This is a genomic window from Rosenbergiella sp. YN46 (assembly GCF_036620675.1).
Taxonomy (GTDB): Bacteria; Pseudomonadota; Gammaproteobacteria; order Enterobacterales; family Enterobacteriaceae; genus Jejubacter.
On the sequence record NZ_JAZHEE010000007.1, the window covers coordinates 56,343 to 112,974 of the forward strand.

The window sequence follows — 56,632 nt, forward strand, 5'->3', positions numbered from 1 at the left end:
GGTGATTGATTTTGATACCTTCAGCCAACGCTACCGCGCCGAACTGGCACAGGCACCGGAGGAAACCCGGCGGCTGGCGGAAATCGCCCGCAGACGGCCGCTTACCCTGCTCTATGCCGCAAAGAACACCGCACAGAATCACGCTCTGGTGCTGGCCGACTATCTGCGCGGTCTGGCCGATTAATTAAGAGCGTCGGCAAGCGTGAGCGACGGCGCCGGTTCGCCATCCAGCGGCATCAGAAATTCGGGGCGCACAAAGGCAAAACCGGACTGGCCGTCGAAAGAAACCACATCGCCGGTGACCAGCCACAGCGGGCGGGCGCCGGGCGGAAGCTCAGTCACCACGCCGTTAACCGGGTTAATAAAGCGTTCTCCGCTGCGACACAAACCGAACAGCTCCACCGACTTTCCAATATTCCTGCGACCGACCGCCGTCTTCGCGCCGACAATCAGCGCCAGCGCACCGGGTTTTAACTGGTACATCTTCTCTACCCATTGAATTTTGACGGCAGCGATCTGACCATTTTTGCGGCGAAAAGTAAATATTTAAGATTTATCTCAACCAAAATTCCTCAAACACAAGTTGCAAACCGGCAGCTATAGTTAAATTACCGTTAACAGACGGAGAGCCTCTATGTCTCTTTCTCTGACAGGTGTTGATCACATTCATGTCTACGTGCCGGATATGGCACTCGCGCTGGGGTGGTATCAGAACGCCCTGGGATTCACCCCGGTTGAAAAACTACGTCACTGGTACGACGAAGGGGGGCCAATGACGATAAGCAACGGCGGGGTGGCACTGGCGCTGTTTGAACGACCGGATAAGGGCCAGGGACACACCGTTGCCTTTCAGGTGACCGGAGCCGGCTTTATTCAGGCCATGGCCCATCTGCAGCAGCAGAAAGTCCCGTTTACCGAAACGGACCACCGACTGACCTGGTCGCTGTACCTGAGCGATCCCTGGGGTAATCCCTGGGAGATTACCACCTGGGACTATCGGGAGGTGGCGGCGGCGATAGCCGCGCAGCCGGTTTACGATTAGGGAAAATTACCGGGGATGATCGCGGCGCCACAGCGCCCATTCATCCAGCACTTCACCGTTGGGCAGTTTACAGTCGGTGCGTACCCCCTGCGGGCTCTGGATGGGTACCTGAATGCCGCCTTTCTCTTTACACCACACAGAGGCGGGATTCGCCATCCCGGCCCGCGACTCGCCACCGCGCGTCGGAGAATCCGGCGCGGTAGTGCACCCTGCCAGCAACACCGCTGCCAACGCGGCAATACAATACTTCATGCTATTTTTCTCCATAATAATCTTTCCTTGCACTATTTCATTCTGATACATGATCGCCAATCGGACCAGCCTTAAAAAAGTTCATCGCGGATTAGCGTGAAGCGGGAGTTACCGGCGGCTGCCCCGGCTTCCGGGAGAGTATGTCGCGCTGGTGAAGGTTCCGTTCACCTTACGGTTATTTTTATCTGTCGGTTGCGGAACCGGTGAATCAGCAGAGAAGCAGAAACCTGAAGTGAACGGAACACCCGCCGCATCGTCATATTCTGCCGCTTTTGTTCTGAAACCGGGCGCCGGAGCCGTCTGTCACCCTCACCCCGGCAATGAACGGCACAGCCCACCGCATCAACATATTCTGCCGGTTTTTTGTTTCCGCTTTCGAACACTGCACGCTAATCCGCGCTGAACCTTAAAAAACGGCGATAAAAAAGGAGGGCTCACGCCCTCCCCCACATTTTACGCCATTCCCGACATCAGAAGGCGTTAAACGGGTAGTCGACAAAGACGCGGATCTCATTACCGCTGGAGTTATAGTCGCTGGCGCTGTTCGATACCCGCAGTACCGAGTAACGAACTTTAAGCGACAGATCCTTCGCCGGCCCGCTCTGCACCTTATATTGCAGCTGGTTGAACAGCTCACGCTCTTTACCATTGCTGCTGGCGGCGGTGTGGATGTTATCCCCGCGCACGTAAGCGATATCCCAGGTCAGACCCGGCACGCCCAGACCGGCGAAATCCAGAGAATACGCCGCCTGCCAGGAGCGTTCGTCTTCGGCGTTAAAATCAGACCAGTAGGAGTTGGCCAACCAGATGCTGTTGCCACCGTCGCCCACGCCGCCCTGATCGCGATAGCCGCCGTAGTTATAACCGGTGCTGCCGCTGCTCTGCTGGTACGCCAGCTTAAAGGTATGGACGTACCAGGTGTAGCTGGCCGCCAGGCTCCAGATGGTGTTGCTGCGCCCGGTATCCAGGCTTTCGGCGTAACCCCGATCCAAACGGGAGTTATAGCCATTAAAGTCCAGCACCAACTTCTGATCGCTGGCGAACGGCTGGTTAAAGTTAAGATTCAAATACTGGCGGTTCAGCACATCTTCCACGTCCGAGGCGTAGAAGGCCGCGCTGAAGCGGTCGTTAAACTGATAGCTGGCGCCGCCAAAACTGATGCTGCTCAATCCGCTGTCGTGGCGATCGTCGCTCTTACGCTGCTCATCGGTAAAGTAACCGGCGTTCACTTCCAGACCGTCGATCTCACGCGAGGTCAGCATGAAACCGGTATAGGTTTCATACAGCAGCCGGGAGGTATCGGCGCTCAGAACCGGCAGCTGCGGCAGTTGGGTACCATAGCTCAGTTCGGTACTGGAAAAACGCATCTTCACCCGGGCACCAAATTTAGCAAGCTGAGAACGCGCCTTACCGTCGTTATCCTGAGCAAAGAAATCGATGCCGCCTGCGCCGCTGCGCCCGCGACCGCCGTCAAGACGCACCGCGTACTGGGCGATACCGTCCACCCCAAAGCCCACTGGCCCCTGAGTATAGCCGGACTGGAAATTGGCAATAATCCCCTGCCCCCACTCTGCGCGGTCACGCATCCCCGGCTCTTTATAGTCGCGTTTGATGTATGCGTTGCGTAACAGCACATCCATATGGCTGTCGTCGATAAAACCTTTGCTCTGTGCCTGATCGTTTGCCACTGCCTGGGTCGCACTCAATAACCCCAGCGCGATCGCTGATAATTTTTTTTTCACTGTACAAAATCCCACTCTATTATTATTTCGAACCGCAGACCGGTTCTTATCCAGGTCAAAACCTGAAGGGCGATAGTAGCCTGAATGCAAATATCAGCGCCTTAACAATTTGTGACATATAGACATTTCAGGTGCAACCACTCATTTAGTGATTTTGTTTAATAATTCGACGATCCAGAGGCTATTATTCTATTGGTTCGCATACACAGCCTGGCGGTTCAGGTCAGGGAGCACAGGGGCCGGCTCTTTTCTGAGTGGTGGTTAATCACATTAAAAACTTATTTATCAGAGCGTAGTTCCAGGACAATAATAAACAGCAAAATATTACACCAGATAATCCCCAGAGTCAGAAACAAAATAAAGCCTCATAGCGCTTTTGTTTCTCAGCCCTTTTGCACAAATAAAATATCGTTCAGAAAAAACCATAAAAAAACGGCGCCAGGTAGCATGGCGCCGTAAACCCACGTGCATGTATCGTGTCGTTCGGGCGGTTCAGTCACCTCCCTGTTATCCTTCGAGCGTATCGATTGTGGCTGCATTTAACCATACTCATTAAGTGGGCAATGTGGGGAGGGAAAGGGTTAGGTGCCCTCGGTTGTAATCTGTATAATCACTTTCACATCCCCCAACCCGTCGTTTTTATCCCAAGTATCTATGCCGCAAGTACAAATATTAGTCTCATCCGGAGATATATCTATCAGTGCCATGCCTGATATCACCGAAAATCGGCAGAAAAATGTCGCGGGGGATAGAAAGTGGCAAGAATAACTACACCATCAGCCCCCTGGCGGACGCTCTGATTATAACGCCGATAACAACTGACCTAAATTAAACGTTTTATATTGAACCGGAGATATTTCCCTGTTATCAATTTTATCCGATAAACTCCTAATAAAATAATCAATATCATCGCAATGTGAGTTATCAGGTAAATCGGTAAATTTATACTCCCACCATTTCAGACGCAGCATTTCTTTAATCACGCCATCCGAAAATCGATATTTAATGATTTTCGCCGGGACACCAGCAACAATGGCATAAGGGGGGACATCTTTTGTAACGACAGCGTTAGCGGCCACAACAGCACCATCTCCAATAGTTATCCCTCCTTTTATGACCACATCATCTGCGATCCAAACATCATTACCGATAACGGGTGGGCCAATATCAGTCAGATGAGGTTTGATCTTCCAGCTACCGCCTTGTGTACAGGAAAGCGCTTCATATTCTCTGCTGTAGGTCAATGTGCTGGTCGTGAAACGATGCAGGGGATGCTGTCCTCCCATAACAATCGCCCTACTGGCAATACTACAATATCTCCCGATTCGAACACCATTCGGAAAAGTACAAGTCGGACGAGAAAAAGCGCCAACGGAACAAAATCCTTTATGTGGCATCATGGAGTATTCCTCTGCGATAACGGTTCCTTTTATTTTAATTTTATCGCCTCTTTTGAAGAGCAAAGGAATACTTCGGCTATGAACGCCTTTTACCCTGTTACCATGCTTAAGGAAAATATTATTATCTATCAGAAATTGCTCATGCACTTTCTTCCATCGGAAAACATACACCGGTAATTCTTCCATTTTCCAGACCTTATCTATTCCATGACAATAGCGTTCATACAGCAAGTACCGCGTAGAGAAAAAAGCGGGGCCTCCACAGGCTCCCGCTTTTACAACTCGCAATGCTGATTACATATTTGCGATAATCGCGTCACCAAACTCTGAACATTTCAGCAGTTTAGCGCCTTCCATCAGGCGTTCGAAATCGTAGGTCACGGTCTTGTTGGCGATAGCGCCTTCCATACCCTTAACGATCAGGTCTGCGGCTTCGAACCACTGCATGTGGCGCAACATCATCTCGGCGGAAAGGATAACCGAACCCGGGTTTACTTTATCCTGGCCCGCATACTTCGGCGCGGTGCCGTGCGTTGCTTCGAACAGCGCGCACTCGTCACCGATATTGGCGCCTGGGGCAATACCAATACCACCGACCTGGGCTGCCAGGGCGTCGGAGATGTAATCGCCGTTCAGGTTCATACAGGCGATAACGTCATATTCGGCCGGACGCAGCAGGATCTGCTGCAGGAAGGCGTCGGCAATCACGTCTTTGACCACGATCTCTTTGCCGTTGTTCGGGTTCTTGATCTTCATCCAGGGGCCACCATCGATCAGCTCGCCGCCGAACTCCTCTTTCGCTAACTGGTAGCCCCAGTCTTTGAAAGCGCCTTCGGTGAACTTCATGATGTTGCCTTTATGTACCAGGGTCACAGACTCGCGATCGTTGGTGATGGCGTATTCAATGGCCGCGCGCACCAGACGTTTGGTCCCCTCTTCCGAGCAGGGCTTAACGCCGATACCGCAGTGTTCCGGGAAGCGAATGTTCTGCACCCCCATCTCTTCACGCAGGAATTTGATCACTTTATCCGCGTCGGCGCTGTCGGCTTTCCACTCGATACCGGCATAGATGTCTTCTGAGTTTTCACGGAAGATAACCATATCGGTCAGTTCCGGGTGCTTAACCGGGCTTGGGGTACCCTGGTAGTAACGAACCGGGCGCAGGCAGATGTAGAGATCCAGCTTCTGGCGCAGGGCCACATTCAGGGAACGGATACCGCCGCCAACCGGCGTGGTCAGAGGGCCTTTGATCGCCACGCGATAGTCGCGGATCAGATCCAGGGTTTCATCCGGCAGCCAGGTATCTTTACCGTAGACGTGAGTCGATTTTTCACCGGTGTAGATTTCCATCCAGGAAATTTTCCGCTCGCCCTTGTAGGCTTTTTCCACGGCGGCGTTCACCACTTTCAGCATGGCAGGCGTGACGTCAACGCCGATGCCGTCCCCTTCAATGTAAGGGATAATCGGGTTGTTCGGCACGTTCAGTTTGCCGTTATCAAGGGTGATTTTTTGGCCTTCCGCCGGAACAACTACTTTGCTTTCCATTCACCTCTCCTTCGAGCGCTTCTGGTTGTTACTGATTTTTGTTAATGATTTGTAATCGATGTGTCAATACTACCTGAATGTCGGGCGCCATGAAAGGCGATCGTTATTTCGCTATAATGCGGCAATCGCCAACGCCTGAAAATACTATGCATAAAACTTCTGTTAGAAATCACGGAACTAAACGATTCAGCCAGAAAAATAGCGCACGAGATCGTAAAAGAGCACGCGGGCAACGAAGGGTTGTTTTGTTTAACAAACCCTTCGATGTGCTGCCGCAGTTTACCGACGAAGCGGGGCGCGCAACCCTGAAGGACTATATTCCGGTGGCCGATATTTACGCTGCCGGACGTCTGGACAGAGATAGCGAAGGCCTGCTGGTATTAACCAACGATGGCGCCCTGCAGGCTCGTCTGACTCAGCCCGGTAAGCGTACCGGCAAGGTCTATTACGTTCAGGTGGAAGGCGAACCGGACGAGGCGGCCCTGGCGGCGCTGCGCCATGGCGTGACGCTGAAAGACGGCCCCACCCTCCCCGCTGACGTGGAGCGGGTGGATGAGCCCGCCTGGCTGTGGCCACGTACCCCGCCGATACGCGAGCGCAAAAGCATCCCTACCGCCTGGCTGCGCCTCACTCTGTATGAGGGACGCAATCGCCAGGTCAGAAGAATGACCGCCCATGTGGGCCACCCTACCCTGCGTCTGATCCGCTACGCCATGGGCGACTGGAGCCTGGATAATCTGGCCTGCGGGGAATGGCGCGAACTGCCATGCAAGGAGCCAAAATGAAATTCGCGTTAACGCTACTGTTGATAAGCTGCGCCCTCGGCGCTCAGGCCGCCAGTTTTGACTGTGCTAAAGCCCACTCCGCCGATGAAAAAGCCATCTGCGCCAGTCGCGACCTGAATGATAAAGATGTGGAGATGGCCACCCAATACCGCCTGCTGAAGGGGCTGTTCGCCATGGGCGGTCAGGGCGCCATGCAGGATCAACAGCAGGCCTGGCTGAAATCGCGCCGTGCCTGCGGCGGCGACGTCGCCTGCCTCTCTCAACGCTATGACGAACGACTGCGCCAGCTGGATGCCATCTATCAGCGCATCGACAGACCGCTATAAACAAAGGAGCCTGGATGTTTAAACCCCATGTTACCGTCGCCTGCGTAGTGCAGGCTCAGGGGCAGTTTCTGGTGGTGGAAGAGACCATTAACGGCAAAGCGCTGTGGAACCAGCCTGCCGGCCATCTGGAGGCGGATGAAACGCTACTCCAGGCAGCCAGACGCGAACTGTGGGAAGAGACCGGCATCCGCGCAGAACCTCAAAGCCTGCTGCGTATGCATCAATGGATTGCGCCAGACAATACGCCGTTTCTGCGCTTTCTGTTCGCCATCGATCTCCCCGAGCCGCTTGCCACCGAGCCTCACGACAGTGATATCGACCGCTGCCACTGGCTCAGGCCCGAGGAGATCCTCAACGCCGGGAATCTGCGCTCCCCGCTGGTGGCGGAAAGCGTGCGCTGCTACCAGCAGGCCGAGCGTTACCCGCTCTCCATACTGACCGCCTTTCACTGGCCTTTCACGGGGGGTGCCTGAGGCCGCGACGCGTGCTAGAATACGCCGCCTTTGAAGTTCAATGCGTGAGTGTTTCCATGTCTGCCAGTAATAAAAAAGTGATCGTCGGCATGTCCGGCGGCGTCGACTCTTCCGTTTCTGCCTGGCTGCTTTTACAGCAGGGTTATCAGGTGGAAGGGTTATTTATGAAGAACTGGGAAGAGGACGACGGTGAAGACTACTGCACCGCCGCTTCCGATCTGGCGGACGCCCAGGCCGTGTGCGACAAACTTGGCATTGAACTGCACACGATTAATTTCGCCGCCGAATACTGGGATAACGTGTTCGAACATTTCCTGGCCGAATATAAAGCCGGACGCACGCCGAATCCCGATATTCTGTGCAATAAAGAGATCAAATTTAAGGCCTTCCTGGAATTCGCCGCCGAAGATCTGGGCGCTGACTATATCGCCACCGGCCACTATGTACGCCGCCAGGATGTCGACGGCAAAAGCCGCCTGCTGCGCGGCCTGGACGGCAACAAAGACCAGAGCTACTTCCTGTATACCCTGAGCCACCAGCAGGTCGCTAAAAGTTTGTTCCCGGTCGGAGAGCTGGAAAAACCGGAAGTCAGACGCATCGCTGAGCAGCTGGAACTGGTGACCGCGAAGAAGAAAGATTCCACCGGCATCTGTTTTATTGGCGAGCGCAAGTTCCGCGACTTCCTGGGGCGTTATCTGCCGGCGCAGCCGGGGAAAATCGTCTCGGTGGAGGGCGAAACCCTGGGCGAGCACCAGGGGCTGATGTATCACACCCTGGGCCAGCGTAAAGGGCTGGGCATCGGCGGTATTAAAGAAGGCAGTGAAGATCCCTGGTACGTGGTGGATAAAGTGGTCGCTGACAATATTCTGGTGGTGGCCCAGGGCCACGATCATCCGCGTCTGATGTCGGTGGGGTTGGTCGCCCGTCAGTTGCACTGGGTGGACAGGGAACCGCTGCGTGCTGCGCTGCGCTGCACGGTGAAAACCCGCTACCGCCAGGAAGATATCCCCTGCACTATCACGCCGGTCGATGAAGACGGTATTGAAGTGCGCTTCGATGCGCCGGTAGCGGCAGTCACCCCGGGCCAGTCGGCGGTCTTTTACCTCGGTGAAGTCTGCCTTGGCGGCGGCGTTATTGAGCAGCGTATAGCGCTCTGATTGAGCGACAGCACAAAGGAGTTTGCGTGGCGAAAAATTATTATGACATCACGCTGGCGCTGGCGGGCATCTGCCAGTCTGCCCGGCTGGTTCAGCAACTGGCGCACCAGGGACACTGCGATACAGACGCGCTGCGCGTGATGCTGAGCAGCGTTATCGATCTTAATCCCGGCTCTGCCCTCGCGGTTTACGGTGGCAGCGAATCCGGGTTGAAGATGGGGCTGGAAACCCTGCTGGCGGTGTTGAATGCCAGCCAGCGTCAGGGACTGAACGCCGAACTGACGCGCTACACCCTGAGCCTGATGGTGCTGGAACGCAAACTCCACAATAATCGTCAGGCCATGAACAGCCTGGGCGAGCGTATTAACGGCCTGCAACGCCAGCTCGACCATTTCGAGCTGGAGTCAGAGACGCTGATGAACGCCATGGCGGGCATCTACGTCGATATTATCAGCCCGCTGGGGCCGCGCATCCAGGTGACTGGCTCTCCGGTCGTGCTGCAGAGCCCTCAGGTGCAGGCCAAAGTCCGCGCCGCCCTGCTGGCTGGTATCCGCTCCGCGGTGCTCTGGCACCAGGTGGGCGGCGGTCGCCTGCAGCTTATGTTTTCCCGTAATCGCCTGTGTACGCAGGCCAGACAACTTCTTGCACACTGTTAATCTCTCAGGAGTAACTGATGGAATTATCCTCACTGACGGCCGTTTCCCCTATCGATGGACGCTACGGCGATAAAGTCAGCCCGCTGCGCGCTATCTTCAGCGAATATGGCCTGCTGAAGTTCCGCGTTCAGGTCGAAGTCCGCTGGCTACAGCAGCTGGCCGCGCACCCGGGCATCCTGGAGGTTCCTGCGTTTGACGGCAGCGCAAACGATTTCCTTGATGGCATCGTTGCAAACTTCAATGAAGAAGATGCCGCGCGCATCAAAACCATCGAACGTACCACTAATCACGATGTGAAGGCGGTAGAGTATTTCCTGAAAGAGAAAGTGGCTCAGGTACCGACGCTACACGCCGTGTCTGAATTTATCCACTTCGCCTGCACCTCTGAAGATATCAATAACCTTTCCCACGCCCTGATGCTGCAGACCGCACGCCAGGAAGTACTGCTGCCCTGGTGGCGTAAAATCATCGATGCCGTAAAGGATCTGGCGCATCAGTACCGCGATATTCCCCTGCTATCCCGTACCCACGGCCAGCCCGCTACGCCGTCCACCATGGGTAAAGAGATGGCCAACGTGGCTTACCGTATGGAGCGTCAGTACCGCCAGTTGGAGCAGGTTGAGATCCTTGGCAAAATCAACGGCGCCGTGGGCAACTATAATGCGCACCTGGCGGCTTATCCGGACGTTGACTGGCACGCCTTAAGCGAAGCCTTTGTGACTTCGCTGGGCATCCAGTGGAACCCCTACACCACCCAGATCGAGCCACATGACTATATTGCCGAACTGTTTGACTGTGTGGCACGCTTTAACACCATTCTGATCGACTTCGATCGCGACGTCTGGGGCTATATTGCCCTTAACCACTTCAAACAGAAGACCATCGCCGGCGAAATCGGCTCTTCCACCATGCCGCACAAGGTCAACCCTATCGACTTCGAAAACTCCGAAGGCAACCTGGGGCTGGCGAACGCCGTGTTCCAGCACCTGGCCTGCAAACTGCCGGTCTCCCGCTGGCAGCGAGACCTGACCGACTCCACGGTACTGCGTAACCTGGGCGTGGGCGTGGGCTATGCGCTGATCGCCTACCAGTCCACCCTGAAGGGGGTCAGTAAGCTGGAGGTCAACCGCGACCGTCTGCTGGACGAGCTGGATCACAACTGGGAAGTGCTGGCCGAGCCGATCCAGACCGTGATGCGCCGCTACGGTATCGAAAAGCCCTACGAAAAACTGAAAGAGCTGACCCGAGGCAAACGCGTGGACGCCGAAGGTATGAAGCAGTTTATCGATAGCCTGGCGCTGCCGGAACACGAAAAGACCCGTCTTAAAGCCATGACGCCGGCCAACTATCTGGGCCGCGCTACTCAGATGGTCGATGACCTGAAATAAACGAAACCAGCGCCGCCTGCGGGCGGCGCTGTCGCGCCCGCCATTGCGCAACACCGCTTTCACTCCGCCCTGGGGCACGCTACAGTATGTAGCACACCATCGCAGGGAATCCGCCATGAAACGTTTTCTTGACTGCAGCGCCTCGGAGCTGCGCGACATCACCAAAGCCCAGTTGCTGTTCGCGCTGCGCGCCAGCGAAGGCCGGATTGTGGTTAGCGAGACTATCGGCGCCACCGCACCGCTGCTGCACGGCATCACCAACGCCGAACTGGCCGCCAGCCAGGGGGCCGATATTCTGCTGCTGAATCTGTTCGATGCCGAACAGCCGCAGATTACCGGTCTGCCGCAGGGCGTGGCGGGCGACGACTGCCTGCGCGAACTGCAGCGTCTGACTGGCCGTATCATTGGCGTGAATCTGGAAGCGGTGGATCCCGCTTATGCCAGCGACCAGCGCGAACTGTGGAGTATGACCCGCGGCCGGGCCGCCACGGCGGAAAATGCCGAAAAGCTGTGGCGAATGGGGGCTCGTATCCTGGTGCTGACCGGTAATCCCGGCAACGGCATCAGTAATCAGGCACTGGCCGACGCGCTCCGACAGATCCGCGACGCCGTAGGCGATCGCATGGTGCTGGCCACCGGCAAGATGCACGGCGCAGGCGTAGTGGATGAGAGTGGTCGCCAGTTAATCACTTCTCAGGATATCGCCCGCTTTATCGATAACGGCGCCGATATCGTGCTGGTACCGGCGCCGGGTACTGTACCAGGTATGAGCCAGCAGCTGGTCAGCGAGCTGATTGAAGAGATCCAGCGCCGCGGCGCGCTGGCCATGACCACCATCGGCACTTCCCAGGAAGGCGCCGACCGCGACACTATCCGCCAGATAGCCCTGATGAGTAAAATGGCCGGCGCCGATCTACAGCATATCGGCGATACTGGCTGGATGGGTCTGGCACTGCCGGAAAACATTTTTACCCTCAGCGTCGCCATACGCGGCGTGCGCCATACCTATGCGCGCATTGCCCGTTCAATAAATCGCTGAGCCACCGTAGCGTTGAGTCAGGGTTTACCTCTGAGCGAGTAAAACGGTTTTGTCGTTAACATTATTTAAGGAGTGAACATGCGCGTCCTGGTCGTGGAAGATAATGCGCTGTTACGCCATCACCTGCAGGTACAACTGCGCGAGTTGGGCCATCAGGTGGATGCTGCGGAAGATGCCAAAGAGGCCGACTATTTTCTGAATGAGCACATGCCCGATATCGCCATTGTCGATCTGGGACTGCCCGGGGAAGATGGGATGTCGCTGATCCGCCGCTGGCGCGGCCATGACGTCACCCTGCCAATTCTGGTGCTGACTGCCCGCGAAGGCTGGCAGGATAAAGTGGAAGTGCTGAGCGCCGGAGCCGACGACTACGTGACCAAACCGTTCCACCTGGAAGAGGTGGTGGCGCGCATGCAGGCGCTGATGCGCCGCAACAGCGGCCTGGCTTCACAGCTTATCTCAATGCCGCCGTTCCAGGTGGATCTGTCGCGCCGCGAGCTGTCGATTAACGGCAACCTGATCAAACTGACCGCCTTCGAATACACCATTATGGAAACGCTGATCCGCAATGCCGGTAAGGTAGTCAGCAAGGATTCCCTGATGCTGCAGCTTTATCCCGACGCCGAGCTGCGCGAAAGCCATACTATCGACGTTCTGATGGGGCGGCTGCGCAAAAAGATTCAGGCCGAGCACAACAGGGATGTCATCACCACCGTGCGCGGCCAGGGCTACCGGTTCGATCTCAGTTAAATGAAGATTCTGCGCCACTTTCTGCCGCTTTCGCTGCGGGTTCGCTTTCTGCTGGCCACCGCCGCCGTGGTGCTGGTGCTGTCGCTGGCCTACGGAGTGGTGGCGCTGGTGGGCTACAGCGTCAGTTTCGACAAAACCGCCTTCCGGCTGCTACGAGGCGAAAGTAACCTGTTTTATACTCTGGCGAAGTGGGAAAATGGCAAAATCAGCGTCGAAATGCCGGAAAACCTCGACAGGCAGAGCCCCAGCCTGGCGCTGATCTACGATGAGCGTGGCAACCTGCTGTGGCAACAGCGCCGGGTACCGCACCTGATTGCCCAGATCCGTAAAGAGTGGCTGCACGCCGACGGTTTCCAGGAGCTGGAGGCCGACTACACCACCAGTCGGGAACTGCTGGGGGCTAACCGGCTACTGCAAAATCAGCTCAACGAACTGAGTGACGACGACAAGGACGACGAGACCACCCACTCGATCGCCATTAACCGCTATCCTGCTACCTCCACCATGCCAGCGCTGACCATTGTAGTGGTGGACACCATTCCCAGCGAGCTGAAGCACTCTTACATCGTCTGGAACTGGTTCTTCTATGTAATGGTAGCCAACCTGCTGCTGGTGATCCCTTTGCTCTGGGTCGCCGCCTGGTGGAGCCTGCGTCCTATCGAGGCCCTGGCCCGGGAAGTGCGTGAGCTGGAAAAACACGATCGCGAAACCCTGAACCCGGAAACCACCCGTGAACTGACCCATCTGGTGAACAACCTTAACCAGTTGCTCAAGAGCGAACGCGAACGTTACGACAAATACCGCACCACCCTTACCGATCTGACCCACAGCCTGAAAACGCCACTGGCGGTACTCCAGAGCACTCTGCGGTCACTGCGCACCGGTAAACTGCCTCTGGAACAGGCTGAGCCGCAGATGCTGGAACAGATTAGCCGTATCTCGCAGCAAATAGGTTACTACCTGCACCGCGCCAGCATGCGCAGCGGCAGTTCGCTTATCAGCCGTGAAATCCATCCGGTGGGGCCGCTGCTGGATAATCTGACCTCGGCCCTGAACAAGGTGTATCAGCGTAAGGGGGTTTCCATTTCGCTGGATATCTCGCCGGAAATCGTCTTTATCGGCGAACAGAACGACTTTATGGAAGTGATGGGCAACCTGCTGGATAACGCCTGTAAGTACTGTCTGGAGTTTGTCGAGGTTTCCGCCCGCCAGCAGGAAGAGACGCTGCACCTGATAGTTGAAGACGATGGCCCGGGCATCCCTGAAACCCAGCGCGGCCGGGTGTTCGATCGCGGTCAGCGCGCCGATACGCTGCGCCCGGGCCAGGGGGTGGGACTGGCCGTGGCCCGGGAAGTGGTATCGCAATATCAGGGGCAGATTGTCGCCGCGGAAAGCCCGCTGGGTGGCGCACGCATGGAGGTCATTTTTGGTCGCCAGCGCCTGGGTGAAGCCGAAAGCTGAAGCCCACCCCGGCCTTCATGTATACTTGGTACAAGCCCGAAACCTCACGCCGCAACGGAAAATATATGGACTATCGCTTAGAGTTAAACTGGCCCGACTTTATTCAACGTTACTGGCAGAAGCGCCCGGTAGTGTTAAAGCGCGGCTTTCAGAATTTTACCGATCCCATCACTCCTGACGAACTGGCCGGTCTGGCGATGGAAAGCGAAGTGGACAGCCGCCTGGTGAGCCATCAGGACGGTAAATGGCAGGTCAGCCACGGCCCTTTTGAAAGCTATGACCACCTGGGCGAAACTAACTGGTCGCTGCTGGTACAGGCGGTGGATCACTGGCACGAGCCTGCTGCGGCGCTGATGCAGCCGTTCCGCGCCCTGCCCGACTGGCGCATCGACGATCTGATGATCTCCTTTTCCGTGCCCGGCGGCGGCGTCGGCCCTCATCTCGACCAGTATGACGTCTTTATTATTCAGGGCACTGGCCGCCGCCGCTGGCGGGTGGGCGAAAAGACACCCATGAAGCAGCACTGCCCGCATCCCGATCTGCTGCAGGTCTCCCCTTTTAACGCCATTATCGATGAAGAGCTGGAGCCCGGGGATATTCTCTATATTCCGCCCGGCTTCCCGCACGAAGGCTATTCGCTGGAAAATGCGATGAACTATTCGGTGGGCTTTCGCGCCCCCAGCGGCCGGGAGCTGATTAGCGGTTTCGCCGATCACGTGCTGGAACACGAACTGGGCAGCCGCCGCTACGGCGATCCGGATATTCCCCGGCGTGACCACGCGGCAGATATTCTGCCGGAAGAACTGGATAAAGTGCGGGCCATGATGCTGGAGCTTATCGACGATCGCGATAGCTTCCGCGAGTGGTTCGGCGAATTTATCAGCCAGTCGCGCCACGAGCTGGACGTTACGCCGCCAGAGCCGCCTTACCAGCCGGACGAAATCTACGACGCACTCCAGCAGGGAGACGCCCTGCGCCGCCTGGGCGGATTGCGGGTGGTCAGGATCGGTGAAGAGATTTACATTAACGGCGAGCGGGTGGAAAGTCCGCACCGCCCGGCGCTGAATGCCCTGGCGGAGAGCACCACGCTTGAGGCCCGCCACTTCGGCGACGCGCTGGACGATCCTTCATTCCTGGCGATGCTGGCGGCGCTGGTGAATAGCGGTTACTGGTACTTTGCCGAATAAGCCCGGCAGACCGCGCTAAAAAATCCCGGATCAGCCATGGTGCCGGGATTTTTTTAGCGTTATTACGCTTACGGCAGCCAAATCATTATTCTGCCCGGTTCAATGTGTACCTTCACCGAACAACCGGTTTCGAATCCGGCTTCTCCCAGCCAGTGACCTTTCAGATGCAGACTGGGGCTGCGGCTGTAATACGTTGTCATTCCGGTGGTGCGATTTTCGTGACGCGTGCTGGTATATCCGACGGTCAGGTTGCGTTGCGTTTTGGAAATAGCGGGGCGTGGCTTATGATGGGTATCAGCCATAATCAACTCCTGTTTAGTTGGTTGTGGTTAGCGGCCTGTCAGTGTTCCCGCACTGGCGGGTCGCGTCTGTGATTGTGTTAGTCGGTGTTTTTCTCGCCTGTGTTTCCCTCCGAATAAAAATATCGCGCTGTTATTTTACCCTGTAATAAATCACAGTGGTGCGATGTATTTCTGCTCCCTGAATCTGCATCGCAATAATTCTATGTGTTTTCGGTGTTATTTCATTGGTGTGGGAATGTTGTCGTGATGGTTCTGTATTCAGGAAGAATATATACGCGCAGTGGAATGTTCCGTTCACCTTAAGGTTATTTTTATCTGTCGGTTCCGGAGCCGGTGAATTAACCGTGATGTGCCGTATTCCGGAGAAATATGCCGCGCTGGCGGAGGTTCCGTTCACCTTACGGTTATTTTTATATGTCGGTTGCGGAACCGGTGAACGGGCCAGGGGCTCAAATGCCGCCCCTGACAACCCGGCTTTCCGGCGTGAAAATCGCCGCTGTCGCGGGCCCCTGCGTATTCCCGCCTGCCGGACGGGTCGGGCGTGACGCCACCTCCCTGTGCCGCACGCCCTCAGCCCGACGTCCTGTCGGGCTGACCCTGGCCGTCGGAAATACTTCGGCGATTTTCAGGCCGGAGAATGTCATCACCTTTAATCTTCTGCCCGGGATTCATCCGTAAAGGTATTGTTGGTTATATTTGAGCACCCCGTCTGAAGCGATGAGAGGGATTATGCCCGGCTTAAAAAACGCCGTAGCGTTCACGCAGGGCCGGAGGAGCGACAGGATGTCGCGACAGGGTAAGGTCGCCATGGATGGCGACTCTTGCCCGTTCCGAAAAGCCCGGAGTGATAAGCGAAGGAGCCCCGAAGGGCGTTTTTTACCGCCGGGGAGCCCGGGTCGCCAGGGGGGCGGCGACTGAGCCCCCCTGGCCCGTTCTACCTGCTGTGGATTAACAGAGAAGCTGTTGCCTGAAGTGAACGGAACACTCGCCGTATCATCATATTCTGCCGCTTTTATTCTGAAACCGGGCGCCGGAGCTGCCTGTCACCCTCACCCCAGCCCTCTCCCTGAAGGGAGAGGGAGTTTCCCTGGCCCACTGCATCATCATATTCTGCCGCTTTTGTTCTGAAACCGGGCGCCGGAGCTGCCTGTCACCTTCACCCCGCCCCACTCCCTGAAGGGAGAGGGAGTTTCCCTGGCCCACTGCATCGTCATATTCTGCCGCTTTTGTTCTGAAACCGGGCACCGGAGCTGCCTGTCACCCTCCCCCCGGAACGTCCCCCTGAAAGGGAGAAGGAATCCCCCCTCAACCCGCCCGCTGAGCCGTCAACTCAGCGATACGTACAATCACCGCTACCGCTTTTTCCATCCCCTCCAGCGTCACAAACTCATGCTTACCGTGGTAGTTATAGCCTCCGGTAAACAGGTTCGGACAAGGCAGTCCTTTAAAGGAGAGCTGCGCGCCGTCGGTGCCGCCACGAATCGGCTTCATCTTCGGTTCAATACCACAATCCACCATCGCCTGACGAGCCAGCTCCAGGATATGCGGATGGGCTGCTACCTTGTCGCGCATATTGTAGTAGCTGTCTTCGATAGTCAGCTCAATGTAGCAGTCAGGATGCAGCCCCTTGCCTACCTTTTTAGCGATCTCCATCATGGTGCGCTTGCGGGTCTCGAAACGTTCGCGATCGAAGTCACGAATGATATAGTGCATTTCGGCACGCTCAACGCTGCCCTTGATACTGTGCAGGTGATAAAAACCGTCGTAACCATCGGTGCATTCCGGCGTTTCATCAACCGGCAACGCCGTCTGAATACGTGCCGCCAGCGCCAGCGCGTTAACCATTACCCCTTTTGCCGACCCCGGATGCACATTGTTGCCCACAATGCGAATACTGACTGAAGCGGCGTTAAAGTTCTCATATTCCAGTTCACCAACGCCGCCGCCGTCCACGGTATAGGCCCAGCGAGCGTTAAAGGCTTCCACATCGAAATATTTGGCCCCTTTGCCCACCTCTTCGTCAGGGGTAAAAGCGACACGGATATCGCCGTGCGGGATGTTCTGCTGTTTGAGGATCGCCAGCGCGGTCATAATCTCGGCGACGCCGGCTTTATCATCCGCGCCCAGTAGTGTTTTGCCATCGGTGGTGATCAACGTCTGGCCCAGAAGCTGATGGAGCACCGGAAACATCACCGGAGACAGCACCTCGTCGCCAATACCCAACGCGATATCGCCACCGCGGTAGTTTTCCACAATCTGTGGATTGACGTTTTTACCACTGAAATCAGGAGAGGTATCGACATGAGAAATAAACCCGACAGGCGGCACATCGCCTGCGACATTCGCCGGCAGCGTTGCCATCAGCGTGCCGCGATCGCTTAACGTAATATCAGCCAGCCCCAGCTCTTCGAGCTGCGTCTTCAGCAGCCGCAGCAGCTTCCACTGCCCTTCGCTACTCGGCACATGCCTCACGCCCGGCTTCGACTGGGTATCCAGAGAGACATAATGCAGAAAACGCTCGAGTAATTTATCCATCTATCCGCCCTCATGTTAGTACTGGCCATTATCAGGAAGGCCCCGACGATAAATATTGAGTCAGGTCACTTTTAGCCCGGCATAGTTGAAATTATTCTCTGCTACTGCGTGAGCAGCGTACAATTTATGCATTCTTAGCCGCCATCCAGAATTAAATATGGACTAAACCAACGCTAATCGCGTCCCGATTGACCTCAGGGCATTGGCGATTATTGCGGTTTGCCGTAGAATGCCTGCCCTCAGACGGTGCCCCGGACTAAAAAACCGGCGCTGACGAGGCAACTCCGGCCAGTGCCGCCGCGCATCATGCCGTTCGGGACACCGGTTTGTTATGTTCCGCACCCTGAGGGGGATACCACACACCCCGCGCCGGATTGAAGACTTGCGCGTTAATATGGGACAGAGTAAGAAATTGAATACACAGACTCGTTCACTTTCACCGCTGGTGCAACTGTCGGGAATCGGTAAAAGTTTCGATGGCAAAACCGTTATTTCCGACCTCTCCCTGACCATTAATAATGGCGAATTCTTAACGCTGCTTGGCCCTTCCGGTTGCGGAAAGACCACAGTGTTACGGCTTATTGCTGGGCTTGAAAACGTCGATACTGGGTCGATCTCTCTCGATGGCCAGGATATTACCTGGGTGCCTGCCGAGAACCGCTACGTTAATACCGTATTTCAAAGCTACGCGCTGTTTCCCCATATGACGGTATTCGACAACGTGGCTTTCGGCCTGCGGATGCAAAAATGCCCTGGCGCCGAAATCGCTCCCCGCGTCACCGAAGCGCTAAAAATGGTGCAACTGGAGGAGCTCGCTCAACGTAAACCGCATCAGCTTTCCGGCGGACAGCAGCAGCGCGTCGCTATCGCCCGAGCGGTGGTCAATAAACCGCGTTTGCTGCTGCTTGATGAGTCTCTGTCAGCGCTGGACTACAAGCTGCGCAAGCAAATGCAGAACGAACTGAAAGCGCTGCAGCGTAAACTGGGCATTACCTTCGTATTTGTGACTCACGATCAGGAAGAGGCGCTGACCATGTCGGATCGTATCGTAGTGATGCGCAACGGCAAAATCGAACAGGACGGTTCACCGCGTGAAATCTATGAAGAGCCGAAAAACCTGTTTGTGGCGCGCTTTATCGGCGAAATCAATATTTTCGACGCCACCGTTATTGAACGGGTGGATGAACAGCGGGTGCGGGCAAACGTAGAAGGCCGCGAGTGCCATATCTATGTCACCTTCCCCGTCGCTGCAGGCCAGCATCTGAAGGTACTGCTGCGCCCCGAAGATCTGCGGGTGGTCGAGATCAACCACGAAGGCGAAGCCGAAGGATTTATCGGTTACGTGCGCGAGCGTAACTATAAGGGCATGACCCTTGAATCCAATGTTGAACTGGAAAACGGCAAGATGGTGATGGTCAGTGAATTCTTTAACGAGGACGATCCCGACGTCGACCATTCGTTGGATCAGAAAGTGGCTATCACCTGGGTAGAGAGCTGGGAGGTTGTACTGGCTGATGAAGAGCGCGAATAAATTCCAGAATGTGGTGATCGCCACCATCGTCGGCTGGCTGCTGCTGTTCGTCTTTTTACCCAATCTGATGATCATCGGCACCAGCTTCCTGACCCATGACGACGCCAACTTCGTTAAGATGGTCTTTACACTGGACAACTATGCCAGGTTAATGGACCCGCTCTACTTCGAAGTGCTGCTGCATTCGCTCAATATGGCGCTGATCGCCACCCTCGCCTGTCTGGCGCTGGGTTATCCCTTCGCCTGGTTTCTCTCAAGACTGCCTGAGCGAATCCGCCCGCTGATGCTGTTTTTGCTGATAGTGCCGTTCTGGACCAATTCGCTGATTCGCATCTACGGGCTGAAGATCTTCCTGAGCACCCGTGGCTACCTGAATGAGTTTCTGATGTGGCTTGGGGCGATCGACACGCCGATCCGCATTATGTACACCCCCTCGGCGGTGATTATCGGCCTGGTTTACATTCTGCTGCCCTTTATGGTGATGCCGCTCTACTCCAGCATTGAAAAGCTCGATAAGTCGCTACTGGAAGCGGCCCGCGATCTGGGAGCCGGTAAGTTACAAACCTTTATCCGCATCATTATTCCACTGACCATGCCGGGGATTATCGCCGGTAGTCTGCTGGTGATGCTGCCGGCGATGGGGCTGTTTTATGTGTCGGATCTGATGGGCGGCGCCAAAAACCTGCTGATCGGCAACGTGATTAAGAGCCAGTTCCTGAATATTCGCGACTGGCCGTTCGGCGCGGCTACCAGCATTACGCTAACCGTGGTGATGGGGCTGATGCTGCTGGTTTACTGGCGCGCTTCGCGCCTGCTGAATAAGAAGGTGGATCTGGAATGATGGGACGTTGCCTGCGTGGCGGCTTTATGGCCGTCATTTACGCCTTTTTATATATCCCGATCGTGATTCTGATCGTTAACTCCTTTAACCGTTCACGCTTCGGCATTAACTGGCAGGGATTCACCACCCAATGGTATGAGCTGCTGTCCAACAACGACAGCCTGCTTCAGGCGGCCCAGCACTCTCTGACTATGGCGGTACTCTCCGCGACTTTCGCCACCGTCATTGGTTCCCTGACCGCGGTGGCGCTTTACCGCTACCGCTTTCGCGGTAAGCCTTTCGTCAACGGCATGCTGTTTGTGGTGATGATGTCGCCGGATATCGTAATGGCTATCTCGCTGCTGGTGCTGTTTATCCTGCTGGGCATCCAGCTCGGTTTTTGGTCGCTGCTGTTCTCTCATATCACCTTCTGCCTGCCTTTCGTGGTGGTGTCGGTCTATTCACGCCTTAAGGGCTTTGATGTGCGGATGCTGGAGGCGGCGAAGGATCTGGGCGCCAGCGAATTCACTATCCTGCGTAAAATCATTCTGCCGCTGGCCATGCCCGCGGTGGCGGCCGGCTGGCTGCTAAGCTTTACTCTGTCCATGGACGACGTGGTGGTCTCTTCGTTCGTCACCGGGCCGGGGTATGAGATTCTGCCGTTGAAGATCTATTCAATGGTGAAGGTCGGCGTTTCGCCCGAGGTGAACGCTCTGGCCACTATCCTGCTGGTGCTGTCACTGGTTCTGGTGATTGCCAGCCAGCTCATTGCGCGAGATAAAACTCAGGGGAAGTAAAATGAAAAAATGGTCACACCACCTCCTGGCGGCAGGCGCTCTTGTTCTGGGCATGAGCGCCGCCCACGCAGATGATAAAACGCTCTACTTCTATAACTGGACCGAGTATGTGCCCCCCGGCCTGCTGGAACAGTTCACCAAAGAGACGGGCATTAAGGTGATCTACTCCACCTATGAGTCCAACGAGACCATGTATGCCAAACTCAAAACCTACAAGGACGGCGCCTACGATCTGGTGGTTCCCTCCACCTACTTTGTCGATAAGATGCGCAAAGAAGGGATGATTCAGAAGATCGATAAGAGCAAGCTCAGCAACTTCCATAATCTGGATCCGGATATGCTGAACAAGCCGTTCGATCCCAACAATGACTACTCCATTCCTTATATCTGGGGCGCCACCGCCATTGGCGTTAACGGCGACGTGATGGATCCGAAGAGCGTGACCAGCTGGGCCGATCTGTGGAAACCGGAGTATAAGAACAGCCTGCTACTGACCGATGACGCCCGGGAAGTGTTCCAGATGGCGCTGCTGAAGCTGGGCTATTCGGGCAATACCACCGATCCCAAACAGATCGAGGCGGCCTATAAAGAGCTACAGAAGCTGATGCCGAACGTGGCGGCCTTTAACTCAGACAATCCGGCCAACCCCTATATGGAAGGTGAGGTGAATCTGGGCATGGTATGGAACGGCTCCGCCTGGGTAGCGCGGACTCAGGGAGGTACGCCGCTGGAGGTGGTATGGCCGAAGGAAGGTGGTATCTTCTGGATGGACAGCCTCGCGATTCCGGCCAACGCCAAAAACGTCGACGGCGCGCTGAAGCTGATTAACTTCCTGCTGCGCCCGGATATCGCTAAGCAGGTAGCGGAAACCATCGGTTATCCGACCCCGAACCTGGCGGCCCGTAAACTGCTGGATCCTGAAGTGGCGAACGACAAGTCGCTCTATCCGGACAAGGCCACAATCGAAAAAGGCGAGTGGCAGAACGACGTTGGCAAGGCCAGCGCCATCTATGAGTCTTACTATCAGAAACTGAAGGCAGGGCGTTAACTCCTTATCTTAACCCTCTCCGCCAGGGAGAGGGCCCCATACAAAGAGACATTTTCCGATGTCTCTTTGTCACGTTTTAACCCCTGCCATATCTGGCCTGGTCGTGCGCGCAGAATCCATAGCTGACAGCAGCAGGGCACAGCATCCCGCTGAGAAAAACAGGGGTAGCGCAGGGTGACAGCCTGCCAGGATTAGTCAATACGCTGGGCGTTCAGTTCAGCGCCATTCTTCCATAGCGTGAATGTTACAGAATAAATATGCACATCGGGAGGCGTAGTTATCACATCGACGTTATACGCCTTGCCTGGGGTAAATTTATAGCCGTACAGCGGCACACACTCTTTCCCTGATAGCTGCGGGCCAGTGTCACCGGAAAACTGCTTATCCTGCTCGTTAACCTGACTGCCCGCCTCGTTAATAGTTATCGAGTGGGCGCGGAACTGTCGCTGCGTCGGGAGAAGAACACAGATCGTATCGCCAATGGTCGTCACGTTAGCATGCGCCCTTTCCGGACGAGGATCTGACAGGTGGCATCCGGCTAACTGTACGGCCGTAAGCGTAACGGCCAGGGGGAATATCAGTTTCATTACTATTCCTGGTCTATTTCAGGAGGCAGTATTTTCCTGAACAGAGAAAGGGTTCCTGCGTCCACTTTACCCGAGAAACCCGCATAAAGTCCGATAGCCCCTCTCAATGTTTCCGGGCCATACGTCTTGAGTAAAAGATACTGGATGCTGTTGCCGAAGATATTACGGGCCAGCCTGATTTCGCCCAACGTCAGGCGGCGAAGTATGCCTTCTTTATCTTCCATGCTTCCCGGGTTCCTGAGATTAACAGGAAGAATACGCTAGCAAAATATCCGCCGGGCCACATCAGGATGCTACGATCTGCAGGAATTTCCGGACTAAAGGCTGCGCTGAAGTCCTGGCCGACAGCAGCGCGACAAATAGCGAAAAAACCATGGTAAATGGCGCATATAGTGCGCCCTTCACCTGGGGGCACTCACATCTCTTTCAGCAGCTTCCCGACATACATCGGCACCACTTCGCTCGCCAGACCATAGTGTTTCTCTTCAAATTCGCTGCCGACCTGGCTCGGCTCCAGGTTTAACTCCACGGTGTGGGCGCCCTGTAGCTTCGCTTCGTGCACAAAACCCGCCGCCGGATAGACGTGGCCTGAGGTACCGATGGCGATAAACAGATCGGCGCAGGCCAGCGCCTGGTAGATCTCATCCATCTGCAGCGGCATTTCGCCAAACCACACCACGTGCGGGCGCAGCCGTGCCGGGAACTGGCAGCAGTGGCAACGTTCGCCGGGCTCGACGTCCCCTTCCCGCGCCAGCACCTGGCCACTGCGCTCGCAGCGCACCTTCAGCAGTTCGCCATGCATATGGATAACATTATGGCTCCCGGCACGTTCGTGCAGGTTATCGATATTCTGAGTCACCAGCAGGAAGCGATCGCCCAGCGTCTGTTCCAGCTTAGCCAGCGCCAGATGCGCGGCATTAGGCGCAATTTCCGGTCGGGCCAGCTGGCGGCGACGCTCATTATAGAAATTCTGAACCAGCTCCGGGTTCCGCTCGAAGCCTTCCGGAGTCGCCACATCTTCAACCCTGTGCTCTTCCCACAGGCCATCGGCGGCGCGAAAGGTACGAATACCTGATTCGGCGGAGATGCCCGCGCCGGTCAGCACCACGACTCTGGGTTTATCCATAACGTCCGATCCCATTCTGTCTTTGAAAAATGCCCGCTGGCGCTGACGTTCACGCAAGCGGCGTTTGCTTCTTCGGAAACGGCTTAGCCTGTTCAGACGACGCGATTGTATAATCATCCTCTGCGGTTACTCCTTCAGATGCAAAAAAGCGGCGCCGCGCATCCCGCCCGCCCCGCCGTGGCGTGCGATCTCGATACGCGGCACCCGGGCCGCCGGCAGCAGATGGCGCGGCAGCCGCGCGGGCAACGCCTGCGCCAGCTCGGAAAAGGCGGACAGCCCGCCGCCAATCACCACCAGATGCGGATCGACAATGGTTAATAGATTAGCCATACAGACCGCCAGCAGGTCAAGGTAACGCCCAACATGCTCCCGGGCCTGGCCGTCGCCAGCCCGCCAGCGTTCTACTATCTCCGGCGCCGTCAGTGTCGCGCCGTAATAGTGTTGCCACAGCCAGGCAAAGCCACCGCCGGAAAGATAGTTTTCGATACAGCCCGACTGACCGCAGCCGCAGCGCAGCAGAGGCAGATCGCGCCCCAGAACCTCGAGCGCATCCACCGGCAGCCGGGTATGGCCGAACTCTCCGGTCAGCGAAGTCTGGCCGCTGATAATCCGGCCATTCATCACCAGCCCGCCCCCCACGCCAGTGCCCAGAATCAATCCCATCACCAGCGGATAGCGGCGAAACTCGTCGTCCCAGGCTTCAGACAGGGTAAAACAGTTGGCGTCGTTTTCAATGCGCACATCGCGCCCCAGCAGCGCGCTCAGATCGCGACTCAGCGGGCGACCGCTAACGGCGGGAAGATTGGCGGCATAGAGCGTGCCGTCGGCGCTGACCGGCAGCCCCGGAATACCGATACCGACGCAGCCCGGCTCACCGTATCGCGCATCGGCCTCCCAAACCCGCTCAGCCAGAGTATGCACAAAGCGCGAATAGTCGCCATGAGGCGTCGGTACGCGAGTTTCATGCACCAGATGCCGCCGGGAATCATAGACACCGAAGGCGATTTTACTGCCGCCGATGTCAAAGCCGTAAAACATGCCCTCTCCTCGCCGTTACTGGCCGCTCAACACCCGGGCGGGGTCAATATTACTGGCGCGCCGCGCCGGATACCAGCTGGCAAGCAGGCTCAGCACCAGCGAGGTCAACAGCACCCAGAGCACATCCATGACGTGCAGTTCAGACGGCAGGAAGTCGATAAAATAGATATCGCCGGACAGGAAATGATGCCCGGTCAACCTTTCGATAAACCGGATAATATCGGTTAAACGGAAGGCAACCAGCACGCCGATAATCACCCCAACCACGCTGCCCAGCAGCCCCGCCAGCAGTCCATACCAGACGAAAATGGCGCGAATCAGCCCATCTTTCGCCCCCAGGGTACGCAGTACCGCGATATCGCTGCTCTTATCCTTCACCGCCATCACCAGGGTGGAGACGATGTTGAAACAGGCCACGCCAATCACCAGCACCATCGCCAGATACATAATGGCGCGAATCATCTGAATGTCGCGATACATATAGCCGTAAGTGCCAATCCAGCTCTTGATATAAACGTAGGCGTTAGTCACTTTGCCTGCGTCGCGCACCAGCTTATTGGCGTTAAAGACATCGTTAACCTTGATAGCGATACCGGTGACGCTGTCCCCCATATCGAGGTAATTCTGGGCGTCCTGCATCGGTACCATGGCGAAGCTGTGATCCAGTTGGCCGCTCAGTTGCAGAATACCGGCGATCTGCAGGCGCACGCGTTTAGGCTGCAGCAGCTTCTTACCACCGTCGGCGTTATCAGGGATCATGATCGATATCCAGTCTCCCTGCTTCACCTTCAGCGCATCCGCCACCCCTTTGCCCAGGATAATCTGCTGGGCGCCGGCGTGGAAATTGCGCCAGGCATTATGCTGAACGAACTTCGGCAGGGCGCTCAGATGCTGTTCCTGCTGCGGATTAACTCCCTTTACCTGGATAGCGCGCAAACTGGCACCGCTTTCCACCAGACCGGTGAAGTTGATATAAGGCGCGGCGGCGACAATACCTTTCACTTTTTCCACCCGCCCCAGCACGTCGTTCCAGCCGCTAAACGGCTGGTGAACCGGCTCAATTTCGCCATGGGGAACCACTGCCAGGATGCGGTTATTCAGCTCACGCTCGAAGCCGTTCATGGCGCTTAAGCCTACGATCAGCACCGCCACCCCCAGCGCGATGCCAACGGTGGAGATCACCGAAATCAGCGATACCATACCGCTGCGTCGCCGACCGCGGCTGAAGCGCAGCCCAATCAGTAACGAGAGAGGTGAGGCCATTTACTCTGCCCCCATCAGCGTCAGTTCGTCACTCAGATGACCATCGCGCATCTCCAGCCTGCGGGTCATGCGACGTGCCAGATGCAGGTCGTGCGTCACCACCAGAAACGCGGTGCCCTGGCGAACGTTCAGTTCGCCCAGCAGCTCGAAGATGGCATCGGCGTTACGGGCGTCCAGATTGCCGGTTGGCTCGTCCGCCAGCACCAGACGCGGCTGATTAACCAGCGCGCGGGCGATAGCGACGCGCTGACGCTCCCCGCCGGACAGCTCCGAGGGGCGGTGATCGGCGCGATGCTCCAGCCCTACCGCCGCCAGCATTTCGCGGGCGCGGTTTTGTGGCTCATCCCCTTTTTTATGGCCGATTAGCAGCGGCATCGCCACATTTTCCAGGGCGGTGAAGTCCGGAAGCAGATGGTGAAACTGATAAATAAATCCTAACTCGCGGTTACGCAGTTCAGCTTTGGCCGCCGAAGTCATCGAGGCCAGAGAGCGGCCGTCAAAAATCACATCGCCGGAAGTCGGCGAATCCAGACCACCCAGCAGGTGCAACAGGGTGCTCTTACCGGAACCGGAGCTGCCGACAATCGCCATCATTTCGCCGTTGCCGATGCTGAAGCTGACATCGTGCAGCACGTCTGTCTGCACTTTCCCCTCCTGGTAGCGTTTGCACAGTTTGTCGCACTGCAACAGGACAGAATTACTCATAACGTAAAGCCTCAGCGGGTTGAGTGGCGGCGGCGCGCCATGACGGATAAAGCGTGGACAGCAGAGCGATAGCCATCGCCACCAGCGCGATGCCCACCACCTGCAGGGGTTCAATAGCCACCGGGAGCGCAGCGCCGTCAAGGACGGCGCCAATCACCGGCATCAGATTATTCAACTGGCTGGCAAGCAGGGTACCCAGCGCGGCACCCAACAGCGCGCCAATCACGCCCGCGCTGGCGCCCTGCACCATAAACACCGCCATAATCTGACGGCGGGTCAGCCCCTGGGTCTGGAGGATAGCCACTTCGCCCTGTTTTTCCATCACCATTAGCCCCAGCGAGGTGATGATATTAAAGGCGGCCACGGCTACGATCAGACTCAGCAGCAGTCCCATCATATTTTTTTCCATCCGCACGGCCTGGAACAGTTCGCCTTTGCGCTCACGCCAGTCCTGCCAGTGAGCCCCTTCCGGCAGCTTCTGCTGACTGAGGCTGTCCACCGCCAGCGGCTTGTCCAGATAAAGGCGCCAGCCGGTGATATTGCCGGTCGGATAGCGCATCAGGCGTGAGGCATCCTGGATATTGACCAGCATCTGATAACCATCCACCTCGCTATTGGCGGCGAAAGTGCCGATCACGGTGAACAGGCGCTGGCTGGGCACTCGTCCCATCGGGGTAAACTGGCTGGCGGAAGGTACCATCACGCGGATACTGTCGCCGGGACGCACGCCGAGCTGACCGGCGAGCTGCTCGCCGAGAATCACGTTATAGCGCCCTTTTTCCAGCTGTTGCTGTTTCACGTTCATAAGCCAGGGCGTCAGCGGATCCTTTTGCTGCGGATCGATGCCCAGCATCACGCCTACGGCCACGTTATGGGGGCTTTGCAGCACCACATCGCCGGTGGTCAGCGGCGATATGCGCGTGACACCCTGTAACTTTAACTGGCTTGCCGGAAATTGTTCGGGATTCACTGAGCCTTTGTCAGAGGTAATCAGCGCCTGAGGCATCAGCCCCAGGATGTTGTTTTGCAGCTCGCGTTCAAAACCGTTCATCACTGACAATACCGTCACCAGCGCCATCACTCCCAGGGTGATGCCGATAGTGGAAAGCCATGAGACGAAGCGACCGAAACGATCCGCTGCTCGCCCACGCATATAGCGCAGGCCAATAAATAACGCGACAGGTTGATACATGAAGTCCGTGTAACCGCGATTTGGCAAATGAACAGGCAGTATATAAGCGATACGGTAGCGGGTAAATGGAAGATAGCGCGCCATAACATCCGGTTGTTACAGAAAATTTCCACTGAATCAAACTGATAATCCGGTAGCTTCCCCATTAGCCCATTTGCACCACCGCGCGTCCTTTGCCCACCAGCTCACCCTGATCCTTTTCCTAATTTTGGCCAAAAACGCGAAAAACAGACAATTCGAGGTGGAGAAGCGGCCATAGTGCTTTCAGGATTACCGCTTCGAGAAAAAGCTAATACGGCCTGTTCAGTATGAAAAACAAACAACTCTGGATAAACCAGATCAAAGGCATGTGTATCTGCCTGGTGGTGATTTATCACTCTGTCATCACCTTTTATCCACATATTTTACCGCAGCTTGAGGGGAACTCGACTTACCTCGCCAAGCTGTGGATCTATGGCAACCTTTATCTGGCGCCGTTCCGTATGCCGGTGTTCTTTTTTATTTCAGGTTTCCTGATAACCCGCTATATCGATCAAGTACCGTGGCGCGGCTGCGTAAACAAACGCGTGTGGAACATCGCCTGGGTACTGGTGTTATGGGGTATCATTCAGTGGCAGCTGATTAGCCATATCAATCAGTGGATCCCGGGCGTTGAGCATAATCCAGCCTCCAACGCCGCCTACGCCGAAACTCCGGGCCAGTTCATCTTCAGTATGGCAACCGCCGGAACCAGCCTGTGGTATCTGTACGCACTGGTGGTCTACTTTATCGGCTGTAAGCTGCTACATCGCTTCAAAAATCTGGTTTTTCCGCTGCTGATTCTGGTAAGTGTGGCGATAAACTTCCTGCCCACGCCGTTCTGGGGTATGAACAGCGTCATCCGTAATACGCCCTATTACGCCATGGGCGCCTGGTTCGGCATACAACTGGTAGAGATGATGAAACAGTGGCAGGTTTTCAGACGACCGCTGCCGCTGATCGCCGCCCTGGTGGTGGCCCTGGCGCTCTACTTCAAGAACGTTAACCTGCCGCTGTCGATGCTGTCGATTTTGCTAATCATGAAGTGTTTTTTTACCATGGAGCAGAAATTCGGCAGCCGTCCTGACTCGCTGTTCAACGTTATCGGCACCAATACCATCGCCATCTACACCACCCACCGTATTCTGGTAGAGGCATTAAGCCTGGTGGCGATCGGGATGTTTAACCAGCATCGCCTGTCGTCCGGTGTCGAAATAGCACTGCTGCTGTGTTATCCGCTGATAAGCCTGGGCCTTTGTACCCTGCTGGGGCTGGTGATGCGCCGCCTGTCCAAAGCCGCGACCGGCGATCTGTTGTTTACACCTCCCCGCGGCCTGGTGGCCGAACGTTAACTCACCCGCGCGCCCCCGACATTCAGGGGCGCCACTCCTGTTTTATACTGTTATCAGAGTGACGGTTGCTAACAGCAGCCGTTCGCGGATAATAACGCCCTGACAAATGAACCCTTTTCCGCACGCTGGCCGGACCGCCTGGGCGACGCGCGGCGCAAGCAGAGAGATTGCAGCCTCCTCTATGTCTGAAAAGAATCGATACAGCCTGCCCCTGAAAGCGGGCGACCAGCGTCAGCTGGGCGAACTTACCGGCGCGGCCTGCGCCCGTGAAGTGGCAAGCATTGCCGAACGTCACCCCGGCCCGGTGGTTCTGATTGCCCCCGATATGCAAAACGCCCTGCGCCTGCAGGATGAAGTCCGGCAGTTTACCGATCAGTTGACGATGAACCTCGCGGACTGGGAAACGCTGCCCTACGACAGCTTCTCCCCTCATCAGGAGATAGTTTCGGCGCGACTGACCACCCTGTGGCAGTTGCCTTCCATGAGCCGCGGCGTGCTGATCCTGCCGGTGAACACCCTGATGCAGCGCGTCTGCCCCCATAGCTATCTGAACGGTCACGCCCTGCTGATGCGCAAGGGAGAGCGTCTGTCGCGCGATGCCCTGCGTGACAGGCTGGAACAGGCAGGCTATCGCCATGTCGATCAGGTCATGGAGCACGGTGAATACGCCACCCGCGGCGCCCTGCTGGATCTGTGGCCGATGGGAAGCCCTCTTCCCTATCGGCTTGACTTTTTCGACGACGAAATCGACAGCCTGCGCCTGTTCGATCCCGACAGCCAGCGCACCCAGGAGGAGGTGGAGCAGATTAACCTGCTGCCGGCCCACGAATTCCCCACCGATAAAACGGCCATTGAGCTATTCCGCAGCCAGTGGCGCGATAACTTCGAAGTACGACGAGATCCCGAGCATATTTACCAGCAGGTCAGCAAAGGCGCGCTACCTGCCGGCATCGAATACTGGCAGCCGCTGTTCTTCAGCGAACCGCTACCGGATCTGTTCAGCTATCTGCCAGCCAATACCCTGATGGTGAATACCGGCGATCTGCAGGCCAGCGCAGAGCGCTTCTGGCAGGAAGTTAACGCCCGCTTTGATAATCGCCGTGTGGATCCCATGCGCCCCCTGCTGCCCCCGGAACGCCTGTGGCTGCGTCCGGATGACCTGTTCGCCGGGCTGAAGCAGTGGCCACGGGTGCAGTTGAAAACCGACTCTCTGCCTGATAAAGCCGCCTGCGTCAATCTGGGTTACCAACCGCTGCCAGATCTCTCAGTCCAGCCCCAGAATAAGGCGCCGCTCGATAATCTACGCCGCTTCCTGGAAAGCTTTGATGGCACCGTCATCTTTTCGGTAGAGAGTGAAGGCCGACGCGAAGCGCTGGGCGAACTGCTGGGGCGCATCAAAGTGGCGCCGAAGCGCATCTGGCGACTGGACGAGGCCCTGAATCAGCCAGGCGCTACCTGGCTGATTCAGGGCGCCAGCGAACACGGGTTTATCGATACCCTGCGTCACCAGGCGCTGATCTGCGAAAGCGATCTGTTGGGCGAACGGGTCAGTCGCCGCCGCCAGGAGAACCGCCGCACCATCAACCCTGACACTCTTATTCGCAACCTGGCGGAGCTACATCCTGGCCAGCCAGTGGTGCATCTGGAACACGGGGTTGGGCGCTATGTAGGCATGACCACTCTGGAAGCCGGCGGCATCACCGGCGAATACCTGATGCTTAGTTACGCCGGAGACGCCAAACTCTATGTCCCTGTTTCGTCGCTGCATCTGATTAGCCGCTACGCCGGCGGTGCCGAAGAAAATGCGCCACTGCACAAACTGGGCAGCGACGCCTGGACACGGGCGCGCCAGAAAGCGGCGGAAAAAGTGCGCGATGTGGCGGCGGAACTGCTGGACATCTACGCCCAGCGAGCCGCCAAACCCGGCTTCGCCTTTAAGCACGATCGCGAGCAGTATCAGCTGTTCTGCGACAGCTTTCCGTTCGAAACCACCCCGGATCAGGCTCAGGCCATCAATGCCGTACTGAGCGACATGTGCCAGCCGCTGGCGATGGACAGGCTGGTGTGCGGCGACGTGGGCTTCGGTAAAACCGAAGTCGCCATGCGCGCAGCCTTCCTGGCGGTGGAAAACCATAAGCAGGTGGCGGTACTGGTGCCCACCACCCTGCTGGCTCAGCAGCACTTCGACAACTTCCGCGATCGTTTCGCCAACTGGCCGGTGCGCATCGAAATGCTGTCGCGTTTTCGCAGCGCCAAAGAGCAGGCCCAGGTGCTGGAGCAAACCGCCGAAGGCAAGGTCGATATTTTGATCGGTACCCACAAACTGTTGGGTAGCGAGCTTAAGTGGCGCGATCTGGGGCTACTGATTGTTGACGAAGAGCACCGCTTCGGAGTGCGCCATAAAGAGCGCATCAAGGCGATGCGCGCTAACGTCGATATACTGACCCTGACCGCAACGCCTATCCCACGTACCCTGAATATGGCCATGAGCGGCATGCGCGATCTGTCGATTATCGCCACCCCTCCGGCGCGACGTCTGGCGGTGAAAACCTTTGTGCGCGAATACGACAGCCTGGTGGTGCGCGAGGCCATCCTGCGTGAGGTTCTGCGCGGCGGCCAGGTCTACTACCTGTATAATGACGTGGAAAATATCCAGAAAGCTGCCCAGCGTCTGGCGGAACTGGTTCCGGAAGCGCGTATCGCCGTAGGCCATGGGCAGATGCGCGAACGCGAACTGGAGCGAGTGATGAACGACTTTCATCACCAGCGCTTTAACGTGCTGGTCTGCACCACCATTATCGAGACCGGCATCGATATTCCCAGCGCCAACACCATTATCATCGAGCGGGCCGATCACTTCGGTCTGGCCCAGCTCCACCAGCTGCGTGGTCGGGTCGGACGCTCGCACCATCAGGCCTATGCCTGGCTGCTGACGCCACACCCGAAGGCAATGACCAGCGATGCCCAGAAACGGCTGGAGGCTATCGCTTCGCTCGAAGATCTGGGCGCGGGCTTCGCGCTGGCTACCCACGATCTGGAGATCCGCGGCGCCGGCGAACTGCTGGGCGAGGATCAGAGTGGACAGATGGAAACCATCGGCTTCTCGCTCTATATGGAACTGCTGGAAAACGCCGTGGACGCCCTGAAGGCGGGGCGTGAACCGTCACTGGAAGACCTGACCAGCCAACAGACCGAGGTCGAGCTGCGTATGCCGTCGCTGCTGCCGGACGACTTTATTCCGGACGTCAATACCCGTCTGTCGCTCTATAAGCGTATCGCCAGCGCGGCAGATGGTGACGAGCTGAATGAGATCAAAGTGGAGCTTATCGATCGCTTCGGGCTGCTGCCGGATCCCGCCCGCAACCTGCTGGATATTGCCGCGTTGCGTCAGCAGGCCCGAAAACTGGGCATTCGCAAGCTGGAGGCTAATGAAAAAGGCGGCGTGATGGAGTTCAACGAGAAAAACCACGTCGATCCTGGCTGGCTTATTGGCCTGCTCCAGAAAGAACCGCAGCACTACCGGCTGGATGGCCCAACCCGCCTGCGCTTTATGCGCGAACTGACAGAGCGCACCACGCGCATGGAGTGGGTGAATAACTTTATACGGCAGCTAGAAGAGCACGCCATCCCCTGACATTCACGGCCGCTACGCCGCCCGTGAGACTGATGACAAACCAGGGTCGAACCTGTTCGGCCCTGGCATCACCAGAAAAATAAACAAGGAAAATCAATTCACTGATTTTCGACTGATAGCCACAAAGAGGAAAAACCACGTTTTTTCCCTCTTTGCCATCAACCTGACGGACGCTACGGCGCCCGTTTTCTTTTTACAAAACATTGCACGTCACCAGGATTTCCCGACAGCGCATTACAGATAATCCTCATACAGGAAAATCTGAAGGAGATTCGCGCAATGAAGGCACCTGCACGCCTTTACCGCTGGATAAGCGGCCTTATGCTGAGCGCCGCCCTTGCGTTCGGCGCTCTACCCGCGGTGGCTAATACTTATCCGCTGCCCGCGTCCGGCAGCCGTCTGGTGGGGGAAAACCTGTATCATCAGGTCGAACCCGACGGCGGATCGCTGGAGGCTATCGCCAAAAAATATAATGTCGGCTTTCTGGCGCTGATGCAGGCAAACCCCGGCGTCGATCCCTGGGTTCCCCGTCCTGGCAGCATTCTGACCATTCCGCGCCAGGTGCTGCTGCCGGACGAGCCGCGTAAAGGCATTGTTATCAATCTGGCAGAACTGCGGCTCTACTATTATCCGGCCGGTAAAAACGAGGTCGTGATTTACCCGATCGGAATCGGTCAGCTCGACGGCTCTACCGTCACGCCTACCATGAAAACCGTGGTATCGCAGAAGCGCGCTAACCCAACCTGGACACCCACCGCCAATATCCGCGCCCGCTATAAAGCGCAAGGAGTAGAGCTGCCGGCCGTGGTACCCGCAGGCCCGGATAACCCAATGGGCCACCATGCCATTCGTCTGGCGGCTTACGGTGGCGTTTACCTGCTGCACGGCACCAATGCCGACTTCGGTATCGGGATGCGGGTGAGTTCAGGCTGCATCCGCCTGCGTGACGATGATATCAAATGGCTGTTTAATACCCTGCCGGTCGGAACACCGGTCAATATCGTTAACACGCCGATTAAAGCCTCTATCGAACCGGACGGCCGTTATCTGGTCGAGGTTCATCAACCGCTGTCGAAGCGTCTGGAAGACGATCCGCAAACCCTTCCTGTCCCGCTGAATCGCAGCATGGAGGCCTTCCGGGATAACCCGACGACTAACCGGGAGGTTTTCGATAAGGCGCTGAATATTCGTTCCGGTATGCCGGTGGAAGTGGGCCATGACATGCAATCAATGCAGCCCCGGGGAATCTAAAAAAAAGCCGCCCCGAGGGAGGGACGGCTAACTAATGAAAGGCCTTACGTTGAAATAAGGCCTTTTTTTAGTGGCATATATAAGGGTTAAGCGTCTTGAGGGAAAACGCTTATTAGGGTTAACGGCGCGTCGCGGTGGGTTTTACACGACTGCCGCTCGGGCGTTCGACCGTGTTCAGACTGGTCTGGCGCCCGTTTCAACATCCCCTGCTGCTAACAGATTTTGTCAGGAGGGACTGACAAAAATCCCGCAAGCAGGGGCGGTGAAAGCAGTGAATCGCTCTGCGTCGCCAGTAACGCAGGCAACCATCATTAAGTTAACGATCGATAACTTAATAATAAGGGTGATCATAATCACAGTCAACCTGGTCATTAATAAATATCGAATCAATTGTTATCAAAAAGTGTCTTTAAAAGAGTTTATCTGGCCCGACGCGTGCTGGTAGCGATGAATGAATCTTTTTATAATAGCGGCTCACACAACAATAAGGTTAGACGGCACTATGACATCAGCAACAGGCTGTGCCAGACGGAGCCGCGGCCGGCCAAAAGTTTTCGACAGGGACGCTGCGCTTGATAAGGCTATGGCCCTCTTCTGGCAACACGGCTATGAAGCCACTTCCATGGCCCATCTGGTAGCGGCCACCGGCGCGAAAGCACCAACGCTGTATGCGGAGTTCACTAATAAAGAGGGACTGTTCCGCGCGGCGCTGGATCGCTATATTGCTCGTTTCATTGAAAAAAACGAAACCCTGCTGTTCGCCACGGATAAATCGCTGGAACAGGCGCTGGGCGACTATTTTGATGCTATCGCCCGTTTCTTCACCAGCAAAGAAACCCCCAACGGCTGCTTTATTATCAGCACTTCGTCCGCGCTGGCGGCCTCTTCGGAAGAGATTGCCAATACCATAAAAACGCGACACGCCCGCCAGGCTCAGACTATTACGCACTTTTTGCAGCTGCGTCAGCAGCGGGGCGAGATACCGTTACAGTGTAACATCAACCATCTGGCCGACTATCTGTGCTGTATTTTACAGGGAATGTCAGTCAGCGCCCGGGAAGGCGCCAGCCTGGCCGCATTACTGCGGATCGCTGAAACAACGCGACGCATACTACCAGAACTCGTCAAAAACTAAACGGGTGCGGCGCTCCGCCGCCCCCGTCGTTCTGCTATAACGCACATTTTTACCATTACCCACCATTTTCATAAGGAAAATCTCATTAATTAACCTCACCTTTTACATTGGTAGTTAATTAGCGTTAAAGTATTCGCATTCGCAACAATACCCATCAGGCGCGATTTCTTCGGTTGATTTATCGATATAGCGCTACATGCACGATGTCTCCTGACAAAAAACGATAAGCCATGCTTATGTCGCCCTGCGTTCAGCGCGATCGGCATCGTGCGCCCAAAATAAGAAGGAAATAACAGATGTTTCTACTGCTGCCCCTGATCCGGGTACTGATTGGAATTGTCGTGCTCTGCGTATTGTGGCTGCTGTGCGGCAGCTCACTGATTTTCGTGGTATTGTCGGTGACGGTCACTCTGGCGCTGCTGGTGCGCCAGAATAACCAGCTATAGATTTTCGCAATCAGCTCTTCTGGTTCAACACCAGCTGGCCGTTATCATCCAGGGGAATCTGACTGCCGGGATCGTGTTCGGTACGCACTTTCGCCTGGCGATCGCCGATTCTGTACGTAACGTCATAACCAATCATCTTTTCGGACTTGTCATAAACGGTTCTACAACGTCGCTGGGTGGTAGTGTAAGTGTCATTATCCTGCATCGCCCCCTGGATCTGGTGACCGGCATAACCGCCCCCCAGCGCCCCGGCGACGGTAGCGACATCCTTACCACGACCACCACCGAACTGATGGCCGATGACTCCACCAGCCACGGCACCCAGCGCCGAACCAATCAGGCGGTTTTCATCCTGCACCGGACGGCGGTGCGTAACATTGACGTTCTGGCATACTTTACGTGGCGTTTTTACCGTCTCTTTAATCGGTGTGGCGGACACCACCTGGGCATACTGGGGCCCGCGGTTAAAAACATCCATACTGGCGACGGCGGCAACGCCCAGCGCGCCCACGACGCCAATCCCTATCCCCGCTAGCATTGATTTATTCACAGAACCTCCTTCTTGCTGCGTTAACAATAACAATTTTGCAACGTTCTGCCGGGGTTAACAAATAAGAAAGGGGATCAAAAATGCGAGATTATGTTGATTTAGCGGCTAATTAGGAGTTATCCCAGAAAATTATTGCCGATAAGACAGAAGATTATGCTGCTCCCCCGCAATCGGGGGAGCGGGTCTCATCCTTTAGTGAAGCTTGAGGCGCGGGCGAATCACCCGGTTGATGCTGCCTACCAGCATCATCAGGCCGGTTTTAAAGTAACCGTGTAGCGCAATCTGATGCATGCGATAGAGCGAAATGTACACCATACGCGCCATACGCCCTTCCACCATCATCGAACCGCGCATCAGGTTCCCCATCAGACTACCTACGGTTGAGAACTTCGACAGCGACACCAGCGAACCATGATCCTTATAGACATAGCCGTGCAGCGGTTTGCCTTTCATCTGCGCCAGGATGTTTTTCAGCGCACAGCTGGCCATCTGATGCGCCGCCTGAGCACGCGGCGGGACAAATCCGCCTTCCGCACGGGCACAGGAAGCGCAGTCGCCGATTGCGTAGATATCCGGATCGCGAGTGGTCTGCAGCGTCGGTTCCACCACCAGCTGATTGATGCGGTTGGTTTCCAGCCCACCAATCTCTTTCATAAAGTCCGGCGCTTTAATGCCCGCGGCCCACACCATCAAGTCGGCCTTAATAAAATCACCGTCTTTGGTGTGCAGGCCATCGGCCGTTGCGGTGGTGACCATGGTCTGGGTTCTGACATTAACCCCAAGTTTGGTCAGCTCACTGGCAGCGGCAGAAGAGATGCGCGGCGGTAGCGCCGGCAGAATACGTTCGCCCGCTTCCACCAGCGTCACATTCAGCGCCTCGCCGGTCAGCCCTTTGAAGCCATAGCTGTGCAGTTGCTGTACCGCATTATACAGCTCGGCGGACAGCTCGACGCCAGTCGCCCCACCGCCGACGATAGCGATATTCACTTTACCGCTGGCGCCAAGATTAACGGAATACTTCAGGAACAGGTTGAGCATTTCCTGATGGAAGCGGCGCGCCTGAGAAGGATTATCCAGGAAGATGCAGTTTTCCCGAACGCCAGGCGTATTAAAGTCGTTGGAGGTACTGCCCAGCGCCATCACCAGAGTGTCGTAAGGGATACGACGCTCGGGCACCAGCAGTTCGCCCTTCTCGTCGTGCAACGCCGCCAGCGTAATCGTTTTGGCCTCCCGGTCGATATCCATTACCGAGCCCAACTGAAAATGGAAATGATGGTTACGGGCATGGGCCAGATAGCTCAGGGCATCCACCCCTTCGTCCAGCGAGCCGGTCGCCACTTCATGCAGCAGCGGTTTCCACAGGTGGCTGTGATTACGATCCACCAGCGTGATTTTTGCTTTTTTACCGCGTCCCAGCTTTTTACCCAACTGAGTCGCCAGCTCCAGGCCGCCGGCGCCACCGCCGACGATCACAATGCGTTTTACAGTCATAGACAGCGTGACCTCTCAAAATCATTACCAATCGTTAACTAAACGTGACCAGAGGAGGCGCTTAATTAACGACAGGCCGCTAACTGAATCGATACAACTGTTTTGCATCATAGCATGGGTGGCCCATTGGTCATACCAACTTTGATATACATCAAAGTTTTCTGCCGAAAAGATAGACAACCCATAACAATCTGCATCATTTATGATGCAGATTGCCTGAAAAGAAGCCCGGGGAGAGTTAAGGAAGCTACGGATTCTGGCGTGTCAGAAGCGGCAACAGTATGCGGGTCAATACTTTTTCCGCTCCATAGCGGGTCAGGTGCTGCGCGTCTTTGTAGTATATATGCACGCTTTCTGCAAAACGGCAGCCTGCGGGGCCGCAAAGCGCCTCCCGCTGACTGGCATACTCCGCACCATAACGCGTTACCACAGCACGAAGTAGTTCAGAGGTCGTATCCGGCGCCACGCTGGCGCTATCGGCGATCTGACACATCCCATCCTGCTGCGGATTTGCCCAGGCAAAGGCGCGACTGAAGCAGCGCATAACGCGTTTTTCCGGAATAAAGTTCAGCAGCGGAACATCCCCCATCACAATGACGCGTTTACCCATTCGCTGCAGGCGCTTGATGGTCCCGGAGAGTCCCTGCCGCAACGCTTGTGCAGAATTCAGCGACGGCTGCTTTTCTGACAGCCATTGCGCCTTCCCCTCGATAAAACCCGATTGCCAGAAGCCAGCAATAATGACGGTGGTTATCTGTTTATCCCGGACAAGATAGCGCTCCACATCCTGCTTAAATATCCGGCACTGCTCATCGTGACGTGGCCAACCGGCGGAATGACGATAAACCCCCATCAAAAGCGCACAGGAAGATTTAGCAAAAATAACCGGTGTCAACTGATGCTCATGTGCCAGAGTACGAAAGGCGGCGGCGAGCGCGCCAGCATGGCTGTCGCCAATTAGCGCGACTTTATCTTTACCGTTACTCCCGTTGCATTCGGCTTTATTCGTCAGCAGCGTATCGCCGTAGGATGTCATGCATCGATCCCCGGCTTCCTCTATTTCGTTCTGTATCTGCCTGAACGCAACGGGCCAACGGGAGGGAAAACCTTTTTGCTGCCACGTCACAGCGAAAATGACGGTAAGCAGCCCCATCACAACGCCGTAGCGCAGGAAAACCTGGGCTGTCGTTAGTTGCGCAAAACGAAAAGGCCTTTCGATAATAAAATAGCTTATTGTTGCCAGCATCATTGAGAGTGCGACTAACAGGAGGGTAATCCCTGTCCCTGGTGCGGCTTCACAAAGATAGTAATAAAGGCTAATGACAGGCCAGTGCCACAGATAAAGCGAATAGGAAATCAGCCCAATAAAGCGTAAAGGCGGCCATGAAAGCAGACGGCGATTAATGAATGAGGTTTGAGCATCCAGCAGCAGTAGCGTCCCCAGGATAACAGGAAGCGCGCTCACACCGGGAAAAGGCGTCAGGTTATCGTAATACAGTGCACATAGAGTAATAAGTACCACGCCGCCAGCCGCTTTTAAATGGCTGGCTTTCGCCACAAGACCCGCAGGATGATGAGCATGAATCATCCCCAACAGCGCTCCCCCAAATAGTTCCCATGCCCTGAACGGCGTCAAAAACCATGCGCTGTGTGGCGCCTTAACTGTCCCGATAGCGGCAATGACAAAACAGATCGCAGCGATCGTCGCCATCAATACGATGCGCACATTTTTGCGATAGCGAGTCAGGGCAAGGATGAGCAGAGGGGCAAGAAAGTAAAATTGCTCCTCAACGCCCAGCGACCAGGTCATCAGTAATGGGTTATGTTCAGCGCTGGGGCTGAAGTAGTCAATGGAATGCCAGAGCGTCACATTTGAGGCCGAAAGCATAGTCGCGGCGGCATCACGCCCCATTTTTCGAAAATCCGAGGGGGTAGAAATAAAAAACATTATCAGCCAGACAAAAATGACCACGGCTATCAGTGCCGGTACAATCCTTTTAATACGTCGGACATAAAAGCTCCCCCAGGAAAAACGCTGTTCCAGCTTACTCTGATATATATGACCACCAATCAGATAACCAGAAATTGCAAAGAACACATCCACGCCAACAAAACCACCAGGGAATCCCAGTTTAAAATGGAAAAACACGACAAAAAGAACCGCAAGCGCACGCAGACCGTCAATATCAGTTCGATATTTAATATCAGTATTCATAATTATCTCAGAGTATAATAAAAAGATTCACCCTCATTATCAGAAAATTATTTATCCATAAATAACATTGTTGTTCAGGGAGTATAAGTGGAGTTCAGAAAAGGGAGATACTTTTAAGAATAATATTAATTCGATGATCGGAAAGTGGAATCGCCGGGCCCGAACGCAGAGCCAAATCCGGAGCCGGTAGCGCCAGCTCCGTGGAAGAAAAGGCCTCAGCCCAGGGTTTTAAACGCCTGAATACGCTGCAAATGGGGAGAAATATTTTTGAATTTATGGGTTTGCTCTTCATCCCAGACAATTTCGTAATAATGGTGCAGCAGCTCCGCCGTACGCTGGCTGTCCAGCGCTTCGTCGTTGCGCGACAAAATGGTCAGGCAGCGATCGCGATTCTTTTCCCGGAAGTTTTCCACACATTTGGTGGCGATATCTTCGTACTCTTCGGGTCGGTCAATCTTGCCTTCCATATTTTCATGAGGGTAAAGGTTGGGATTCAAAATCACCTGACGAATGTCGCACAAAAATCCGATACGCTCCGCCCAGTAACCGCCCAGCCCCACGCCGCAGATCAGCGGCCGCTCGTCAACATTAAGCTGCAGCATTTTATCGACTTCACGCAGCAGATGCTGCATATCGTGCTTTGGGTGCAGCGTGCTGTAGCTGATTAACCGGACATCCGGATCGATAAACTGCAACTGCAGCACTTTCTCGTGGTTGCCGGGACTGCTGGAGTCAAAACCATGTAAGTAAATAATCATTGCATCCTCACCATTTCCCTGGACCTTTGACATTATGGGCCGCCGGGCAGCCCGTATCTCCACAGTCAGAGAAGCTTAACGTGCCGTCTTCTCCGCCTGCCAGCGTTCATGTAGCGCGGTTAATTGCTGATTCACCCGCTTCCAGCGTCCGGACGCCATCAGCGCCTCGCGGGTCACGGAGCCAGAATGATACAGCGCGGTAACCCGCGACGCTGTTACCGGAGCGAGGTTATCCAGTACATACGTCGCCCCTTTACGATTATTACAGACCAGTATCATATCGCAACCCGCGTCCAGTGCCGCCTGGCCGCGCTGAGCGTAATCGCCCATAATCGCCGCTCCTTCCATCGACAGATCGTCAGAGAATATAACGCCGTCAAACCCCAGCTCTGCGCGTAGAATCTGCCGCAGCCACACCGGTGAGCCACTGGCGGGACGCCCATCGACCGCGTCGTAGATCACGTGGGCGGGCATTACCGCATCCAGCTTATCGCGGGCGATAAGTTCACGGAACACTACCATATCGCGGGCGCGAATTTCGGCCTCGCTACGGGGGTCGCGCGGCGTCTCTTTATGGGAGTCGGCGCTGACCGCCCCGTGCCCCGGGAAGTGTTTGCCGGTGCTCTTCATACCTGCCTCGCGCATGCCGTCAATAGCACTTTCCGCCATCCCCCTTACCTGGCGCGGGGAGTCCCCCCACGCCCGTTCGCCAATGGCGGCGCTGACATGGCCGACGTCCAGCACCGGCGCGAAGCTGATGTCGATATCCATAGCGATCATTTCGCTCGCCATCAACCAGCCCGCCTCGCGGGCAAGCTCGGCCCCCTGCTCCATGCCCAGCAGCGCCGCATAGGACTGCGCAGCCGGCAGCGCGGTGAAACCGTCGCGGAAGCGCTGTACCCGGCCCCCTTCCTGATCCACTGCCACCACCAGCCGATTACGCGACGCAGCGCGAATCTGGCGCACCAGTTCGCGCAACTGCTCCGGGTCGTGATAGTTACGGGTAAAAAGAATCAGTCCCCCGACCAGCGGGTGCTGAAGAATCTCTCGCTCTTCCGCGTCCAGCTCAAAGCCAGCCACATCCAACATTACCGGACCCACGCTCACCACTTTTGCTCCTCTGCCTGCAGACGACGCCATGCGTCATCCGCCAGTTGAATAAATTGTTGCTGCCCCGTCTGCCGCCAGCGGCACTCATACCAGCTGGCCATTAACGCGCTAACCCATGGGCGCCACCGAACAGTCTGACGCGCCAGCAGTCCCGGATCGAGATGCGCCAGGGCTGCATAATGCGCGACCAGCTGAGCCCCCTGATCGGCGCGGATACCGGAAAGGATCGCAGCCAGCTCCAGCGCCACATCGCCGTCGCCGGCGTATTCCCAGTCGATCAACCGCAGGCGCCCCCCCTGGTGAATCAGATTACCGGGATGGATATCCATATGCAGTGGCGCCAGCCTGAGCGGCGCAGGTTCCCCGCGACGGCGCAGACGTTTAAGCCAGCGTAACCAGCCGGGCGAGCGCCGGGCCGGATGCGCCGCCAGCCAGTAGTGCTCCAGCAGGCCCGACAGCGAAATACGCCAGCCGTACAGCGGCTGATGGTGTAAATCATACAGCAGCCCCGCCACAGCCGGGAATGGAGGATATGTCGCATGCTGCTCTCCCTCAATCCATTCGCTCAATAGCCAGCCATCGGCCAGTAACCAGGGACGCGGCCCGATGCCCGTCCTCTGCAGCCGCTTCATGGCCCGGTACTGCCGCGCCAGCGAAACCCCAGGCATGGCCGTTGTCGGCGCCTGACGCGCCGCCAGCCGACAATCCGTCAGCGTCACTCGCAGGCTGCCCCCACTCAGTCCGGCGACAGAAATAACACCGGCGGCATCAGCCGCCGGTAAATATCTGGCAATTAACGCGTTAAGCGTCATATTATTGGGTACGCTCAACGCTGCCTTTACCCGACCAGATGATCTCACCGGTCTGCACCAGCATAAGCTGCATCGCCAGGGTCGGCGTATTCACATTACCCGAAGCGCTGGTATAGAGCACATACTGCGCCCCGACATTACGCGCGATGCCGATTGCCTTACTGCGACTGCCCAGACTATCCTGCGGGGAAAGGCCGAGCTGCTGTTTCGCCATCGCCAGCTGCTGGGCGCCTACCAGAGTGAATTTGCCGTTGTTGGCCAGCGTATTACGCAGCGCTTCGGTCGCTTTCGCCGACGGCAGACTGCCGTTAGTGCGATTATTAACGCTATCGACCAGCAATACGCTACCCGGGGTAACGCCATCCGCCTGCAGCATTTTCGCCACCATCGGCTGCGCGGCCTGCTCCCAGTTCCAGGTACGCTCGGGCGCTGGCGGCGGCGTTTCCGGCTGGGTCACGGGGCCCGGCTGCTCCGGCACCTCTGGCACTTGCGGAACCTGCGGCTGAGGTGCAGGCTGTTGCGGCGTTGGTTTAGCTTCCTCAACCGGCGCAGGTTGCTCAGTGCCTCGGATACCACAGCCTGCCAGAACCAGCGCCGTTGAAGCCACAATCAAATAACGATGGATTCCCTTAATCAAAATTCACCCCTCAGAGCCAGATATTAAGGCGCACCTTATGCGCGCCCATAAAATTGCCGCTGGAGCCGATGGCAACACTGGAATGCGGCGGCACCGTAATGCTGCGCGGCTGCTCCAGCGGGTGCATCTCCAGCCCCTTGGCGTCATACCAGTAAAAACGGTAGTTAACCTTTACCGCTTTGCTACGCTCATTGTACAGACGCGATACGGCAACCGGTTGAATATCCCTACTGGAAAAATCCGGTTTATCGGCGGTAATTCCCGCCGCCAGTACGGTGGATTCCATCACCAGCGTCTGGCGATCGTTAACCGGAATGCCCGGGTCGGATGAACATCCCGATAACGCGAGCAGCAGTGCAGCGGCAGGCAACGCACGCAGCGTCATCTTACACCCCTTTCGCCAGCAGCGGCCCCAGCGGCCGACCACCGAGCAGGTGCATATGGATATGGTAGACCTCCTGTCCGGCATGGCGATTACAGTTAACGATCAGACGATAGCCGTCTTCAGCGATCCCTTCCTGCTCAGCAATCTTCGCCGCCACCGTCATCATCCGCCCCAGGGCCAGTTCATGCTCTTCTTTTACATCGTTAACCGTAGGAATCAGCACATTGGGTATGATTAAGATATGGCTCGGGGCCTGGGGAGAGATATCGCGAAATGCGGTAACCAGGTCGTCCTGCCAGACAACATCCGCGGGGATTTCGCGGCGAATAATTTTACTGAAAATCGTTTCTTCAGCCATGACGGTTTCCTTTTGTATGAACCTGACTGGAGTATGAGCGAGATAATCCTTTTCTTTCAACCTCTACGCCACTTTTCGCTGACCATTTGCTGCCCTTTAAAACAAAAAGAGGCCCCGGAGGGCCTCTTCGTGTCTCCCCAAATCGGGATTAACTGTTACGGATGTAGTCATCCATTTCAGTTTTCAGGTTGTCAGACTTGGTGCCGAAGATAGCCTGTACGCCGGAACCGGCAACGACTACGCCCGCGGCGCCAAGCTGCTTCAGGCCAGCCTGGTCAACCTTAGCCACATCGGCCACGCTAACGCGCAGACGAGTAATACAGGCATCCAGGTTAGTGATATTGTCTTTACCGCCGAAGGCTTTAACCAGCGCAGGCGCCATAGTGCCTTGCTCTGCGGTCTGAGTTTCGGCAGTGGCGTCTTCACGACCCGGCGTTTTCAGATCCAGCACTTTGATCAGCACGCGGAAGATGGTGTAGTACACCGCCGCGTAGCACAGACCGATAATCGGGAACAGCCACAGCTTGCTGCCATTGCCGCTAAGAACGATAAAGTCGATCAGACCGTGCGAGAAGCTGGTGCCATCGCGCATTCCCAGCAGAATACAGATTGGGAATGCCAGACCCGCCAGAATGGCGTGGATAACATAAAGCACCGGCGCAACAAACATAAAGGAGAATTCGATAGGCTCGGTAATCCCGGTCAGGAACGCGGTCAGCGCGGCGGAGATCATGATGCCGCCCACTTTAGCGCGGTTTTCCGGTTTCGCGGAGTGCCAGATGGCAATGGCCGCAGCCGGCAGGCCATACATTTTGAACAGGAAGCCGCCGGAAAGTTTACCCGCAGTCGGGTCGCCCGCCATATAACGCGGAATGTCGCCGTGGAATACCTGGCCTGCGCTATTGACGTACTCGCCGATCTGCATCTGGAAAGGTACATTCCAGATATGATGCAGACCAAACGGTACCAGGCAGCGCTCAATAAAGCCATAGATACCAAATGCCACAACCGGGTTCTGATAAGCGGCCCACTGCGAGAAAGTCTGAATCGCGCTACCGATCGGCGGCCAGATAAAGGAGAGGATCACGCCAAAGATGATGGCGGTCAGACCAGAGATAATCGGTACAAAGCGCTTGCCCGCGAAAAAGCCCAGATACTCAGGAAGCTTGATGCGATAGAAGCGGTTGAACATATAGGCCGCAATGGCACCGGCGATAATACCGCCAAGTACCCCGGTATCGGCCAGATGCTGGCTGGCAATCTCCTCCGCCGACTGGTGCAGAACCAGCGGCGCCACAACGGCCATGGTTTTCACCATGATGCCATAGGCCACGACGGCCGCCAGGCCGGAAACGCCATCATTATTGGTAAAGCCCAGCGCTACACCAATCGCGAAGATCAGAGGCATATTGGCGAATACGGAACCACCCGCTTCTGCCATAACGTGGGAAACCACGGCTGGCAACCAGCTGAAGTTTGCGGAACCGACGCCCAGCAGAATACCTGCGACAGGCAGTACGGATACCGGTAGCATCAGCGATTTACCCACCTTTTGCAGGTTAGCAAATGCATTTTTGAACATAATTGTGAGTGCTCCTGAGTAATTAGTGCTTTTTTCGCTTACGCAGGCCCTGCGGGGAGAAGCAGGGCCAGTGCAGGGTATCTGAGTACCCTTTTAATTATTACGAAGAGTAAAATAAATCCCTCATTCGTTATTTGATGGTTGTCACGTTTCAGCAAAAACCTACAGGGAATCCTGAAGTTATTTAGCGAAAAATGCTGCATAAGCGGGTCATAACAGCATGACACCGCCGTTTATGGCGGTGCACTTTACGCTTTTTACTGATTAATTACGAGCCTTAAAATAACTCGCATTCAGGGAAGGTTAAGTCGGGCAGGCTCCACAGGAAAAAGGTTTGCAAAGTTTTGCGTGGTGACGGCTGCCAGCTCCTCCACGGAGAGCCCCTTCAGGACGGCCATATACTCCGCGACATCGCGTACCAGCGCCGGCTGGTTCTCTTTGCCCCGGTGCGGCACCGGCGCCAGATACGGCGAGTCGGTTTCCACCAGCAGCCTGTCCAACGGCACGTAGCGGGCGGCATCGCGCAACGACTCCGCATTGCGAAAAGTCACAATACCGGAGAAGGAAATATAGAAGCCCAGATCCAGAAGTTTGCCCGCTGTCTCCCGATCCTCAGTGAAACAGTGTAGTACCCCACCGCAGTCTGTCACTTTCTCTTCGCGAAGTATCGCCAGGGTGTCCGCCCGGGCATCGCGGGTATGGACGATAACCGGTTTTTTCAGCTCGCGCCCCACCTGAATATGATTGCGAAAAGAGTGCTGCTGACGCGCTTTGGTCTCCGGCGTGTAGTAGTAGTCAAGCCCAGTCTCGCCCATCGCCACTACGCCCGGCTCCGCCGCCAGACTAAGTAGCTCTTCCACTTCGTAGCTTTCATCCTGATTGAGCGGATGCACCCCGCAGGAAAAAGCCACATCGTCACGATCGCCTATCAGTTCGCGCATCGCCCGGTAACCGGGCAGCGTCGTGGCGACCGCCAGGCAAAATTTAACGTCGCGCGCCCGGGCCTTAGCCAGCACGTCGTCTACGTCCTTATGCAGGGTCTGATAATCCAGGCCATCGAGATGGCAGTGTGAGTCGACTAAAAACATAATGTCTCTCTCAGAGGTGTGGTACAGGCAGCGAGGTGCCGGGTTGCATCACATGCTCCCAGCCCAGCAGCAGCCCGGTAAGAATTAATTCGCGGTTCACGCCGGTAACGGTAATCAACTGCTCGCGGGCGCGGAACAGCGTCCAGAGCATCGACTGTAAGCGGGCGGCCGGCACCGCGGCCGCAATGGCTGCCACTCTCGTAAGCTGATCGCCATTGACCAGCGCCTGGGTTATTCCCTGATGCCATTTCACGGCGTCCAGCAGCAGCGCGCTCAGCCAGTGCAGCCGGATAACCACACTTTCATGATTCAGTGCGCCAATAAGATCGAGCCAGGCACCACTGCGCAGAACGTCGTCAAGAGCGCCGCACAGCGCTTCCCGATCTTTCCACTGTTCGGAGCTCAACAGCGTCAGCGCGGCACCGGGGGCGCCCGCACTCAGTCGAAACGCCGCCCGCAGCACCTCTTCCGGCGCCGGGTGCTCCCGCCCCAGCCAGGCGATGGCAAGGTTTTCGTCCGGAGGGGCGAGATGCCAGTACAGACAGCGGCTGCGTAGTGTGGCTGGCAGCCGCTCCGGCTCCCGACAGCTCATCAGAAACCAGCAGTTTTCCGGCGGCTCTTCCAGAGTTTTCAGCAGCGCATTGGCCGCCGCTTCGGTCAGGGCATCGAGGTTCGGCATCCAGACCACTCTGGCACCGCCCATCCTGGCGCGATCGTACAGTTTTTCGCACAGCGCGCGCACCGGTTCGATGCCCAGCGAGCTCTTGCCCTTCTCTGGCTCCAGCACCCGATAGTCGGGATGGGTTCCCGCCTGCATCAGCTGACAGCCGTGACAGTGGCCGCAGCTTTTATTTCCTTCGGGATGCTGGCACATCAGCCAGCGGCTCAGGGCGTAACTCAGGGCGTCGTCACCCATCCCCGGCAGCGCGTGCAGCAGCAACGCAGGGTGCCCTTTTCCCGCCTGGTAACGAGCGACCAGACGATCGAAGTGAGGGCGAAGCCAGGGGTACCAGCGCATTATTGCTGCTCCTTCAGCCACTTCGTGACAACGTCACAAATCTGTCGGGTAACCTGCCCCAGCGGCCGGGTGGCGTCGATAATGACGATACGCGAGTCAGATTGCGCCAGCTCCAGATAGCGGGCGCGGGCGCGATTAAAGAAATCCAGCGACTCCTGCTCAATGCGATCCAGTTCGCCGCGCGCCCGGGCGCGCTGTAACCCGACCTCCGGCGTAACGTCCAGATAAAGCGTCAGATCTGGCGCGAAATTCCCCAGCACCGTATCGCGCAGGGTTTTAAGCAACCCGGCATCAATGCCGCGTCCCCCCCCCTGATAAGCCTGGGTCGAAAGATCGTGACGGTCTCCGACCACCCAGGCGCCGCGTGCCAGCGCCGGTTTAATCACGGTTTCCACCAGTTGAACCCGGGCGGCGTAGAACATCAGCACTTCGGCTTTATCGGTGATCGCTTCATCGCCCGAGGACTGACAATCCAGCGTCAGCGCACGCAGTTTCTCGGCCAGCGGGGTTCCACCTGGCTCACGGGTAAACACTATATCGTCGATGCCCTGGCCGCGTAGCGTCTCGACCACCTGGTCGCGGGCGGTCGTTTTACCGGCGCCTTCCAGCCCCTCAATCACGATAAATTTACTGGCCATCTTTGTCCCTGAGTACATTCAGATAGTCGCGCACCGACTTGTTGTGGTCGCGTAGATTGGTATTAAAGGTGTGACCGCCTTTACCGTCGGCCACGAAATAGAGATACGATGTCCTGGCCGGCTGCGCCGCCGCTTTCAGCGACGCTTCGCCCGGCAACGCGATAGGGCCCGGCGGCAGCCCGCTAATCACGTAAGTATTATAGGGCGTGGGCCGCTCCAGATCGCTACGCGTCAGCTTGCCATTATAACGCTCCCCCATACCGTAAATCACGGTGGGATCGGTCTGCAGGCGCATACCGATACGCAGACGGTTAATAAAGACCGAGGCGATCCGAGCGCGTTCGCTCGCAACTGCCGTCTCTTTTTCGATAATCGAGGCCATAGTGACCAGTTGATTCTTATCCTTATATGGCAGCCCCTCCTTGCGCTCCTTCCAGGCAAGATCAACGGCGGCGACCATTCTCTGATGGGCGCGTTTGAGCAGCGCCACATCCGTGGTCCCCGCGGTATAAAGCCAGGTGTCAGGATAGAACCAGCCTTCGACCCATTGCGGATGATCCAGCTTCAGCGCCTGTGCCAGGGTGGCGTAATCGTCATCCTTCAGGGTGTGTTTAATATAGGGGGATTCTCGCAACTGCTTCAGCAGGGAGCTGACCCGGGAACCCTCAACAAAGCGCAGTGGGAATTGCGCTTCTTTACCGCTTACCAGCAGACGCAGCATATCGGCAACCGTCATCTTCGGCGTCAGACGATAGGTGCCTGCCTTGAAGTGTGACAATTCAGGCTTCACCCGCAGCAACCACTGGAATACCCGGGGACGGGTAATCAGCTTCTCTTCATAGAGTTGATTACCCAGTGCGATACGGCCAGTTCCGGCCCTGAGCGTGAAAATTTTATCTTCGGTCAGATTCAGCGACGCATGCGCCAGTTGCCGAACCTTCCACAGCCCCACCCCCGCCGCAATCCCCAGCGCCACGGCCAACAGCAAAATAAAGCGCAACATCTTTTTCATAAATTACCGATTACTCACATCCCGGTCGTAAAAACTGATACAGCTCGCGGGAACTGTAGCGCCACTGTTCGGCCTGCCGCACCGGCAGTACCGGCATCAGCGCGTTACAGACCAGCACTTCGTCTGCATTGGCCAGCGTTTCTGGTCGTTCACGTACTTCGTGAAGGCGCCATGGCGACGCCTCCAGCAATCGTATGATTCGCTGTCGCATCGTCCCGTTCACTCCTGCACGATCCAGCACCGGCGTAAAGACCTGCTCCCCTTTGCGCCAGAACAAATTAGCCGCACAGCATTCCGTAAGCCACCCTTCACTGTCAAGCACCAGGGCCTCATCGGCCGTCGTCTGTTCAAGATGCGTGCGAATCAGTACCTGCTCCAGGCGGTTAAGATGCTTGATTCCGGCCAGCCAGGGATTACAGCCCAGCGGCACCGGACTCATAACCAGGCGAATTCCACGCTGGCGCCACCGGTCATAGTGAGCGGGCCAGGGCGCCAGATGCAGCAAACGCGACGGGCGCTCACAGCCGACGACACTGTAGCCCCTGCCGCCCTCACCCCGGGTTATCATGACTTTAAGCGTGGCTCGCGCCTGCCCCGTCGCCAGCGTGCGCATCTCCCGGGCCAATACCTCTTCCCGGGGCACGGAAATCCCCAGCCGCTCGCAGCCTTGCGCCAGGCGATTCAGATGGTCGTCGATAAAACGCACTTCCCCATCCACAACGCGCGCGGTGGTGAAGCAGCCATCGCCGAACTGGGTCGCTCTGTCGCCTGCCGCAATCTGCGTCTGCCATTCGCCATTAATCAGCCACATAGGTGCTCCTTTACGCTTGAGGCGCACAGTGTCTCAGGGTAAGGGAAATCGGACAAGCGGGGAACTCAGAGAAAGAGCCGGTACAGCGCACAGGCCTTTGGCAAAAAAGCCCCTGAACTGGCATTCAGGGGCTCTGCGGGATCAGATCTTTTTAAAGATTAGAGAGCCGTTAGTACCACCAAAGCCGAACGAGTTACACAGGGTGTACTCAAGGCCGGAAACCTGGCGCGCCTCGTGAGGCACAAAGTCCAGATCGCAGCCCTCGTCCGGATTGTCGAGGTTGATGGTCGGCGGCACCACCTGGTCGCGCAGGGCAAGAATGGAGTAGATAGACTCTACCGCGCCCGCCGCGCCCAACAGATGGCCGGTCATCGATTTGGTAGAACTGACCATGACCTGCTTCGCTGCCGCGCCGAATACCGATTTTACCGCCTGCGCTTCCGCCAGGTCACCCGCCGGCGTGGAGGTGCCGTGCGCGTTAACATAGCCGATCTGCTGCGGGGTGATACCTGCATCACGCAGCGCGTTCTGCATCGCCTGCGCGGCGCCAGCGCCGTTTTCCGGCGGCGACGTCATATGGTAAGCATCGCTACTCATACCGAAGCCAACCAGCTCACAGTAGATCTTCGCACCGCGACGCTTCGCGTGCTCATACTCTTCCAGCACCAGAATACCGGCGCCGTCACCCAGAACGAAACCATCGCGATCTTTATCCCACGGACGGCTCGCCGCCTGAGGATTATCGTTACGGGTGGAGAGTGCGCGCGCAGCGCCGAAGCCACCAACGCCAAGCTGAGTACTGCCTTTCTCCGCGCCACCTGCCAGCATGACGTCGGCATCGCCGTAAGCGATGATACGCGCCGCATGGCCGATGTTATGTACGCCGGAAGTACAGGCTGTAGCAATAGAAATGCTCGGGCCGCGCAGGCCAAACATGATGCTCAGGTGTCCGGCCACCATGTTAACAATGGTGGAAGGCACGAAGAACGGACTGATCTTACGCGGGCCGCCTTTCATCAGCGCGGTGTGGTTCTCTTCAATCAGGCCTAAGCCGCCGATACCCGAACCGATGGCGGCACCAAAACGCGGTGCGTTCTCATCGGTCACGTCGAGGCCAGCGTCTTGCATAGCCTGAACGCCGGCGACAATTCCATATTGAATGAAGCCATCCATCTTGCGCTGATCTTTGCGCGAGATGAATTCTTCACAGTTAAAGTCCTTTACTAAGCCAGCAAATTGGGTTGCATAGGCGCTAGTATCAAAATGGTCGATGGGGCCGATGCCGCTCTGGCCGGCAAGCAGAGTTGTCCAGTTTGACTCTACGGTATTGCCGACAGGAGACAACATGCCCAGTCCGGTCACAACTACACGACGCTTAGACACGCTTGTCCTCCAGGGAGGGAATTATTGACACGAGTGGGACAAATACAGAAAAAACTCAGGCGGTCGAGCGACCGCCTGGAGATGTTCACTTACGCCTGGTGGCCGTTGATGTAATCAATGGCTGCCTGAACGGTGGTGATCTTCTCAGCTTCTTCGTCCGGAATCTCAGTGTCAAACTCTTCTTCCAGAGCCATTACCAGCTCAACGGTGTCAAGAGAATCAGCGCCCAGATCTTCAACGAAGGAAGCATTGTTAGTCACTTCTTCCTGCTTAACGCCCAGCTGTTCGCCAATGATTTTCTTAACGCGTTCTTCGATAGTGCTCATACTCTTAAATTTCCTATCAAAACTCGCTTTCGCGATGGTTTTCGTAGTGTATAAAATGTTGAAAAAGTTGCAACTAAATCCCGGCTGGTCGAACCACGATTTTACGCTATTTTGCGTGCTTTCGCCCGCATAATGCAAATAAAAATATCGTCGATTAAACCATATACATTCCGCCGTTGACGTGCAGGGTCTCACCAGTGATGTACCCCGCCTCGTCAGAGGCTAAAAATGCAACCGCGCTGGCGATTTCGTTTGGAGAGCCTAAGCGCCCCGCCGGAACCTGCGCCAGAGTGCCAGCACGCTGATCGTCAGACAGCGCACGAGTCATGTCCGTTTCAATAAAACCCGGAGCAACAACATTGACAGTAATACCGCGCGACGCAACTTCACGCGCCAGCGATTTACTGAAGCCAATCAGCCCGGCCTTCGCCGCAGCGTAGTTAGCCTGACCAGCATTTCCCATGGTACCAACCACAGAACCGACAGTGATAATACGACCATGACGCTTTTTCATCATAGCGCGCATTACCGCTTTTGACAGACGGAAAACAGATGACAGATTGGTTTCGATAATATCGTTCCATTCATCATCTTTCATACGCATCAGCAGGTTATCACGAGTAATACCGGCATTATTCACCAGAATATCCACTTCGCCAAACCCGGAACGAATATTTTCCAGAACAGATTCCACAGATGCAGCATCGGTCACATTCAGCATCATCCCCTTGCCGCGCTCGCCAAGATAATCGCTGATAGCCTGAGCGCCGCTTTCACTGGTGGCGGTACCGATCACGGTCGCGCCGCGAGCCGCCAGCGTTTCAGCAATGGCGCGGCCAATACCGCGGCTTGCGCCGGTCACCAGGGCGATTTTTCCTTCAAAACTCATGGTTGTCCTCGTTTTACTGTGCTAACGCCGCTGACAGCGCTTGCGGCTCATTAATGGCCGATGCGGTCAGGGTATCAACAATCCGTTTGGTCAGACCGGTCAGAACTTTGCCCGGCCCCACTTCGTATAGCTGGCATACGCCCTGCGCCGCCATAAACTCCACGCTCTTTGTCCACTGAACCGGGCTGTAGAGCTGGCGCACCAGCGCATCGCGAATCGCATCGGGCGTAGTTTCGCACTTCACATCCACGTTGTTGACGACCGGAATGGCAGGCGCGTTGAATTCGATCTTCGTCAACTCCTGAGCCAGTTTTTCCGCTGCGGGCTTCATCAACGCACAGTGAGAAGGCACGCTTACCGGCAACGGCAGCGCGCGTTTGGCGCCCGACGCTTTACAGGCCTCGCCCGCACGCTCTACGGCCTCTTTATGACCGGCGATCACCACCTGGCCTGGAGAATTGTAGTTAACCGGCGAAACCACCTGCCCCTGGGCAGATTCTTCGCAGGCTTTGGCAATAGCGTCATCGTCCAGACCGATGATCGCCGCCATTGCGCCGGTCCCTTCCGGTACGGCTTCCTGCATCAGCTTACCGCGCAGCTCCACCAGGCGCACCGCGTCTGCGAAAGCAATGACGCCCGCACAGACCAGCGCGGAGTATTCGCCCAGACTGTGCCCCGCCATCAGCGCAGGCGTTTTACCGCCCTGCTGCTGCCAGACGCGCCACAGCGCCACAGAAGCGGTCAGCAGCGCCGGCTGGGTTTGCCAGGTTTTGTTCAGCTCTTGTGCCGGCCCTTCCTGAGTCAGTTTCCAGAGATCGTAGCCCAGAGCATCGGAGGCTTCACGAAACGTCTCTTCAATCACCGGATGCTCAGCGGCCATGGCAGACAGCATGCCGACTGCCTGAGACCCCTGCCCCGGAAAGACAAATGCAAATTGCGTCATGTTTTTAATCCTTATTAATCAAAAACGAACCAGCGCCGAGCCCCAGGTAAAACCGCCGCCGAACGCTTCAAGCAGCAGCAATTGACCGGGTTTGATTCGCCCGTCGCGCACGGCTTCATCCAGCGCCGCTGGTACAGATGCCGCAGAGGTATTGCCGTGTCTGTCGAGCGTAACCACTACATTATCCATCGACATACCCAGCTTTTTGGCGGTAGCGCCGATAATGCGCAGGTTCGCCTGGTGCGGAACCAGCCAGTCGAGATCGCTGCGATCCAGATTATTGGCTTTCAGCGTTTCATCGACGATATGGGCCAGCTCGGTCACGGCGACTTTAAAGACTTCGTTGCCCGCCATAGTGAGATAAATCGGATTTTCCGGATTTACGCGATCGGCGTTAGGCAGGGTCAGTAGCGAGCCATAGCTGCCGTCGGCGTGCAAATGGGTAGAGATGATACCTGGCTCTTCGGACGCGCCGAGCACCACAGCGCCCGCACCGTCGCCGAAAATGATAATGGTGCCGCGATCGGCAGGATCGCAGGTACGCGCCAGCACATCCGAACCAATTACCAGCGCACGTTTCGCTGCGCCGTTTTTCACATACTGATCGGCAATGCTCAACGCATAGGTGAAGCCCGCGCAGGCCGCAGCCACATCGAAAGCCGGGCAGCCTTTGATCTCCAGCATCGCCTGAATCTGACAGGCCGCGCTGGGAAATGCGTGCGTGGAAGAGGTGGTGGCGACAATAATCAGGTCGATCTCTTCTTTGTTAACGCCGGCCATCTCAAGGGCGCGCAGCGCGGCCTGGTGGCCCATAGTCGCTACCGTCTCTTCAGGGGCAGCGATATGACGCTCACGAATACCCGTACGGGTGACAATCCACTCGTCGGAAGTCTCCACCATTTTTTCCAGATCGGCGTTAGTACGCACCTGACCGGGCAGGTAGCTGCCGGTGCCTATAATCTTTGTATACATGTACGCTCAGTCACTCTCGGGTAATACAGATTCCAGGCAAGCGGCGATTCGCTGGGGAACCTGCCGCTGCACCGCCTGCACTGCCTGTTCAATCGCGACCTCAAACGCTCGCTGATTGGCCGCACCGTGACTCTTAATCACGGTGCCGCGCAATCCTAACAGACAGGCGCCATTATACTGGTCGGGGTTGAGGTGACTGAATCGCCTTGCCAGCTTCTTTTGTAACCAATGCTTAAGCAAACGCAGCCACCACGACCGCCCCTTTTTCTCTTCCTGCGATTTCAGCAAAGAGAGAAACATTCTGACAACACCTTCCATCGTCTTGAGCGTAACGTTTCCGACAAAGCCGTCACAGACCAATACGTCAGTCTTTCCCGTCAGCAGCTCGTTAGCTTCAAGATAGCCAATATAGTTCAGTCCGGGCAGAGTTTTTAACAGCGTCGCCGCATCACGAATGCTATCAAGCCCCTTGGTCTCTTCTTCGCCAATATTGAGCAATGCGACCCTGGGCTCGGGAATTCCCAGCACCTCTTCAGCCATAACGGAACCCATAATGGCGAACTGTACCAGCATGGTGCTATCGCAGGCGACATTCGCGCCCAAATCCAGCACCACCGTTTTCCCTTTACGCTGATTCGGCAGCACCGACATCAGCGCTGGCCGCTCGATCCCCTCCAGCGGCTTAAGCAATAATTTAGCCAGCCCCATCAGCGCGCCGGTATTCCCGGCACTGACGCAGGCCTGCGCCCTGCCCTCTTTAACCAGCTCCAGCGCCACTCGCATAGAGGTTCCACGACTGTTGCGAATCGCCTGCGAAGGGCGTGCATCACTGGCCACAACCGATTCCGCCGCAATAATATGCAGGCGCGAGCGTTGCTCAAAATCGGCTCTGGCAAGTAATGGTGTGATAGCGTCGGGACAGCCGACAAGCAAAAGGTGCAGTTGGGTATTAGTACTCAGTGCCTGCAGGGCTGCAGGCACTGTAACAGCGGGGCCATAATCCCCGCCCATGGCATCTAACGCCAGCGTTAGATCGGTCAAGATATCGCCGGATTACTTAGCGATAACCTTGCGGCCGCGGTAGAAACCGTCGGCAGTAACATGGTGACGCAGGTGAGTTTCACCAGAAGTCTTATCGACAGACACGGTGGCGGTGGTCAGCGCATCGTGAGAACGACGCATGCCACGCTTGGAACGGGTTGGTTTATTCTGTTGTACGGCCATGGACCTTACTCCTCAATTACTTACGCTTTAAACTGGCTAATACGGCAAATGGGTTTGGCTTTTGCGCCTCATCAGGCAGTTCACCAAAGACCATGTCCGCCTCGGACACTTCACAGTGTTCAGAATCATGCACCGGAACCACCGGCAGGGAGAGGATGATTTCATCTTCTACCATTGCCCGCAGATCGATTTCACCGAATTCGTTAACCTCAATCGGATCGTACGCTTCCGGCAGTGCTTCGGCCTGTTCGTCGTTAACAACCGGGCTGAAACACCAGGTCGCGTGAACCTGATGCGTAAACGGCTGGCCGCAGCGCTGGCAGCTTAGCGTTACCGTCACATCGGCATGGCCGGTGATTACGGCAAGACGCTGGCTGTCGATGGCAAACGACATCGCGCATTCAACATCACTGTCCACACTGACGACGGATTCGGCCACGCGCTCCA

59 protein-coding genes (2 of these 59 only partly in view) are annotated in these 56,632 nt (G+C 56.3%); 22 read left to right on the forward strand and 37 right to left on the reverse strand.

Features of this window, described 5'->3' with window-relative positions; translation table 11 throughout:
* Window positions 1-184, forward strand: partial view of a DUF488 domain-containing protein gene (locus tag V3W49_RS08135; protein WP_500144843.1) — the 3' portion only. 167 nt of this gene lie to the left of the window's left edge; only the last 184 of its 351 coding nucleotides appear in the window; its start codon lies off the left edge, out of view; the stop codon is at window positions 182-184.
* Here V3W49_RS08135 and V3W49_RS08140 read toward each other — a convergent pair.
* On the reverse strand, window positions 181-483 hold the full coding sequence (locus tag V3W49_RS08140; RefSeq protein ID WP_500144844.1) for a hypothetical protein: 303 nt from the start codon (window positions 481-483) through the stop codon (window positions 181-183). The two genes, V3W49_RS08135 and V3W49_RS08140, sit on opposite strands and share 4 nt — an antisense overlap.
* 151 nt (window positions 484-634) lie before the next feature.
* Between V3W49_RS08140 and V3W49_RS08145 the strand changes: the two genes are divergently transcribed.
* The gene (locus V3W49_RS08145; protein ID WP_500144846.1) at window positions 635-1,042 is read left to right on the forward strand and encodes a VOC family protein; all 408 of its coding nucleotides are present in this window, start codon (window positions 635-637) and stop codon (window positions 1,040-1,042) included.
* A 6-nt stretch (window positions 1,043-1,048) separates the two neighbouring features.
* On the opposite strand, the gene V3W49_RS08150 is transcribed toward V3W49_RS08145, so the two are convergent.
* The 4 genes from V3W49_RS08150 to icd all read right to left on the reverse strand — a co-directional run bounded on the left by V3W49_RS08150 (window position 1,049) and on the right by icd (window position 5,981).
* Window positions 1,049-1,294 (reverse strand): putative hemolysin, encoded by a 246-nt coding sequence (locus tag V3W49_RS08150; protein WP_500144942.1) that lies wholly within the window; start codon window positions 1,292-1,294, stop codon window positions 1,049-1,051.
* Window positions 1,295-1,764: 470 nt separating this feature from the next.
* Window positions 1,765-3,036 carry an OprD family outer membrane porin gene (locus tag V3W49_RS08155; protein ID WP_500144847.1) on the reverse strand — a complete coding sequence of 424 codons (1,272 nt, stop codon included), beginning with the start codon at window positions 3,034-3,036 and terminating at the stop codon, window positions 1,765-1,767.
* 800 nt (window positions 3,037-3,836) lie between these two features.
* Window positions 3,837-4,622: a CatB-related O-acetyltransferase gene (locus tag V3W49_RS08160; protein ID WP_500144848.1), complete on the reverse strand. Its 786-nt coding sequence runs from the start codon at window positions 4,620-4,622 to the stop codon at window positions 3,837-3,839.
* A 108-nt stretch (window positions 4,623-4,730) separates the two neighbouring features.
* Window positions 4,731-5,981: an NADP-dependent isocitrate dehydrogenase gene (gene icd, locus V3W49_RS08165; RefSeq protein WP_500144850.1), complete on the reverse strand. Its 1,251-nt coding sequence runs from the start codon at window positions 5,979-5,981 to the stop codon at window positions 4,731-4,733.
* 116 nt (window positions 5,982-6,097) lie between these two features.
* Here icd and rluE point away from each other — a divergent pair, with 116 nt between their 5' ends.
* The 10 genes from rluE (at window position 6,098) to V3W49_RS08215 (ending at window position 15,203) form a co-directional block, all read left to right on the forward strand.
* On the forward strand, window positions 6,098-6,766 hold the full coding sequence (gene rluE / locus V3W49_RS08170) for a 23S rRNA pseudouridine(2457) synthase RluE (protein ID WP_500144943.1): 669 nt from the start codon (window positions 6,098-6,100) through the stop codon (window positions 6,764-6,766).
* Window positions 6,763-7,092, forward strand: coding sequence for a lysozyme inhibitor LprI family protein (locus tag V3W49_RS08175; protein WP_500144851.1), 330 nt, complete (start codon window positions 6,763-6,765; stop codon window positions 7,090-7,092). Before rluE ends, V3W49_RS08175 begins: the two co-directional genes overlap by 4 nt.
* 14 nt (window positions 7,093-7,106) lie before the next feature.
* Window positions 7,107-7,565 (forward strand): NUDIX hydrolase, encoded by a 459-nt coding sequence (locus V3W49_RS08180; protein ID WP_500144852.1) that lies wholly within the window; start codon window positions 7,107-7,109, stop codon window positions 7,563-7,565.
* A gap of 56 nt (window positions 7,566-7,621) precedes the next feature.
* Window positions 7,622-8,722: a tRNA 2-thiouridine(34) synthase MnmA gene (gene mnmA / locus V3W49_RS08185; RefSeq protein ID WP_500144853.1), complete on the forward strand. Its 1,101-nt coding sequence runs from the start codon at window positions 7,622-7,624 to the stop codon at window positions 8,720-8,722.
* A 26-nt stretch (window positions 8,723-8,748) separates the two neighbouring features.
* Window positions 8,749-9,378 (forward strand): high frequency lysogenization protein HflD, encoded by a 630-nt coding sequence (gene hflD / locus V3W49_RS08190; protein WP_500144854.1) that lies wholly within the window; start codon window positions 8,749-8,751, stop codon window positions 9,376-9,378.
* Window positions 9,379-9,395: 17 nt separating this feature from the next.
* Window positions 9,396-10,766 carry an adenylosuccinate lyase gene (gene purB, locus V3W49_RS08195; protein WP_500144855.1) on the forward strand — a complete coding sequence of 457 codons (1,371 nt, stop codon included), beginning with the start codon at window positions 9,396-9,398 and terminating at the stop codon, window positions 10,764-10,766.
* 115 nt (window positions 10,767-10,881) lie between these two features.
* A complete protein-coding gene (locus tag V3W49_RS08200; protein WP_500144856.1) occupies window positions 10,882-11,805 on the forward strand; it encodes a DUF7916 family protein in 924 nt (307 codons plus the stop codon).
* Between the two features lie 78 nt (window positions 11,806-11,883).
* Window positions 11,884-12,555: a two-component system response regulator PhoP gene (phoP, locus tag V3W49_RS08205; protein ID WP_500144857.1), complete on the forward strand. Its 672-nt coding sequence runs from the start codon at window positions 11,884-11,886 to the stop codon at window positions 12,553-12,555.
* Window positions 12,556-14,016 (forward strand): two-component system sensor histidine kinase PhoQ, encoded by a 1,461-nt coding sequence (phoQ, locus tag V3W49_RS08210; protein WP_500144859.1) that lies wholly within the window; start codon window positions 12,556-12,558, stop codon window positions 14,014-14,016.
* Window positions 14,017-14,081: 65 nt separating this feature from the next.
* On the forward strand, window positions 14,082-15,203 hold the full coding sequence (locus V3W49_RS08215) for a ribosomal protein uL16 3-hydroxylase (RefSeq protein WP_500144860.1): 1,122 nt from the start codon (window positions 14,082-14,084) through the stop codon (window positions 15,201-15,203).
* A gap of 68 nt (window positions 15,204-15,271) precedes the next feature.
* On the opposite strand, the gene V3W49_RS08220 is transcribed toward V3W49_RS08215, so the two are convergent.
* On the reverse strand, window positions 15,272-15,505 hold the full coding sequence (locus V3W49_RS08220; RefSeq protein WP_500144862.1) for a SymE family type I addiction module toxin: 234 nt from the start codon (window positions 15,503-15,505) through the stop codon (window positions 15,272-15,274).
* Window positions 15,506-15,958: 453 nt separating this feature from the next.
* Here V3W49_RS08220 and V3W49_RS08225 point away from each other — a divergent pair, with 453 nt between their 5' ends.
* Window positions 15,959-16,183, forward strand: a complete 225-nt coding sequence (locus V3W49_RS08225; protein WP_500144864.1) for a hypothetical protein — start codon at window positions 15,959-15,961, stop codon at window positions 16,181-16,183.
* Window positions 16,184-16,810: 627 nt separating this feature from the next.
* Here the strand turns inward: V3W49_RS08225 and pepT are convergent.
* On the reverse strand, window positions 16,811-18,040 hold the full coding sequence (gene pepT / locus V3W49_RS08230) for a peptidase T (RefSeq protein ID WP_500144866.1): 1,230 nt from the start codon (window positions 18,038-18,040) through the stop codon (window positions 16,811-16,813).
* Window positions 18,041-18,434: 394 nt separating this feature from the next.
* Between pepT and potA the strand changes: the two genes are divergently transcribed.
* The 4 genes from potA to potD are packed head-to-tail and all read left to right on the forward strand — an operon-like array spanning window position 18,435 to window position 22,236.
* Window positions 18,435-19,571, forward strand: coding sequence for a spermidine/putrescine ABC transporter ATP-binding protein PotA (potA, locus tag V3W49_RS08235; protein ID WP_500144944.1), 1,137 nt, complete (start codon window positions 18,435-18,437; stop codon window positions 19,569-19,571).
* A complete protein-coding gene (potB, locus tag V3W49_RS08240; RefSeq protein ID WP_500144868.1) occupies window positions 19,555-20,412 on the forward strand; it encodes a spermidine/putrescine ABC transporter permease PotB in 858 nt (285 codons plus the stop codon). The genes potA and potB overlap by 17 nt, the downstream gene beginning before the upstream one ends.
* On the forward strand, window positions 20,409-21,188 hold the full coding sequence (gene potC, locus V3W49_RS08245; RefSeq protein WP_500144869.1) for a spermidine/putrescine ABC transporter permease PotC: 780 nt from the start codon (window positions 20,409-20,411) through the stop codon (window positions 21,186-21,188). Before potB ends, potC begins: the two co-directional genes overlap by 4 nt.
* Before the next feature lies 1 nt (window position 21,189).
* Window positions 21,190-22,236 carry a spermidine/putrescine ABC transporter substrate-binding protein PotD gene (potD, locus tag V3W49_RS08250; RefSeq protein WP_500144870.1) on the forward strand — a complete coding sequence of 349 codons (1,047 nt, stop codon included), beginning with the start codon at window positions 21,190-21,192 and terminating at the stop codon, window positions 22,234-22,236.
* A gap of 191 nt (window positions 22,237-22,427) precedes the next feature.
* Here the strand turns inward: potD and V3W49_RS08255 are convergent, their stop codons facing one another.
* From V3W49_RS08255 to lolC, 7 genes are all read right to left on the reverse strand, one after another.
* Window positions 22,428-22,823, reverse strand: coding sequence for a putative T6SS immunity periplasmic lipoprotein (locus V3W49_RS08255; RefSeq protein WP_500144871.1), 396 nt, complete (start codon window positions 22,821-22,823; stop codon window positions 22,428-22,430).
* Between the two features lie 2 nt (window positions 22,824-22,825).
* Window positions 22,826-23,047 carry a hypothetical protein gene (locus tag V3W49_RS08260; RefSeq protein WP_500144872.1) on the reverse strand — a complete coding sequence of 74 codons (222 nt, stop codon included), beginning with the start codon at window positions 23,045-23,047 and terminating at the stop codon, window positions 22,826-22,828.
* A 191-nt stretch (window positions 23,048-23,238) separates the two neighbouring features.
* Window positions 23,239-24,060 carry a Sir2 family NAD+-dependent deacetylase gene (gene cobB / locus V3W49_RS08265; protein WP_500144945.1) on the reverse strand — a complete coding sequence of 274 codons (822 nt, stop codon included), beginning with the start codon at window positions 24,058-24,060 and terminating at the stop codon, window positions 23,239-23,241.
* A gap of 15 nt (window positions 24,061-24,075) precedes the next feature.
* Window positions 24,076-24,987, reverse strand: a complete 912-nt coding sequence (gene nagK / locus V3W49_RS08270) for an N-acetylglucosamine kinase (RefSeq protein WP_500144873.1) — start codon at window positions 24,985-24,987, stop codon at window positions 24,076-24,078.
* 15 nt (window positions 24,988-25,002) lie between these two features.
* Complete coding sequence (gene lolE / locus V3W49_RS08275) at window positions 25,003-26,250, reverse strand: lipoprotein-releasing ABC transporter permease subunit LolE (RefSeq protein WP_500144874.1); 1,248 nt, start codon at window positions 26,248-26,250, stop codon at window positions 25,003-25,005.
* Window positions 26,251-26,955, reverse strand: coding sequence for a lipoprotein-releasing ABC transporter ATP-binding protein LolD (lolD, locus tag V3W49_RS08280; RefSeq protein WP_500144875.1), 705 nt, complete (start codon window positions 26,953-26,955; stop codon window positions 26,251-26,253).
* Window positions 26,948-28,147 carry a lipoprotein-releasing ABC transporter permease subunit LolC gene (gene lolC, locus V3W49_RS08285; protein ID WP_500144946.1) on the reverse strand — a complete coding sequence of 400 codons (1,200 nt, stop codon included), beginning with the start codon at window positions 28,145-28,147 and terminating at the stop codon, window positions 26,948-26,950. Before lolC ends, lolD begins: the two co-directional genes overlap by 8 nt.
* A 308-nt stretch (window positions 28,148-28,455) precedes the next feature.
* On the opposite strand from lolC, the gene V3W49_RS08290 reads away from it, so the two are divergent.
* The 5 genes from V3W49_RS08290 (at window position 28,456) to V3W49_RS08310 (ending at window position 35,983) form a co-directional block, all read left to right on the forward strand.
* Window positions 28,456-29,517, forward strand: coding sequence for an acyltransferase family protein (locus tag V3W49_RS08290; protein ID WP_500144876.1), 1,062 nt, complete (start codon window positions 28,456-28,458; stop codon window positions 29,515-29,517).
* 181 nt (window positions 29,518-29,698) lie between these two features.
* Window positions 29,699-33,151, forward strand: coding sequence for a transcription-repair coupling factor (gene mfd, locus V3W49_RS08295; protein ID WP_500144877.1), 3,453 nt, complete (start codon window positions 29,699-29,701; stop codon window positions 33,149-33,151).
* A gap of 279 nt (window positions 33,152-33,430) precedes the next feature.
* On the forward strand, window positions 33,431-34,402 hold the full coding sequence (gene ldtC, locus V3W49_RS08300; protein WP_500144878.1) for a L,D-transpeptidase LdtC: 972 nt from the start codon (window positions 33,431-33,433) through the stop codon (window positions 34,400-34,402).
* A gap of 502 nt (window positions 34,403-34,904) precedes the next feature.
* Window positions 34,905-35,537, forward strand: a complete 633-nt coding sequence (locus V3W49_RS08305; protein WP_500144879.1) for a TetR/AcrR family transcriptional regulator — start codon at window positions 34,905-34,907, stop codon at window positions 35,535-35,537.
* Window positions 35,538-35,833: 296 nt separating this feature from the next.
* Complete coding sequence (locus tag V3W49_RS08310; protein ID WP_500144880.1) at window positions 35,834-35,983, forward strand: hypothetical protein; 150 nt, start codon at window positions 35,834-35,836, stop codon at window positions 35,981-35,983.
* Between the two features lie 10 nt (window positions 35,984-35,993).
* Here the strand turns inward: V3W49_RS08310 and V3W49_RS08315 are convergent, their stop codons facing one another.
* From V3W49_RS08315 to yceD, 23 genes are all read right to left on the reverse strand, one after another.
* Complete coding sequence (locus tag V3W49_RS08315) at window positions 35,994-36,533, reverse strand: glycine zipper 2TM domain-containing protein (RefSeq protein ID WP_500144881.1); 540 nt, start codon at window positions 36,531-36,533, stop codon at window positions 35,994-35,996.
* 192 nt (window positions 36,534-36,725) lie between these two features.
* Window positions 36,726-38,024 carry an NAD(P)/FAD-dependent oxidoreductase gene (locus V3W49_RS08320; protein WP_500144882.1) on the reverse strand — a complete coding sequence of 433 codons (1,299 nt, stop codon included), beginning with the start codon at window positions 38,022-38,024 and terminating at the stop codon, window positions 36,726-36,728.
* A 247-nt stretch (window positions 38,025-38,271) separates the two neighbouring features.
* Window positions 38,272-40,239, reverse strand: a complete 1,968-nt coding sequence (locus V3W49_RS08325; RefSeq protein WP_500144883.1) for an acyltransferase family protein — start codon at window positions 40,237-40,239, stop codon at window positions 38,272-38,274.
* Window positions 40,240-40,454: 215 nt separating this feature from the next.
* Window positions 40,455-40,997: an alpha/beta hydrolase YcfP gene (gene ycfP, locus V3W49_RS08330; RefSeq protein WP_500144884.1), complete on the reverse strand. Its 543-nt coding sequence runs from the start codon at window positions 40,995-40,997 to the stop codon at window positions 40,455-40,457.
* 75 nt (window positions 40,998-41,072) lie between these two features.
* Window positions 41,073-42,098 carry a beta-N-acetylhexosaminidase gene (gene nagZ, locus V3W49_RS08335; RefSeq protein WP_500144947.1) on the reverse strand — a complete coding sequence of 342 codons (1,026 nt, stop codon included), beginning with the start codon at window positions 42,096-42,098 and terminating at the stop codon, window positions 41,073-41,075.
* A gap of 2 nt (window positions 42,099-42,100) precedes the next feature.
* Window positions 42,101-42,919 carry a thiamine kinase gene (gene thiK, locus V3W49_RS08340; protein ID WP_500144948.1) on the reverse strand — a complete coding sequence of 273 codons (819 nt, stop codon included), beginning with the start codon at window positions 42,917-42,919 and terminating at the stop codon, window positions 42,101-42,103.
* Between the two features lies 1 nt (window position 42,920).
* On the reverse strand, window positions 42,921-43,556 hold the full coding sequence (gene lpoB / locus V3W49_RS08345; RefSeq protein ID WP_500144885.1) for a penicillin-binding protein activator LpoB: 636 nt from the start codon (window positions 43,554-43,556) through the stop codon (window positions 42,921-42,923).
* A gap of 10 nt (window positions 43,557-43,566) precedes the next feature.
* Window positions 43,567-43,941: a YcfL family putative periplasmic lipoprotein gene (locus tag V3W49_RS08350; protein WP_500144886.1), complete on the reverse strand. Its 375-nt coding sequence runs from the start codon at window positions 43,939-43,941 to the stop codon at window positions 43,567-43,569.
* A gap of 1 nt (window position 43,942) precedes the next feature.
* Entirely contained in the window at window positions 43,943-44,299 is a 357-nt protein-coding gene (hinT, locus tag V3W49_RS08355; protein ID WP_500144887.1) for a purine nucleoside phosphoramidase, read from the reverse strand.
* A 148-nt stretch (window positions 44,300-44,447) separates the two neighbouring features.
* Window positions 44,448-45,881 (reverse strand): PTS glucose transporter subunit IIBC, encoded by a 1,434-nt coding sequence (ptsG, locus tag V3W49_RS08360; protein WP_500144888.1) that lies wholly within the window; start codon window positions 45,879-45,881, stop codon window positions 44,448-44,450.
* A 293-nt stretch (window positions 45,882-46,174) separates the two neighbouring features.
* Complete coding sequence (locus V3W49_RS08365) at window positions 46,175-46,969, reverse strand: metal-dependent hydrolase (RefSeq protein WP_500144889.1); 795 nt, start codon at window positions 46,967-46,969, stop codon at window positions 46,175-46,177.
* Window positions 46,970-46,979: 10 nt separating this feature from the next.
* Window positions 46,980-47,987: a DNA polymerase III subunit delta' gene (holB, locus tag V3W49_RS08370; protein WP_500144890.1), complete on the reverse strand. Its 1,008-nt coding sequence runs from the start codon at window positions 47,985-47,987 to the stop codon at window positions 46,980-46,982.
* Window positions 47,987-48,625, reverse strand: a complete 639-nt coding sequence (gene tmk, locus V3W49_RS08375) for a dTMP kinase (RefSeq protein ID WP_500144891.1) — start codon at window positions 48,623-48,625, stop codon at window positions 47,987-47,989. The genes holB and tmk overlap by 1 nt, the downstream gene beginning before the upstream one ends.
* Complete coding sequence (gene yceG, locus V3W49_RS08380; RefSeq protein ID WP_500144892.1) at window positions 48,615-49,637, reverse strand: cell division protein YceG; 1,023 nt, start codon at window positions 49,635-49,637, stop codon at window positions 48,615-48,617. Before yceG ends, tmk begins: the two co-directional genes overlap by 11 nt.
* 10 nt (window positions 49,638-49,647) lie before the next feature.
* Complete coding sequence (gene pabC / locus V3W49_RS08385; protein WP_500144893.1) at window positions 49,648-50,448, reverse strand: aminodeoxychorismate lyase; 801 nt, start codon at window positions 50,446-50,448, stop codon at window positions 49,648-49,650.
* Window positions 50,449-50,589: 141 nt separating this feature from the next.
* Window positions 50,590-51,831 carry a beta-ketoacyl-ACP synthase II gene (gene fabF, locus V3W49_RS08390; protein WP_500144894.1) on the reverse strand — a complete coding sequence of 414 codons (1,242 nt, stop codon included), beginning with the start codon at window positions 51,829-51,831 and terminating at the stop codon, window positions 50,590-50,592.
* Window positions 51,832-51,920: 89 nt separating this feature from the next.
* Entirely contained in the window at window positions 51,921-52,157 is a 237-nt protein-coding gene (acpP, locus tag V3W49_RS08395) for an acyl carrier protein (RefSeq protein ID WP_000103754.1), read from the reverse strand.
* Window positions 52,158-52,311: 154 nt separating this feature from the next.
* Entirely contained in the window at window positions 52,312-53,046 is a 735-nt protein-coding gene (fabG, locus tag V3W49_RS08400) for a 3-oxoacyl-ACP reductase FabG (RefSeq protein ID WP_500144895.1), read from the reverse strand.
* A gap of 13 nt (window positions 53,047-53,059) precedes the next feature.
* Window positions 53,060-53,989, reverse strand: coding sequence for an ACP S-malonyltransferase (gene fabD / locus V3W49_RS08405; RefSeq protein ID WP_500144896.1), 930 nt, complete (start codon window positions 53,987-53,989; stop codon window positions 53,060-53,062).
* 18 nt (window positions 53,990-54,007) lie between these two features.
* The gene (locus V3W49_RS08410) at window positions 54,008-54,961 is read right to left on the reverse strand and encodes a beta-ketoacyl-ACP synthase III (protein ID WP_500144897.1); all 954 of its coding nucleotides are present in this window, start codon (window positions 54,959-54,961) and stop codon (window positions 54,008-54,010) included.
* A 6-nt stretch (window positions 54,962-54,967) separates the two neighbouring features.
* Window positions 54,968-56,002 carry a phosphate acyltransferase PlsX gene (plsX, locus tag V3W49_RS08415; RefSeq protein ID WP_500144898.1) on the reverse strand — a complete coding sequence of 345 codons (1,035 nt, stop codon included), beginning with the start codon at window positions 56,000-56,002 and terminating at the stop codon, window positions 54,968-54,970.
* Between the two features lie 12 nt (window positions 56,003-56,014).
* Entirely contained in the window at window positions 56,015-56,185 is a 171-nt protein-coding gene (gene rpmF / locus V3W49_RS08420) for a 50S ribosomal protein L32 (protein ID WP_138097039.1), read from the reverse strand.
* A 16-nt stretch (window positions 56,186-56,201) separates the two neighbouring features.
* On the reverse strand, window positions 56,202-56,632 hold the 3' portion of the coding sequence (gene yceD, locus V3W49_RS08425) for a 23S rRNA accumulation protein YceD (RefSeq protein WP_500144899.1). It continues 91 nt past the right edge of the window; 431 of the gene's 522 nt are visible here — the last part of the coding sequence; its start codon lies off the right edge, out of view — the gene reads right to left on this strand; its stop codon occupies window positions 56,202-56,204.

Excerpts from the sequence above, each read along its gene's own strand:
- V3W49_RS08140 (WP_500144844.1), bottom strand. The coding sequence starts at position 483 with ATGTACCAGTTAAAACCCGGTGCGCTGGCGCTGATTGTCGGCGCGAAG.
- V3W49_RS08145 (WP_500144846.1), top strand. The coding sequence starts at position 635 with ATGTCTCTTTCTCTGACAGGTGTTGATCACATTCATGTCTACGTGCCG.
- V3W49_RS08150 (WP_500144942.1), bottom strand. The coding sequence starts at position 1,294 with ATGAAGTATTGTATTGCCGCGTTGGCAGCGGTGTTGCTGGCAGGGTGC.
- V3W49_RS08160 (WP_500144848.1), bottom strand. The coding sequence starts at position 4,622 with ATGGAAGAATTACCGGTGTATGTTTTCCGATGGAAGAAAGTGCATGAG.
- icd (WP_500144850.1), bottom strand. The coding sequence starts at position 5,981 with ATGGAAAGCAAAGTAGTTGTTCCGGCGGAAGGCCAAAAAATCACCCTT.
- rluE (WP_500144943.1), top strand. The coding sequence starts at position 6,098 with ATGCGGCAATCGCCAACGCCTGAAAATACTATGCATAAAACTTCTGTT.
- V3W49_RS08175 (WP_500144851.1), top strand. The coding sequence starts at position 6,763 with ATGAAATTCGCGTTAACGCTACTGTTGATAAGCTGCGCCCTCGGCGCT.
- V3W49_RS08180 (WP_500144852.1), top strand. The coding sequence starts at position 7,107 with ATGTTTAAACCCCATGTTACCGTCGCCTGCGTAGTGCAGGCTCAGGGG.
- mnmA (WP_500144853.1), top strand. The coding sequence starts at position 7,622 with ATGTCTGCCAGTAATAAAAAAGTGATCGTCGGCATGTCCGGCGGCGTC.
- purB (WP_500144855.1), top strand. The coding sequence starts at position 9,396 with ATGGAATTATCCTCACTGACGGCCGTTTCCCCTATCGATGGACGCTAC.
- V3W49_RS08200 (WP_500144856.1), top strand. The coding sequence starts at position 10,882 with ATGAAACGTTTTCTTGACTGCAGCGCCTCGGAGCTGCGCGACATCACC.
- phoP (WP_500144857.1), top strand. The coding sequence starts at position 11,884 with ATGCGCGTCCTGGTCGTGGAAGATAATGCGCTGTTACGCCATCACCTG.
- phoQ (WP_500144859.1), top strand. The coding sequence starts at position 12,556 with ATGAAGATTCTGCGCCACTTTCTGCCGCTTTCGCTGCGGGTTCGCTTT.
- V3W49_RS08215 (WP_500144860.1), top strand. The coding sequence starts at position 14,082 with ATGGACTATCGCTTAGAGTTAAACTGGCCCGACTTTATTCAACGTTAC.
- V3W49_RS08220 (WP_500144862.1), bottom strand. The coding sequence starts at position 15,505 with ATGGCTGATACCCATCATAAGCCACGCCCCGCTATTTCCAAAACGCAA.
- V3W49_RS08225 (WP_500144864.1), top strand. The coding sequence starts at position 15,959 with ATGCCGCCCCTGACAACCCGGCTTTCCGGCGTGAAAATCGCCGCTGTC.
- pepT (WP_500144866.1), bottom strand. The coding sequence starts at position 18,040 with ATGGATAAATTACTCGAGCGTTTTCTGCATTATGTCTCTCTGGATACC.
- potA (WP_500144944.1), top strand. The coding sequence starts at position 18,435 with ATGGGACAGAGTAAGAAATTGAATACACAGACTCGTTCACTTTCACCG.
- potB (WP_500144868.1), top strand. The coding sequence starts at position 19,555 with ATGAAGAGCGCGAATAAATTCCAGAATGTGGTGATCGCCACCATCGTC.
- potC (WP_500144869.1), top strand. The coding sequence starts at position 20,409 with ATGATGGGACGTTGCCTGCGTGGCGGCTTTATGGCCGTCATTTACGCC.
- potD (WP_500144870.1), top strand. The coding sequence starts at position 21,190 with ATGAAAAAATGGTCACACCACCTCCTGGCGGCAGGCGCTCTTGTTCTG.
- V3W49_RS08255 (WP_500144871.1), bottom strand. The coding sequence starts at position 22,823 with ATGAAACTGATATTCCCCCTGGCCGTTACGCTTACGGCCGTACAGTTA.
- V3W49_RS08260 (WP_500144872.1), bottom strand. The coding sequence starts at position 23,047 with ATGGAAGATAAAGAAGGCATACTTCGCCGCCTGACGTTGGGCGAAATC.
- nagK (WP_500144873.1), bottom strand. The coding sequence starts at position 24,987 with ATGTTTTACGGCTTTGACATCGGCGGCAGTAAAATCGCCTTCGGTGTC.
- lolE (WP_500144874.1), bottom strand. The coding sequence starts at position 26,250 with ATGGCCTCACCTCTCTCGTTACTGATTGGGCTGCGCTTCAGCCGCGGT.
- lolD (WP_500144875.1), bottom strand. The coding sequence starts at position 26,955 with ATGAGTAATTCTGTCCTGTTGCAGTGCGACAAACTGTGCAAACGCTAC.
- lolC (WP_500144946.1), bottom strand. The coding sequence starts at position 28,147 with ATGTATCAACCTGTCGCGTTATTTATTGGCCTGCGCTATATGCGTGGG.
- V3W49_RS08290 (WP_500144876.1), top strand. The coding sequence starts at position 28,456 with ATGAAAAACAAACAACTCTGGATAAACCAGATCAAAGGCATGTGTATC.
- mfd (WP_500144877.1), top strand. The coding sequence starts at position 29,699 with ATGTCTGAAAAGAATCGATACAGCCTGCCCCTGAAAGCGGGCGACCAG.
- ldtC (WP_500144878.1), top strand. The coding sequence starts at position 33,431 with ATGAAGGCACCTGCACGCCTTTACCGCTGGATAAGCGGCCTTATGCTG.
- V3W49_RS08305 (WP_500144879.1), top strand. The coding sequence starts at position 34,905 with ATGACATCAGCAACAGGCTGTGCCAGACGGAGCCGCGGCCGGCCAAAA.
- V3W49_RS08310 (WP_500144880.1), top strand. The coding sequence starts at position 35,834 with ATGTTTCTACTGCTGCCCCTGATCCGGGTACTGATTGGAATTGTCGTG.
- V3W49_RS08320 (WP_500144882.1), bottom strand. The coding sequence starts at position 38,024 with ATGACTGTAAAACGCATTGTGATCGTCGGCGGTGGCGCCGGCGGCCTG.
- V3W49_RS08325 (WP_500144883.1), bottom strand. The coding sequence starts at position 40,239 with ATGAATACTGATATTAAATATCGAACTGATATTGACGGTCTGCGTGCG.
- ycfP (WP_500144884.1), bottom strand. The coding sequence starts at position 40,997 with ATGATTATTTACTTACATGGTTTTGACTCCAGCAGTCCCGGCAACCAC.
- thiK (WP_500144948.1), bottom strand. The coding sequence starts at position 42,919 with ATGACGCTTAACGCGTTAATTGCCAGATATTTACCGGCGGCTGATGCC.
- V3W49_RS08350 (WP_500144886.1), bottom strand. The coding sequence starts at position 43,941 with ATGACGCTGCGTGCGTTGCCTGCCGCTGCACTGCTGCTCGCGTTATCG.
- hinT (WP_500144887.1), bottom strand. The coding sequence starts at position 44,299 with ATGGCTGAAGAAACGATTTTCAGTAAAATTATTCGCCGCGAAATCCCC.
- ptsG (WP_500144888.1), bottom strand. The coding sequence starts at position 45,881 with ATGTTCAAAAATGCATTTGCTAACCTGCAAAAGGTGGGTAAATCGCTG.
- V3W49_RS08365 (WP_500144889.1), bottom strand. The coding sequence starts at position 46,969 with ATGTTTTTAGTCGACTCACACTGCCATCTCGATGGCCTGGATTATCAG.
- holB (WP_500144890.1), bottom strand. The coding sequence starts at position 47,987 with ATGCGCTGGTACCCCTGGCTTCGCCCTCACTTCGATCGTCTGGTCGCT.
- tmk (WP_500144891.1), bottom strand. The coding sequence starts at position 48,625 with ATGGCCAGTAAATTTATCGTGATTGAGGGGCTGGAAGGCGCCGGTAAA.
- yceG (WP_500144892.1), bottom strand. The coding sequence starts at position 49,637 with ATGAAAAAGATGTTGCGCTTTATTTTGCTGTTGGCCGTGGCGCTGGGG.
- pabC (WP_500144893.1), bottom strand. The coding sequence starts at position 50,448 with ATGTGGCTGATTAATGGCGAATGGCAGACGCAGATTGCGGCAGGCGAC.
- acpP (WP_000103754.1), bottom strand. The coding sequence starts at position 52,157 with ATGAGCACTATCGAAGAACGCGTTAAGAAAATCATTGGCGAACAGCTG.
- fabG (WP_500144895.1), bottom strand. The coding sequence starts at position 53,046 with ATGAGTTTTGAAGGAAAAATCGCCCTGGTGACCGGCGCAAGCCGCGGT.
- fabD (WP_500144896.1), bottom strand. The coding sequence starts at position 53,989 with ATGACGCAATTTGCATTTGTCTTTCCGGGGCAGGGGTCTCAGGCAGTC.
- V3W49_RS08410 (WP_500144897.1), bottom strand. The coding sequence starts at position 54,961 with ATGTATACAAAGATTATAGGCACCGGCAGCTACCTGCCCGGTCAGGTG.
- rpmF (WP_138097039.1), bottom strand. The coding sequence starts at position 56,185 with ATGGCCGTACAACAGAATAAACCAACCCGTTCCAAGCGTGGCATGCGT.